This window comes from Ensifer sp. B1-9 (assembly GCF_050474445.1).
Taxonomy (GTDB): Bacteria; Pseudomonadota; Alphaproteobacteria; order Rhizobiales; family Rhizobiaceae; genus Ensifer.
In genome coordinates this window covers 1-55,975 of sequence record NZ_JBCHVG010000029.1, presented here as the reverse complement: position 1 = coordinate 55,975, position 55,975 = coordinate 1, and the positions used below count along the sequence as shown (strand labels likewise).

At 63.0% G+C, this 55,975-nt stretch carries 53 protein-coding genes (1 of these 53 cut by a window edge); 30 read left to right on the top strand and 23 right to left on the bottom strand.

Annotated elements, in window-relative coordinates:
• Positions 1-107, top strand: partial view of an aldo/keto reductase gene (locus tag ACQ5BM_RS33470; RefSeq protein ID WP_429820439.1) — the end only. The gene continues 823 nt to the left of window position 1, outside the view; 107 of the gene's 930 nt are visible here — the last part of the coding sequence; the start codon falls outside the window, past its left edge; it ends in the stop codon at positions 105-107.
• An 85-nt stretch (positions 108-192) separates the two neighbouring features.
• Here the strand turns inward: ACQ5BM_RS33470 and ACQ5BM_RS33465 are convergent, their stop codons facing one another.
• From ACQ5BM_RS33465 to ACQ5BM_RS33405, 13 genes are all read right to left on the bottom strand, one after another.
• A complete protein-coding gene (locus ACQ5BM_RS33465) occupies positions 193-2,754 on the bottom strand; it encodes a GcvT family protein (RefSeq protein ID WP_429820437.1) in 2,562 nt (853 codons plus the stop codon).
• A 304-nt stretch (positions 2,755-3,058) separates the two neighbouring features.
• Positions 3,059-3,439 carry a cytochrome C oxidase subunit IV family protein gene (locus ACQ5BM_RS33460; RefSeq protein ID WP_429820435.1) on the bottom strand — a complete coding sequence of 127 codons (381 nt, stop codon included), beginning with the start codon at positions 3,437-3,439 and terminating at the stop codon, positions 3,059-3,061.
• 9 nt (positions 3,440-3,448) lie between these two features.
• Positions 3,449-4,171 carry a heme-copper oxidase subunit III family protein gene (locus ACQ5BM_RS33455; RefSeq protein WP_429820433.1) on the bottom strand — a complete coding sequence of 241 codons (723 nt, stop codon included), beginning with the start codon at positions 4,169-4,171 and terminating at the stop codon, positions 3,449-3,451.
• 11 nt (positions 4,172-4,182) lie between these two features.
• Positions 4,183-4,887 carry a cytochrome c oxidase subunit 3 gene (locus tag ACQ5BM_RS33450; RefSeq protein WP_429820431.1) on the bottom strand — a complete coding sequence of 235 codons (705 nt, stop codon included), beginning with the start codon at positions 4,885-4,887 and terminating at the stop codon, positions 4,183-4,185.
• Positions 4,884-6,662, bottom strand: coding sequence for a cytochrome c oxidase subunit I (gene ctaD, locus ACQ5BM_RS33445; RefSeq protein WP_429820429.1), 1,779 nt, complete (start codon positions 6,660-6,662; stop codon positions 4,884-4,886). Before ctaD ends, ACQ5BM_RS33450 begins: the two co-directional genes overlap by 4 nt.
• 166 nt (positions 6,663-6,828) lie before the next feature.
• Positions 6,829-7,671 carry a cytochrome c oxidase subunit II gene (locus ACQ5BM_RS33440; RefSeq protein WP_429820427.1) on the bottom strand — a complete coding sequence of 281 codons (843 nt, stop codon included), beginning with the start codon at positions 7,669-7,671 and terminating at the stop codon, positions 6,829-6,831.
• Positions 7,672-7,811: 140 nt separating this feature from the next.
• Positions 7,812-8,198, bottom strand: coding sequence for a c-type cytochrome (locus ACQ5BM_RS33435; RefSeq protein ID WP_429820425.1), 387 nt, complete (start codon positions 8,196-8,198; stop codon positions 7,812-7,814).
• A gap of 202 nt (positions 8,199-8,400) precedes the next feature.
• On the bottom strand, positions 8,401-9,468 hold the full coding sequence (locus ACQ5BM_RS33430) for an ABC transporter ATP-binding protein (protein WP_429820422.1): 1,068 nt from the start codon (positions 9,466-9,468) through the stop codon (positions 8,401-8,403).
• Between the two features lie 11 nt (positions 9,469-9,479).
• Positions 9,480-10,313 carry a carbohydrate ABC transporter permease gene (locus ACQ5BM_RS33425; RefSeq protein WP_173517651.1) on the bottom strand — a complete coding sequence of 278 codons (834 nt, stop codon included), beginning with the start codon at positions 10,311-10,313 and terminating at the stop codon, positions 9,480-9,482.
• Between the two features lie 5 nt (positions 10,314-10,318).
• Positions 10,319-11,254, bottom strand: a complete 936-nt coding sequence (locus tag ACQ5BM_RS33420) for a carbohydrate ABC transporter permease (protein WP_429820419.1) — start codon at positions 11,252-11,254, stop codon at positions 10,319-10,321.
• A 96-nt stretch (positions 11,255-11,350) separates the two neighbouring features.
• Positions 11,351-12,613, bottom strand: a complete 1,263-nt coding sequence (locus tag ACQ5BM_RS33415) for an ABC transporter substrate-binding protein (RefSeq protein WP_429820417.1) — start codon at positions 12,611-12,613, stop codon at positions 11,351-11,353.
• A 67-nt stretch (positions 12,614-12,680) separates the two neighbouring features.
• Positions 12,681-13,853: a PLP-dependent transferase gene (locus tag ACQ5BM_RS33410; protein ID WP_429820415.1), complete on the bottom strand. Its 1,173-nt coding sequence runs from the start codon at positions 13,851-13,853 to the stop codon at positions 12,681-12,683.
• Positions 13,850-14,566: a FadR/GntR family transcriptional regulator gene (locus ACQ5BM_RS33405; protein WP_429820413.1), complete on the bottom strand. Its 717-nt coding sequence runs from the start codon at positions 14,564-14,566 to the stop codon at positions 13,850-13,852. The genes ACQ5BM_RS33410 and ACQ5BM_RS33405 overlap by 4 nt, the downstream gene beginning before the upstream one ends.
• 44 nt (positions 14,567-14,610) lie before the next feature.
• Between ACQ5BM_RS33405 and ACQ5BM_RS33400 the strand changes: the two genes are divergently transcribed.
• Positions 14,611-14,967 (top strand): hypothetical protein, encoded by a 357-nt coding sequence (locus tag ACQ5BM_RS33400; RefSeq protein ID WP_429820411.1) that lies wholly within the window; start codon positions 14,611-14,613, stop codon positions 14,965-14,967.
• Between the two features lie 152 nt (positions 14,968-15,119).
• Here the strand turns inward: ACQ5BM_RS33400 and ACQ5BM_RS33395 are convergent, their stop codons facing one another.
• Positions 15,120-16,223, bottom strand: coding sequence for a M24 family metallopeptidase (locus ACQ5BM_RS33395; RefSeq protein ID WP_429820408.1), 1,104 nt, complete (start codon positions 16,221-16,223; stop codon positions 15,120-15,122).
• A gap of 326 nt (positions 16,224-16,549) precedes the next feature.
• Positions 16,550-17,242: a GntR family transcriptional regulator gene (locus ACQ5BM_RS33390; protein ID WP_429820406.1), complete on the bottom strand. Its 693-nt coding sequence runs from the start codon at positions 17,240-17,242 to the stop codon at positions 16,550-16,552.
• Positions 17,243-17,409: 167 nt separating this feature from the next.
• Between ACQ5BM_RS33390 and ACQ5BM_RS33385 the strand changes: the two genes are divergently transcribed.
• The 4 genes from ACQ5BM_RS33385 to ACQ5BM_RS33370 all read left to right on the top strand — a co-directional run bounded on the left by ACQ5BM_RS33385 (position 17,410) and on the right by ACQ5BM_RS33370 (position 21,681).
• A complete protein-coding gene (locus tag ACQ5BM_RS33385; RefSeq protein ID WP_429820404.1) occupies positions 17,410-18,777 on the top strand; it encodes a glutamine synthetase family protein in 1,368 nt (455 codons plus the stop codon).
• Positions 18,774-20,087, top strand: coding sequence for an NAD(P)/FAD-dependent oxidoreductase (locus ACQ5BM_RS33380; protein WP_429820449.1), 1,314 nt, complete (start codon positions 18,774-18,776; stop codon positions 20,085-20,087). The genes ACQ5BM_RS33385 and ACQ5BM_RS33380 overlap by 4 nt, the downstream gene beginning before the upstream one ends.
• Positions 20,088-20,482: 395 nt before the next feature.
• On the top strand, positions 20,483-21,397 hold the full coding sequence (locus tag ACQ5BM_RS33375) for a transglutaminase-like domain-containing protein (protein WP_429820402.1): 915 nt from the start codon (positions 20,483-20,485) through the stop codon (positions 21,395-21,397).
• Positions 21,398-21,531: 134 nt separating this feature from the next.
• A complete protein-coding gene (locus tag ACQ5BM_RS33370) occupies positions 21,532-21,681 on the top strand; it encodes a hypothetical protein (protein WP_429820400.1) in 150 nt (49 codons plus the stop codon).
• A gap of 9 nt (positions 21,682-21,690) precedes the next feature.
• On the opposite strand, the gene ACQ5BM_RS33365 is transcribed toward ACQ5BM_RS33370, so the two are convergent.
• Together ACQ5BM_RS33365 and ACQ5BM_RS33360 are read right to left on the bottom strand one after the other, a co-directional pair.
• Positions 21,691-22,083: a YybH family protein gene (locus tag ACQ5BM_RS33365; protein ID WP_429820397.1), complete on the bottom strand. Its 393-nt coding sequence runs from the start codon at positions 22,081-22,083 to the stop codon at positions 21,691-21,693.
• 54 nt (positions 22,084-22,137) lie between these two features.
• On the bottom strand, positions 22,138-22,755 hold the full coding sequence (locus ACQ5BM_RS33360; RefSeq protein WP_429820395.1) for a TetR/AcrR family transcriptional regulator: 618 nt from the start codon (positions 22,753-22,755) through the stop codon (positions 22,138-22,140).
• Positions 22,756-22,872: 117 nt separating this feature from the next.
• Between ACQ5BM_RS33360 and ACQ5BM_RS33355 the strand changes: the two genes are divergently transcribed.
• From ACQ5BM_RS33355 to ACQ5BM_RS33325, 7 genes are all read left to right on the top strand, one after another.
• A complete protein-coding gene (locus tag ACQ5BM_RS33355; protein ID WP_429820447.1) occupies positions 22,873-23,967 on the top strand; it encodes an ABC transporter substrate-binding protein in 1,095 nt (364 codons plus the stop codon).
• Between the two features lie 108 nt (positions 23,968-24,075).
• On the top strand, positions 24,076-24,960 hold the full coding sequence (locus tag ACQ5BM_RS33350) for an ABC transporter permease (protein ID WP_429820393.1): 885 nt from the start codon (positions 24,076-24,078) through the stop codon (positions 24,958-24,960).
• A 2-nt stretch (positions 24,961-24,962) separates the two neighbouring features.
• On the top strand, positions 24,963-25,754 hold the full coding sequence (locus tag ACQ5BM_RS33345) for an ABC transporter permease (RefSeq protein WP_429820392.1): 792 nt from the start codon (positions 24,963-24,965) through the stop codon (positions 25,752-25,754).
• Positions 25,751-26,848, top strand: coding sequence for an ABC transporter ATP-binding protein (locus ACQ5BM_RS33340; protein WP_429820390.1), 1,098 nt, complete (start codon positions 25,751-25,753; stop codon positions 26,846-26,848). Before ACQ5BM_RS33345 ends, ACQ5BM_RS33340 begins: the two co-directional genes overlap by 4 nt.
• A 4-nt stretch (positions 26,849-26,852) precedes the next feature.
• Positions 26,853-27,584 (top strand): MBL fold metallo-hydrolase, encoded by a 732-nt coding sequence (locus ACQ5BM_RS33335; protein ID WP_429820388.1) that lies wholly within the window; start codon positions 26,853-26,855, stop codon positions 27,582-27,584.
• Positions 27,585-27,686: 102 nt separating this feature from the next.
• Positions 27,687-29,120 carry an aldehyde dehydrogenase family protein gene (locus tag ACQ5BM_RS33330; protein WP_429820386.1) on the top strand — a complete coding sequence of 478 codons (1,434 nt, stop codon included), beginning with the start codon at positions 27,687-27,689 and terminating at the stop codon, positions 29,118-29,120.
• 196 nt (positions 29,121-29,316) lie between these two features.
• A complete protein-coding gene (locus ACQ5BM_RS33325; RefSeq protein ID WP_429820445.1) occupies positions 29,317-30,162 on the top strand; it encodes a DMT family transporter in 846 nt (281 codons plus the stop codon).
• A 78-nt stretch (positions 30,163-30,240) separates the two neighbouring features.
• Here the strand turns inward: ACQ5BM_RS33325 and ACQ5BM_RS33320 are convergent, their stop codons facing one another.
• On the bottom strand, positions 30,241-31,419 hold the full coding sequence (locus tag ACQ5BM_RS33320) for an aminotransferase (protein ID WP_429820384.1): 1,179 nt from the start codon (positions 31,417-31,419) through the stop codon (positions 30,241-30,243).
• Positions 31,420-31,490: 71 nt separating this feature from the next.
• Complete coding sequence (locus ACQ5BM_RS33315) at positions 31,491-32,537, bottom strand: LysR substrate-binding domain-containing protein (protein WP_429820382.1); 1,047 nt, start codon at positions 32,535-32,537, stop codon at positions 31,491-31,493.
• 224 nt (positions 32,538-32,761) lie between these two features.
• Here ACQ5BM_RS33315 and speB point away from each other — a divergent pair, with 224 nt between their 5' ends.
• The 11 genes from speB to ACQ5BM_RS33260 all read left to right on the top strand — a co-directional run bounded on the left by speB (position 32,762) and on the right by ACQ5BM_RS33260 (position 42,745).
• Positions 32,762-33,823, top strand: coding sequence for an agmatinase (gene speB, locus ACQ5BM_RS33310; RefSeq protein ID WP_429820380.1), 1,062 nt, complete (start codon positions 32,762-32,764; stop codon positions 33,821-33,823).
• Positions 33,824-33,914: 91 nt separating this feature from the next.
• Positions 33,915-34,709: a transporter substrate-binding domain-containing protein gene (locus tag ACQ5BM_RS33305; RefSeq protein WP_429820378.1), complete on the top strand. Its 795-nt coding sequence runs from the start codon at positions 33,915-33,917 to the stop codon at positions 34,707-34,709.
• Between the two features lie 61 nt (positions 34,710-34,770).
• On the top strand, positions 34,771-35,439 hold the full coding sequence (locus tag ACQ5BM_RS33300) for an amino acid ABC transporter permease (RefSeq protein WP_429820376.1): 669 nt from the start codon (positions 34,771-34,773) through the stop codon (positions 35,437-35,439).
• Positions 35,436-36,083, top strand: coding sequence for an amino acid ABC transporter permease (locus ACQ5BM_RS33295; protein WP_429820374.1), 648 nt, complete (start codon positions 35,436-35,438; stop codon positions 36,081-36,083). Before ACQ5BM_RS33300 ends, ACQ5BM_RS33295 begins: the two co-directional genes overlap by 4 nt.
• Positions 36,084-36,156: 73 nt before the next feature.
• Positions 36,157-37,236 carry an ABC transporter substrate-binding protein gene (locus tag ACQ5BM_RS33290; protein WP_429820372.1) on the top strand — a complete coding sequence of 360 codons (1,080 nt, stop codon included), beginning with the start codon at positions 36,157-36,159 and terminating at the stop codon, positions 37,234-37,236.
• Positions 37,237-37,361: 125 nt separating this feature from the next.
• Positions 37,362-38,399, top strand: coding sequence for an ABC transporter ATP-binding protein (locus ACQ5BM_RS33285; protein ID WP_429820370.1), 1,038 nt, complete (start codon positions 37,362-37,364; stop codon positions 38,397-38,399).
• Positions 38,396-39,250, top strand: coding sequence for an ABC transporter permease (locus tag ACQ5BM_RS33280; RefSeq protein WP_429820368.1), 855 nt, complete (start codon positions 38,396-38,398; stop codon positions 39,248-39,250). The genes ACQ5BM_RS33285 and ACQ5BM_RS33280 overlap by 4 nt, the downstream gene beginning before the upstream one ends.
• Entirely contained in the window at positions 39,247-40,047 is an 801-nt protein-coding gene (locus ACQ5BM_RS33275; protein ID WP_429820366.1) for an ABC transporter permease, read from the top strand. Before ACQ5BM_RS33280 ends, ACQ5BM_RS33275 begins: the two co-directional genes overlap by 4 nt.
• On the top strand, positions 40,044-40,823 hold the full coding sequence (locus tag ACQ5BM_RS33270; RefSeq protein ID WP_429820364.1) for a carbon-nitrogen hydrolase family protein: 780 nt from the start codon (positions 40,044-40,046) through the stop codon (positions 40,821-40,823). Before ACQ5BM_RS33275 ends, ACQ5BM_RS33270 begins: the two co-directional genes overlap by 4 nt.
• 182 nt (positions 40,824-41,005) lie before the next feature.
• Positions 41,006-41,959 (top strand): ring-cleaving dioxygenase, encoded by a 954-nt coding sequence (locus ACQ5BM_RS33265; protein WP_429820363.1) that lies wholly within the window; start codon positions 41,006-41,008, stop codon positions 41,957-41,959.
• A 222-nt stretch (positions 41,960-42,181) separates the two neighbouring features.
• The gene (locus tag ACQ5BM_RS33260) at positions 42,182-42,745 is read left to right on the top strand and encodes an NADPH-dependent FMN reductase (RefSeq protein ID WP_429820361.1); all 564 of its coding nucleotides are present in this window, start codon (positions 42,182-42,184) and stop codon (positions 42,743-42,745) included.
• Positions 42,746-43,012: 267 nt separating this feature from the next.
• Here ACQ5BM_RS33260 and ACQ5BM_RS33255 read toward each other — a convergent pair whose 3' ends face one another.
• From ACQ5BM_RS33255 to cysQ, 4 genes are all read right to left on the bottom strand, one after another.
• Positions 43,013-44,569, bottom strand: coding sequence for a VOC family protein (locus ACQ5BM_RS33255; protein ID WP_429820359.1), 1,557 nt, complete (start codon positions 44,567-44,569; stop codon positions 43,013-43,015).
• A gap of 92 nt (positions 44,570-44,661) precedes the next feature.
• On the bottom strand, positions 44,662-45,519 hold the full coding sequence (locus ACQ5BM_RS33250; protein WP_429820357.1) for an SDR family NAD(P)-dependent oxidoreductase: 858 nt from the start codon (positions 45,517-45,519) through the stop codon (positions 44,662-44,664).
• Positions 45,520-45,936: 417 nt separating this feature from the next.
• The gene (locus tag ACQ5BM_RS33245) at positions 45,937-46,449 is read right to left on the bottom strand and encodes a Dps family protein (protein ID WP_429820355.1); all 513 of its coding nucleotides are present in this window, start codon (positions 46,447-46,449) and stop codon (positions 45,937-45,939) included.
• A gap of 302 nt (positions 46,450-46,751) precedes the next feature.
• Entirely contained in the window at positions 46,752-47,528 is a 777-nt protein-coding gene (gene cysQ, locus ACQ5BM_RS33240; protein ID WP_429820354.1) for a 3'(2'),5'-bisphosphate nucleotidase CysQ, read from the bottom strand.
• A gap of 230 nt (positions 47,529-47,758) precedes the next feature.
• Between cysQ and ACQ5BM_RS33235 the strand changes: the two genes are divergently transcribed.
• The 6 genes from ACQ5BM_RS33235 to ACQ5BM_RS33210 all read left to right on the top strand — a co-directional run.
• Positions 47,759-49,009, top strand: a complete 1,251-nt coding sequence (locus ACQ5BM_RS33235; protein WP_429820352.1) for a sarcosine oxidase subunit beta family protein — start codon at positions 47,759-47,761, stop codon at positions 49,007-49,009.
• A 74-nt stretch (positions 49,010-49,083) separates the two neighbouring features.
• Entirely contained in the window at positions 49,084-49,362 is a 279-nt protein-coding gene (locus tag ACQ5BM_RS33230) for a sarcosine oxidase subunit delta (RefSeq protein ID WP_429820350.1), read from the top strand.
• Positions 49,359-52,316, top strand: coding sequence for a sarcosine oxidase subunit alpha family protein (locus tag ACQ5BM_RS33225; protein ID WP_429820347.1), 2,958 nt, complete (start codon positions 49,359-49,361; stop codon positions 52,314-52,316). Before ACQ5BM_RS33230 ends, ACQ5BM_RS33225 begins: the two co-directional genes overlap by 4 nt.
• Before the next feature lie 10 nt (positions 52,317-52,326).
• The gene (locus ACQ5BM_RS33220) at positions 52,327-52,881 is read left to right on the top strand and encodes a sarcosine oxidase subunit gamma (RefSeq protein WP_429820345.1); all 555 of its coding nucleotides are present in this window, start codon (positions 52,327-52,329) and stop codon (positions 52,879-52,881) included.
• 254 nt (positions 52,882-53,135) lie between these two features.
• Positions 53,136-55,562, top strand: coding sequence for a GcvT family protein (locus ACQ5BM_RS33215; RefSeq protein WP_429820343.1), 2,427 nt, complete (start codon positions 53,136-53,138; stop codon positions 55,560-55,562).
• A gap of 286 nt (positions 55,563-55,848) precedes the next feature.
• Positions 55,849-55,975 (top strand): ABC transporter permease subunit (locus tag ACQ5BM_RS33210; protein WP_429819031.1); only part of this gene is annotated, 127 nt, incomplete at its 3' end.

Sequence of the window (55,975 nt, the reverse complement as noted above, 5' to 3'; positions counted from 1 at the left end):
CGACGAGCCCTGAGCGTCTGGCAGACATAGCGCCCGGAGCTGACATCACCCTGTCGCGCGAGGACTGGTATCGCCTTTTCACCGCCGCAGGCCACGTGCTCCCCTGACATCCATCTTGCTGTGCAGAACATACGAAAAGGCCCGCTCGGAAGTGAGCGGGCCTTTGGCTTTTTGGCGCAGTACGCTGGTGGATCAGGTGCGCGGCTTCAGGTTCTCGGGATCGTAGAGCGGCTTGTAGCCGACACCGACGACTTCGACCGGATAGGTCTCGGCGAAATACTCGACATTCAGCTTGCGGCCTACCTGGCAATGGGACCAGGGCAGGTAGGCAAGCGCGATGTTCTTGCCGATCGTAGGCCCGAAAGCGATGGAGGTGGTGTAGGAGCGGCGGCCGAGTTCGTCGATCAGAACCTTGCCGGTTTCCGGATCCATCACCGGCAGGTTGCCGACCGGGTAGCGCTTCACGCCGTTCCTGTCGGTATTCTCCGTCATGACCAGCGTGCAGAGCATAGCGGGCTGGTGCTCGCGCGCCTTGTACTCCAGATGCTTTGCCTTGCCGCGGAAGTCCACGTCCTTGACCTTCGGACGGGCAAGGTCGGCCTCGATGAGGTTGTACTGGGTGAGGAGGTCGGCGTTCTGCAGGCGCAGGCTCTTTTCCATGCGGCGCGAGTTCGCATAGGTTTCGACGCCGAAGGCCATGACGCCGGTTGCGCGCAGCGCGTCCCAGACGGCGAGACCATCCTCGTACTTCATGTGCAGTTCCCAGCCCTGCTCGCCGACATAGGAAATGCGGAAGGCCGTGACCTTCTTGCCGGCGATCTCGATCGGCTTGATCGCGGCGAAGGGGAAGTTCTCGATATCGAGGCCGGCCGGATCGGCAACCACCTTCTTCAGCGTTTCGCGGGCGTTGGGGCCCCAGATGCCGATGGTGATGAACTTCTCCGAGACGTCCGTGATGGTGACGTCGAGGCCCCGGTCTTCGGCGACACGGCGCATGTAATGGAAGTCGCGCGGCCCGGCATCGGCGCCGTTTACCAGGCGGCAGCGGTCGGCCATGCGGAAGACGGTGAAGTCAGCCCGCACCATGCCCTCGTCATCGAGGAAGTGCGTGTAGATGCCCTTGCCGATGTTGCCGTCGCCGCCGATCTTGGCGGCGCAAAGCCACTCGAGCAGCTCGACATGGTCAGGGCCTTCGATATCGACCATATGGAAGTGCGAGAGGTTGACGATGCCGCAATCCTCGCTCATCGCCAGATGTTCGGCGTTGGAAACGCGCCAGAAATGGCGGCTGTCCCACTCGTTCTCGCGCACCGGGACGCGGTCACCGTATTTTTCGAGCAGATGCTCGTTGGCGGCGTAGCCGTGGGCGCGCTCCCAGCCGCCGAGCTCCATGAAGTAGCCGCCGAGCTCCTTCTCGCGCTCGTAGAACGGCGAGCGCTTGACGTTGCGGCCGGTGGCATAGGGCTCGCGCGTGTGCACGGCCGGGAAGTAGATCTTCTGCGCCGCCTCGAAGCAGCGGCCTTCGATGAACTTCTCCTCGAGCTGGTGCGGATAGAAGCGGGAATAGTCGATCGAGGCGTGGTCGATCTCGGTGCGGCCGTCGGTCATCCAGTCGGCGATCAGCTTGCCGTAGCCGGGGCCGTCCTTCACCCAGATGGCGACGCAGTACCAGAGGCCGCGCACCTTCTGGCTTTCGCCGCAGGAGGGGCCGCCGGCGGCCGATACCTGCAGGAGGCCGTTGAAGGAGTGGCTCTCGTTATAGCCGAGTTCGCCGAGGATCGGCGTCAGTTCCATGGCGCGCTCGAGCGGTTCGATGATCTGCTCCATCTCGAGGTCGCGCTGCGAGGGCGAAAGCCGTGCCTCGTGCTTTTCGAGGATGTCGCGCGGATGGCAGAGGCGGGGATTGGTGGTCTCGTAATAGCCCCACTCGATCTGGCCGCCTTCGGTGGTCTTCGGGTCGCCGGTGTCGCGCATATAGGCCGAGTTGCCCTGGTCGCGCAGCAGCGGGAAGCCGATTTCCTTGCCGGTGCCTTCGAATTCGTTGTACGGGCCGAAGAAGGTGAGCGGATGGTCGACCGGCATGACCGGAAGGTCTTCGCCGACCATTTCGGCAATGAGGCGGCCCCAGATGCCGGCGCAGACAACGACATGGTCGGCCATGATGGTGCCGCGATGGGTGACGACACCCTTGATGCGGCCGTTCTCGACGATGAGCGACTTTGCCGGCGTATTGCCGAAGACCTGCAGCTTGCCGGACTTCTCCGCTGCATCGACGAGCTTGCCCGCAACCGTCTGCGAGCGCGGGATGACGAGGCCGGCATCCGGGTCGAACATGCCGCCCATCACCTGGTCTTCTTCGATCAGGGGGAACATCTTCTTGATCTCGGCCGGCGAGACATAGTGTGCGCGGGTGCCGAAGGCCTTGGCGGAGGAAAGCTTGCGCTTGATCTCTTCCATCCACACGTCGTCGCCGGTGCGGACGACTTCCAGGCCGCCGATGCGGGCGTAGTGGCCCATCTTCTCGAAGAAGTCGATCGAATACTGCGTCGTCCAAACCGACAGATAATCGTGGCTGGTCGTGTAGCAGAAGTCGGAGGCGTGTGCCGTCGAACCGATATCGGTCGGGACGCCGGATTTGTCGATACCGACGATATCATCCCAGCCGCGCTCGATCAGGTGGTGCGCGATCGAGGCACCCACGATGCCACCCAGCCCGATGATTACGACCTTCGCCTTTTGCGGAAACTCTGCCATTGATTGCGACCCTAGTTGGATTGGATGCCGGATTTTAGGGCTTGATCCGCCATGACTAGAGCCTGTCTACGACATTATCATCAAACTGCACGACCAGAGCCGGGCAATCTGTGGATGGCGAAACGAGAGCTGTTGAGACGGTCATGCCACTGATTTCGTGAGAAAAAGCGCCCGATGGTAGCGAAGCGATTTTCCTTAGCATACAGAAGAAGCGGCCGCACTCGAATGCGTCATTGCTCAGGGCAGGAAATGTCGGCTTTACGGCTCGCTATCCAGGCGATCCGCGAAAGCAGGTGCGCAGTAATCAAGGCGCAGCGCCGAAGAAGGCGAGGCGCGTGAAGAGCACATAGTGCGATTCCGAAACCATGAGTGCCACGAGCACGAGCACCAGCAGGGGCGGCAGAAGGATAGCATAGATCAGCGCCAGCCGCTCCCAGGCCATGTGCATGAAGATCGCCACGATGAGCCCGGCCTTCAGCACCATGAAGATCAGGATCAGAGACCATCTGAGATAGCCCTGCAGCCCGAGATAGTCGACGAGATAGGAGAAGGTGCTGAGCACGAAGAGCAGCAGCCAGACGACCAGGTAGAGCCCGATCGGGTGCTGCTGGTGTTCATGCGCTGGCGCCTGCACCTGCGTCTGAGCTTGCGGTACCGTGCCGGTGTGTGCCGTCGTCTCTGCCATGGCCATGCCTCACCACAGATAGAAGAACGCGAAGATGAAGACCCAGACGAGGTCGACGAAGTGCCAGTAGAGGCCGGTGATCTCGACGATCTCGTATTGTCCCTTGCGGCTCGTGAAGAAGCCACGCTTGCCGGTGTCGAAGTCGCCGCGCCAGACCTTGCGGGCGATGATCAGCAGGAAGATGACGCCGATCGTGACGTGCGTGCCGTGGAACCCGGTGATCATGAAGAAGGTCGAGCCGAACTGGGCCGCGCCCCAGGGGTTGCCCCAGGGCCGCACACCCTCGGTTATCAGCTTTGTCCATTCGAAGGCCTGCATGCCGACGAAGGTGGCGCCGAAGAGGGCGGTCAGCAGCATGAGAAGCGCGGTCTTCTTGCGGTCCCGGCGATAGCCGAAGTTGACGGCCATCGCCATGGTTCCGCTGGAGGAGATCAGGACGAAGGTCATGATGGCGATGAGGATCAGCGGCACGTCGGTACCGCCGATGTGCAGGGCGAACACCTCGCTCGGATTGGGCCAGGGAACGGCGGTCGACATGCGCGCCGACATGTAGGCGATGAGGAAGCAGCCGAAGATGAAGGTGTCGCTGAGGAGAAAGATCCACATCATGGCCTTGCCCCAGGAGACGTTCTTGAACGCCCGCTGATCGGAGGCCCAGTCCGCGGCAAAGCCGGCAAGGCCCGTCGGGCGATGGAGCGGTTGTCTCACAGGCGAATGTGTCTCGGCGGACATGCCACGGCTCCTCAGGTCACGAGTTGCCGGCAGAGCTCGACGAAATCATTGGCCCAGCCGGAAAAGAGCGCGAAAAGCACCAGCCAAACGGCCAGCATGAAATGCCAGTAGGTGGCGCAAAGCGTGATCGACAGCACGGCCTTTTCGCCCATCGGGCCGGTGCGCGTCTTAACGATCACCCGGGTCAGCGCGAACAGGCCACCGAGGATGTGGAGGCCATGCATGCCAGATATCATGTAGAAAAAGCTGTTGGCCGGATTGTCGGCGAGCAGATAGCCGGCATCGGTGAGCTCGCGCCATGCGTAGACCTGGCCGGCGAGGAAGGCCAGCCCAGCGGCGAGGGCGGCGATCAGTGCCGTGCGGCTCGTGTCGTCCTGGTGACGCTCGGCCGTCACCCGCGCCGCGTGGAGCAGCAGGCTGCCGAGCCCGAGGATGGCGGTGTTGAGCCAAAGGATCCGGGGCATTGGCGTCGACCACCAGTCGGTGGACGCCATGCGCATGAAATAGGCGCTCATGAAGAGGGAGAAGAGGGCTGCGACGACCGCGAGGAAGACGCCAAGGCCGATCTTCGCGGGCGGGAGCGAAGGCCGATCGTGTGGGCGGGGGTCGTGGGCATGGCCGACCTCCAGCCACGGTTTGGAGAAGAGCCGCTGTCGGCTGAGCCACCAGCCGGCGATCGCGAGGATCACCGCCAGGAAGATGAAGGCGACGGTCATGAGGCCCCCTCCGGCGCAAGGCCGATCGAACCCGGCTGGTTCTGCGGAATGAAGTCTTCAGGCGCTCCGGGCACGCTGTAGTCATAGGCCCAGCGATAGACGACCGGCAGTTCCTTGCCCCAGTTGCCGTGACGCGGCGGCGTTTCCGGCGTCTGCCATTCGAGCGTCGTTGCCCGCCAGGGATTGCCGCCGGCCTCGCGGCCATGGCGGATGCTCCAGACGAGATTGAACAGGAAGACGATCTGCGCGGCTCCGACAACCAACGCCATGATGGTGATGAATTCGTTGAGCGTATGGGCCGAGGCCGGAACGAAGGCGGTTTCGCCCATTTCATAGTAGCGACGGGGCACACCGATCAGGCCAAGATAGTGCATCGGAAAGAAGATCAGGTAGGCGCCGATGAAGGTGATCCAGAAATGGATCTGCCCGAGCGTTTCGTTGAGCATCCGGCCGGTGATTTTCGGGTACCAGTGATAGATCGCGCCGAAGATGACGAGGATCGGTGCGACGCCCATGACCATGTGGAAATGAGCGACGACGAACATCGTGTCGGAGAGCGGCACGTCGACGACGACGTTGCCGAGGAACAGGCCTGTCAGCCCGCCATTGACGAAGGTGACGATGAAGGCGAGTGCAAAGAGCATTGGCAGGGTCAGGTGGATGTCACCGCGCCAAAGCGTCAGCACCCAGTTGTAGACCTTGATCGCTGTCGGCACGGCGATGATCAGGGTGGTCGTGGCGAAGAAGAAACCGAAATAGGGGTTCATGCCGCTGACATACATGTGGTGCGCCCAGACGATGAAGGAGAGCGCGCCGATGATGACGATCGCCCAGACCATCATGCGGTAGCCGAAGATGTTCTTGCGGGCATGGGTGCTGATGAGGTCGGAGACGATGCCGAAGGCGGGCAGCGCGACGATATAGACCTCCGGATGGCCGAAGAACCAGAAGAGGTGCTGGAACAGGATCGGGCTACCGCCGCCGTGTTGCAACTGCTCGCCCATCTCGACGATCGCCGGCATGAAGAAGCTGGTGCCGAGCACGCGGTCGAAGAGCATCATGACGCAGGCGACGAAGAGGGCGGGAAAGGCAAGCAAGGCCATCACCGTCGCAGTGAAGATGCCCCAGACGGTGAGCGGCATGCGCATCAGCGTCATGCCGCGCGCGCGTCCCTGGAGCACGGTCACGACATAGTTGAGGCCGCCCATGGTGAAGCCGATGATGAAGAGAATGAGGGACGAGAGCATCAGGATGATGCCCCAGTCCTTGCCGCCGGGCGTGCCCGAAAGTACCGCCTGTGGTGGATAGAGCGTCCAGCCGGCGCCGGTCGGTCCGCCGGGCGCGAAGAAGCTCGCGACGAGCACGAGCACGGCGAGCAGATAGAGCCAGTAGCTCAGCATGTTGGCATAGGGAAAGACCATGTCGCGCGCGCCGAGCATCAGCGGGATCAGGTAGTTGCCGAAGCCGCCGAGGAAAAGCGCGGTCAGAAGGTAGATCACCATGATCATGCCGTGCATGGTGATGAACTGATAGTAGCGGTCCGCGTCGATGAAGGCGAAGGCACCGGGAAAACCGAGCTGCAGCCGCATCAGCCACGACAGGACCAGCGCGACCATGCCGATGGCGATCGCGGTCGAGGCATATTGCACGGCGATGATCTTGGCATCCTGGCTGAAGACATAGCGCGTCCACCAGCTATGGGGATGGTAGAGCTCGACATCCTCCACTTCCGCTGGGCCTATCGGTTCGCCCGTACCTGACCGGATGTCGACCATCTGCGAGAACCTCCTGACACCGGATCATTTCGGTGAATGATCCAACGCTTTGAAACTACGCAATTCCGAAACGCCGAACGTCGGAATCGCCTTCGCTCACGAGCGGGATGCGGGGCCGAAATCCGCAATTACTTTTCCTCATCCCGCTTGGCCGCCAGGGCGCCTCCTATTGCGCCGGGGCGGCATTTGCTGCCTGTACCGTCTGTTTCGGCTCCGCCGCTGCCATCAGTTGCGAAAAGGTCTGTTGCTGCGAAAGCCACGCCTGGTAGTCGGCGGCGGTATCGACGACGACGGTGCCGCGCATCTGTGGGTGTCCGACGCCGCAGAGCTCGGCGCAGAGAACCTCGAAAGTACCGGTGCGTGTCGGAGTCAGCCAGAAATAGGTGACCATGCCCGGGACCATGTCCATCTTGGCGCGGAACTCCGGCACGTAGAAATCATGGAGCACGTCGATCGAGCGCAGGAGGATCTTTACCGGCTTTCCGACTTCCAGATGCAGCTCGCCGCCTTCGATGACGACGTCGTCAAGGGTTGCCGCATCGTTGCGGTTGAGGCCAAGCGAATTCTCCGGGGTGACGTCGCGCGTTTCGGAGGTTCCAAGCTTGCCATCGGCGCCGGGCAGGCGGAAGCTCCAAAGCCATTGCTGGCCGACGACCTCAACCTCTGCAGCACCGTTTGGCACGGTGACGAACTGATGCCAGACGAAAAGGCCGGGTGTCAGCATGGCGGCGACGCCAAGCGTCGTGCCGCCGGCGAGCCATCCTTCGAGCCTTCGGTTTTCCGGTTCATAGGCCGCCCGGTTCCCCGGGCGATGGCGAAAACGGAGAACGCAATAGGCCATGAACATCACCACGGCGACGAAGACGACGCCGGTGATCCAGAAGGTGATGATCAGCGTATTGTCGATGTAATTCCAGTTGGACGCGATCGGCGTCCACCACCACGGGCTCAACAGATGGAACAACACCGATCCGACAGCCAGCAATACCAGAATAACTACCACGGCCATTTCTTGTCCCTCCTCGCCGCGAGCGGCTGTGGGCATGAATACGCAATCCGTAGAGCTCCAACTGCAATTATTGCACGAACGTCAAATAGTCGCAATTCGCCGTCTCATCTCTGACGGCGCCTGCTTCTAATCTTTCTCGGCTACTGCGAATACTGCTTGAGGTAGGCGAGGAGGTTGGAGATGTCCGTGTCGTCTTTCAAGCCGGGAAAGGCCATCTTCGTGCCCTTAACCTTGGCCTTGGGATTGTGGAGATAGTCGCGCAGCGTCGTCTCGTTCCAGACCAAGCCACCCTTGCCGGCATCGACCATTGCCGAGGAGTAGCTGAAGTTGGGATGAGTGCCGGCAGTTCGCCCCAACACATGGTTGAGCGAGGGGCCAACCTTGTTGGTATCGCTCTCGGCGATATGACAGGTGGCGCATTTCTTGAAGACCGTGGCGCCGGCGGCGGCATCGCCCTCTTGCGCGAAGGCTGCGAACGGACAGAGCAGGGTTGTCGAAAAGGCAAGGGCAACAACAAAATTTCGCATGACACTTCCTCATAATCGCCGGGCGCAGGCAAGGAAGGCTATCGTCAGTTCGTCGTCTCGGCGGTGCTTGCTTCTCTCAATTGGCGCCACGGGCGGTTGATACTTGCGACATTGAAACGGTACGCCTCGCTTTGTGGAAGTCAACCGCCGCAGCCCGGCCGTTCGCCGGCTGCGCCTAAATTTTCACCAGAGGGATCGGCAATCAGACGCGATTGCCGGCGGCGTTGAAGAAATGCAATCGCTCGACCGGCAGCCGTACGGGAAGCGAACCCGAGGCATTCAGGAACCTGCGGTCGTTGGTGAACGCCTTGAATCCGGAACGGCCGAAGGAGAGATGCAGGATGATGCCGAAGCCGGTAGGCTCGACCAGGTCGACGGTGGCCTTGAGCGCATCCGGTCCTTCAGCGCCGATTTCCACATGCTCCGGGCGGATGCCGAGGGTCGCCTGGGCGCCGTCGGTCAAGGCGGGATGCGGCTGTGCCGGGATGACAATGCCGCCTTCCGTTTCGAAGCGCGGGGCGGAGCCGTTGCGGTAGGTACCCCCGAAGAAGTTCATTCCGGGCGAACCGATGAAGCCGGCGACGAAGAGGTTGGCCGGCCGGTCATAAAGATCGAGCGGGCTGCCGACCTGCTGCACGAAGCCGCCGTTCATGGCAACGATCCGGTCGGCAAGCGTCATCGCCTCGATCTGGTCGTGGGTGACGTAGATCGAGGTCGCGCCGAGATCCTTGTGCAGCTTCTTGATCTCGGCACGCATCTGCTCGCGCAGGCGGGCATCAAGGTTCGAGAGCGGCTCGTCGAACAGGAACGCCTTCGGCTCGCGCACGATGGCGCGCCCCATGGCGACGCGCTGGCGCTGGCCGCCGGAAAGCGCGCGGGGCCGGCGTTCGAGCAGCGGATCGAGGCCGAGCTTTGCGGCCGCACTGGAGACGACGCTCGCGATCTTCTCCTTGGCGGTCTTTCGGAGCCTCAGGCTGTAGCTCATGTTCTTGGCGACCGACATGTGCGGATAGAGCGCATAGGACTGGAACACCATGGCGATGTCGCGGTCTTTCGGCGCCAGCTCGTTGACGCGTTTGCCCGCGATGCGGATCTCGCCCGAGGTCACGCTCTCAAGGCCGGCGATCATGCGCAACAGCGTGGACTTGCCGCAGCCGGACGGGCCGACCAGCACGACGAATTCGCCGTCGCCGATCTTCAAGTCGACATCGTGCAAGACCGGGTGGATGCCGTAGGATTTCTGGATGTTGGCGATATCGATGGAAGCCATTGGTACAATCCTCAGCCTTTGACCGCGCCGGCCGTGAGGCCCTGGACGAGATAACGTTGAATGAGCAGGAAGAAGAGGCAGGCGGGGATGAGCGCGAGCACGCCGGCGGCCATCATCTGCCCGAAGTCGACGGAGAACTTCGACACGAACGACAGTAGTCCGACGGGGAAGGTTGCCTGGTCGTTGCCGGAGATCAGCATCAGCGAGAACAGGAGCTCGCTCCAGGCGGCGGTGAAGACGAAGCCGAGCGTCGCGGCGATGCCGGGCAGCGTCAGCGGCAGGATGATCTGGCGGAAGGCGACGAACTGCGTTGCGCCATCGATCATCGCCGCCTCTTCCAGATCCTTCGGAATGCCGTCGAAGAAGGACTGCATCAGGAAGGTGGCGAAGGGTACGTTGAAGGCGGTGTAGACGATGACGAGGCCGGTCAGGCTGTTCGTCAAACCGAGCGGCGACAGGATCTTGAAGATCGGCGCCACCAGCATCACCAGCGGGAACATCTGCGTCAGAAGCATCAGCGCTACCAGCCAGTATTTGCCGCGGAAGTTGAAGCGCGACAGGGCATAGCCGGAGAGCGAGGCGAGGATGGTGACGATCACGGCCGTCGAGCCGGAGACGATCAGGCTGTTCCTGAAGAACACCGGAAAGGCGCTATGGCGCAGGACGAAATCGAAATGTTCGAGACTGGCGTGCGACGGCCAGAGCCTGATACCTTCGGAATAGAGCAGGTCGTTCGGGGTGACTGCGACCTTCAGCAGCCAATAGAGCGGGAAGAGCGCGAAGGCGATATAGGCGAGGATGGCCAGCCGGTGCGCGATCGTGAGGAACAGAGGTTTGGCGCGCATCGGTCTCAATCCTTGCTCAAGAGCCATTGCCGCAGGATGACGATCAGCATCGAATAGCCGAGCAGCAGCGCCAGAAGCACGAGCGCGATCGCCGAGGCGTAACCGAAATCCAGCCGCTTGAAGGCCTGGGTGAAGATATAGCTGGCGACGATCTGGGTGCGATCGGCCGGTCCGCCATTGGTCATGACGATGATCAAGTCGGCGAAGTTGGAGATCCACACCGTACGCAACAGAATGGTGATGGCGATCGTCGGGGCAAGGAAGGGAAGGGTGATCGACAGGAAGCGCTGGACCGGCCCGGCACCATCGATGCTGGCGGCCTCATAGAGGTCGCGCGGGATCGCCTGGAGGGCGGCAAGCAGCGTGATCGCGAAGAAGGGAATGCCCCACCAGACATTGGCGACGATTGGCCCCCACATGGCAAGCTGCGGGTCGGACAGGATGTTGTGCGGCTCGCTCATGATGCCGAGGCCGAAGAGCCAATGCGGCAGCGGACCGACGACCGGGTTGAACAGCCAGGCCCAGTTGAGGCCGGCGAGGAAGCTCGGAACCGCCCAGGGCAGGAAGACGAGGGCCTGTGCCAGGCCGCGGCCATAGAAGGGCTTGTCGAGCAGCAGCGCCAGAATCAGGCCGAAGACGAACTGGAGGAGAACCGAGGCGCCGGTCCACCAGAGCGTGTTGCGTAGTGCCCGGTAGAAGGCCTGGTCCTCGGAGAGTGCCCGGAAATGATCGAGGCCGACATAGGCACCGGAGAACGGATTCAGGAGCTGGATGTCGCGAAAGGCGTAGGAGACGCCGAGCACCAGCGGCACCAGCATGACCGTGACGATCAGGATCAGCGCCGGCGCGCTATAGAGATAGGGCGCGGCGCCTTCGGCGATGCGCTTCATCAACGGCGTCCTGCTTTTGGGCAGGCCGCTTTGGCGGGCGACATAGTCCATCGATCGAGTTTTCCCCTGTGCGGCCGCCGGTTGTTCGGGCGTGCCTGTTTTCACGAATGAAGGGCCGGCGGCCGCAAGCCGCCGCCGGCCGAAGGCTTACTTCTTGCTGGCCAGGAACTTCTGCTGCGCCTTGGTCAGGTAGTCCGCCCACTGGTTGGCGAGTTCCTCCGGAGTGATGTCGCCGAGCAGGGCTTCCTGGGTGGTCTTGATGGCGAGCGAATCCTTGAAGAACGCGAATTCTTCGAGGTAGGTCGGCATGACCGTCAGCACGACGTCCTTGTCGGCGAGCTCGTCGAACCAGCCCTTGAACTGCGGGCTTGCATAGAAGGGATCCTTCTCGGCCGACTTGTGCACCGGCAGTGCGCCGGTGCGCTTGTTCCACTCGATATTACCTTCCGGCCCTTCGAGCGTCTCGATCAGCTTCCAGGAAAGGTCCTTGTTCTGGCTTGCCGAAAGCATCGACCAGCCGGCGAAGCCTATGGTGGTGAAAGCCTTGCCGCTCGGGCCCTTCGGCATGGTGGTGACGCCGAAATCGTCGGACTTCATGCGCTCGGCAATGGCGATCAGCGCGTCCGGATCCTGGTCGAGGAAGGCGCAGGTACCGCTGTAGAAGCCGGCGACGATCTCGTTGAAGCCCCAGTTGACGCTGTCCTTCGGCGCCAGCCCCTTCTTGTAGAGGTCGATCACCCAGGTCAGGCCCTTGACCCAGCCTTCGCTGTTCATGGTCGAGGTGCCGTCCTCGTTGAAGAAGGTGTTGCTGCCGGCCATGGTGGCGCCGAACATCACCCAGCCGTTGAGGCCACCCGGACCGCCGCGCAGGCAGTAGCCGGATTTGCCCGGAAGCTTGGAGACGGCTTCGGATGCCTTGACGAAATCGTCCATGGTCTTCGGCGGCTCGCTGACGCCGGCCTCCGACAGCAGCTTCTTGTTGTAGAACATCGCCCGCAGATAGAAGCCGTAGGGCAGCATATAGGCGGTGTCGTTGACGTCGCGGCCGAGTTCGAGCGCGCGTTCGGTCAGGCCGCCGGTGTGTTCCCACTTGGCGAGGTAGGGCTCAAGGCTTTCGAGCATGCCATTGTTGGCATAGAGCGACAGCCAGGTGTCGGGCATTTCCATCACGTCGGGCAGTTCGCCGGCCGAGACCATGGTGGCGAACTTCTGGAAGGCTTCGCCCCAGGGCAGCGAGATGATCTCGACAGTCGTGCCGGGATTCGCCGCCTCGAACTTGGCGACGATCGACTTCAGCGTCTCGGTGCGCTCGGGGCTAGTGATGACCTCGACGAGCTTCAGCTTGGTGTCGGCGAGTGCGCTTCCGGCCATCAGGCTGGCGAGAAGCGTGGCAGTGATCAGTTTCTTCATTTCTGTTCCCTCTTCTTCGTTGGTTTTGGTTCAAAGTGGGCAGAGCGGGATCTGCATCCCGCTCCTGTCAGCCAGTCGAAGCGACGGCGAGCGCCGCCTCGAGATCGCTCCAGAGGGCCTCCGTTCCTTCCAGGCCGACATGGAGCCGTACCGACCGCGGCGAGATGCCGAAGGCGGCTGCGGAATTGGGCTGGGCTTTCTGCGACAGCACGACTTCGCCCGGCACGATGAGGCTTTCATGTCCGCCCCAGGAAACGCCGAGCTTGAAGAGTTCGAGATGATCCGCGAATCGCCTGACGTCGACGCCCTCGCGGAAGATGAAGGAGAACAGGCCCGATGTGCCGGAAAGGCCCGGCGGCAGCGTGTTGCCGAGGCCAGGATGGCAGACCGTTTCGACCAGCGGATGTGCCTGCAGCCGCCGCGCGACTTCAAGCGCCGAGCGCTCATGCGATTTCATGCGGATCGGCAGGGTGCGCAGGCCTCGGATCAAAAGCCAGGCGTCGAAGGGCGAGAGCTTGCCGCCGAGATAGGGATAGGCTTCGGAGCGGATGCGGCCGATCAGTTCCTTCGATCCGGTGACGACACCGGCGACGACGTCCGAGTGGCCACTGAGATATTTGGACGCCGAATGGATGACGAGGTCGACGCCGAGCGAGATCGGCCGCTGGAAGATCGGGCTTGCCCAACTGTTGTCGATCGCGGTGATGATACCCTGGTCCTTGGCGAGGCGGGTAAGTGCGGCGACGTCATGGGTATCCATCACCCAGCTCGTCGGGCTCTCCATGTAGAAGAGCTTGGCGCCCGGCAACGCTTTCGCGACCGCTTCCTCGTCGCGGCCGTCGACATAGGTTACCTCGATCTTCATGCGCTTCAGATGCGTGCCGAACAGGCGGAAGGCGTCGGGATAGACGTGGTTGACGGCGACGATGCGGTCGCCCGGCTCGACGAAGGAAAGCACGGTGGAGGAGATCGCCGACATGCCGCTGGCAAAACCGATCGCGTCTTCGCCGCCTTCGAGTTTCGCCAGCATCTCCTCGAACATGCGTACCGTCGGGTTGAGGCCGCGGGTATAGATCGGCCGCACGCGCTCGCCCCGGTAGGAGGCGACCATGTCGTCGTAGTCCTTGAAGGTGAAGAGCGAGGTCTGCACGATCGGCGGCACGACGGCATCGAAGGCGTTGCCTTCGTCATGCGCGACGATCAGCGAGGCGTGGTCGAACGGATCGAGGCCGTAGGTCATTTGGACATTTCCTTGATGTCTTCCTCGACGATCGCGAGGATTTTCAGCGTTTCTTCGCGCGCGGTGTCAGGATCCTGAGCCGCGATCGCGTTGAAGAGGGTGCGGTGGAACGGGAAGGAGCGGCGGGCGAAGTCCGACCGGTCGAACGGTTCGTCCCAGAAGCGCTCGAAGGCCTCGCGCATCTGTTCGAGAAGCTGGCGGAAGAGCGGATTGTGCGTGGCGTCGTAGATCGCCAGGTGGAAGGCGAGGTCTTCCGGGCCGGAGGTGCCCTTGGCGATATGCACCCGCTCCATCTCGTCGAGCTTCGTTTCGATGATCTTGAGGTCTTCGTCGGTGCGCCGGCGGGCCGCAACCATATTGGCCTCGACCTCGATGCCGCGGCGGACCTCGAGCGTCATCAGAAGCACGTCGCGCAGATGCGCGGCGTCGAGGGTGAGCGGCATATGGACGGTGGCACCGGAGATTGTGCGCAGGAGATAGGTGCCGCTGCCCTTGCGCGCCTCGACAACGCCGAGTGCCTGGAAGTGGCGGATGACTTCGCGGATGGTGGAGCGGCCGACGGCCAGAGCCGTCATCAGCTCGCGCTCCGCCGGCAGGCGTTCGCCGGGTTTCAGGCCCGATTGTTCGATGTAGTCAGCCAACGCAGCAATCACCTGCTGGGCCCGGTCGGCCGGGGGCAGGGGCATCAGCGCCACTCTTGCCGGTTCACTCATTCGGCTTCCTCCCAGAGGCCAAATTGGTCTGACATCTGAGCACTATGACCACGGCGACGGAGATCGTCAAGCAGGAACTGATGAACGCGCAGGTGTTGACCGCGTGCGCTCCCGGCGTAGACATGGAGGTAAGGAGTTTGGTGATGATGAAATCGGAATGTCTGTTCGTGATGGCAGCCGTGTTCGGCGCGTTCTTCATCGTGGTGACGGTCGCGGGCGAGGCCGAAGCGCAGATGCGCACCAGAAAGGGCGAGTATTACGAGGGAATCCAGCGAAAGCCCTACGGCTATTACTGGATCTGGCCGCCCGTCGAGCAGCGCGAACCAGTCTCTAGTCCTCGCCGCGGAAAGGAGGGTGCCGGGAGCGCGATGCCGAAGCCGCGCATGCGACCGACCGAATAGCCAGGCCGGCAAGGGAATGGAGCAAAGAAGAGCGGCGCCCGAAGGCGCCGCGAATTTCATGTTTTGTCGAAACAGTGAAGTGAAATGCGCTGACTTTCCGAAACGTCGCGATTCCAGGCGGAAAACCGTTTCACACTTTTCCTGAAAGAGCCTTAGACCTTGGCGACGTGAACATCGCGAGAGAGCGAGGAAAGGACCTCCGGCCCGTCTTCGCGCAGGATGACGATATCCTCGAGGCGGATGCCGAAGCGGCCGGGCAGGTAGATGCCGGGCTCGATCGAGAAGACCATGCCCTCTTCCAGCACCGTTTCCGAGGTTGCGGTGATATAGGGCGGCTCGTGGCCGTCGATGCCCATGCCGTGACCGGTGCGGTGCACGAAGTACTCGCCGTAGCCGGCATCGCTGATCACTTTCCGGGCGGCGGCATCCACGTCCTTGGCGGGCACGCCAGGGCGTGCGGCTTTCATCGCGGCCTGCACGGCCTTTTCGACGATGGTGTGGATCTGGCCGTATCCCTCGGGCGCGCGGCCGACGATCGCCATGCGCGTGATGTCGCTCGGGAAGCCCTGTTTGCGGCCGCCGATATCGATCACGACCGCATCGCCTTCCTCGATCACCCGCTCGCTTGCCGAGTGATGCGGGAAAGCGCCGTTGCCGCCGGCGCCGACGATCCAGAAGGCCGGTGCCGCACCTTCGGAGGAGAAATGTCCGCGGATTTCGGCGGCCAGCTCCTTCTCGGTCATGCCGGGGCGGATCTTCGAAAACGCCGCCTGCATGGCGCGGTCGGCAATGCCGGCGTTCATCTTCAGGAGTTCGTATTCGGTTTTCTCCTTGCGCATGCGAAGGTTGCCAAGCGTTGCCGGCGTGAACTCGCGGGCGGTATCTTCCGGCAGCGCATCGATCAGCAGCAGCGCGAAATCGGCGCGCATGGTTTCGTCGAGCACGACGCGGCCGGGCCTTTCGGCGCCGATATCGGCGAGTGCCGCCGTCAGGGCCGCGGCCGGGCCTTCGTCATCGGCCCAGTTGTGGAAAGCGATGTCGGTGTGTTCGCGCGTGCCTTCGGCGTTGAGCGCCGGCATCAGGAAAGCCTCCTTTTCCGGGCCGATCAAGAGCAGGCAGGGCCGCTCGTCCGGATGCGGATGGTAGCCGATCAGCCAATCCATGTGTGATCCGGGCGCGAGTGCGATGAGGCCGACATCGCTTTCGGCCATCTTGCGGCGGAGCGCGGCAAAACGGGTCTTGGTAAGTTCCGTCATGGGGTTTCCTGTCTTGTTGGAGGCAATGGGATGCCGAACGTCATTCACGTGGCTGATTGACGGACGGATGGAGGACAGCGCCGAACGGTTCGGCGCGAAGTGTTTACGGGGAATGCTTGAGGCCGGTGCAGGTGTTGCCCCGGGTTACGGATCTCTGGCTCTTCAAGCGGTCTCCTCCCCCTCGAATGCACGCGCACAGGCTCGGAAAGCTGGTCTTCCCGGCGCTATGCATTTGTATTTGCAAGACTTTGGTGCCGTGCACCGGCATTGTCAATATGGAATTTTAGTCACACTAAAATTTGTGGGTCAGCGATGCCTGTGGCAAGTCAGGCGGCCAATCGCAGGAGACGCGCGACCGCCTGCTGGTCGAAGCCGCCGATGCCCTCCCTGATGTCGGCGGCGATCGCATCGGCGACGGCCTCTTCATCGCGCCGCCGAAGCGCCTCGATCGCTTCACGATGCCGGTCCACGACATAGAGTTCGGTGACGTGTTCCATGGCAATCCCGAGGATGGGGCCGAGCTGTAGCCAGACACTCTCGATCAGCGGCATGGCCACTGGATCGGGATTGGCCGTGTAGATCTTGCGGTGAAACGCCTGGTTGGCGATCAGGGCGGCCACCTTGTCGCCCCTGCGTATTTCCGTCTCGATGCTATCGTCGATTGCCGTGATATTTTCGATCTGGCGCTCAGAAAGATGGGCGACAGCCCGGCGGGCGCCATGGCTTTCGAGCGCGATGCGCAGCGAGATCAGCTCCTCGAAACGGGCGGGTGTAATGTGCGGCACGACGATGCGGCGGTTTTCCAGGAACTGCAGCGCGCCGATCGAGGTCAACTGGCGCAGCGCCTCGCGCACGGGTGTCGGGCTGCTTTCGAGCGCTTCGGCAAGGCCACGGATGGTGACAGAGGTGCCGGGGCGGAAAGCGCCAACCATGATCGCCTGGCGCAACCGGTTGAAGGCGTAGTCGTGTGTCGTCATGCCGTCGGGTCGCGCAAGTGGCGGCAAAACAAGCGGTTTCAAATGCACATGTCCTTCTGCCTGTCCACGGTGGGAGCGGGATGCGAGCCGCATACACTTTCCGGCGCCCCGCTCTACGTCACATGCCTGATAGCACCGCTCATGCTTGACTCCAATTCCTGAATTATGTCAACTTTCTGAAAATGTGATCACAAAAAGAGATTTGCGATATGTCGCTCGACGCGGAAGATCCTAGCGCATTCAAGGCATGGCTCGAGCAGAACGGGCCGATCGAAAGCATTCAAGCCGTCGTTTGCGACCTCAACGGCATCATGCGTGGCAAACGCGTACCCGTGGAGCAGGCGGCGAAGGTGTTGGGCGGCGGCATCCGCATGCCGCTCTCGATCGTTGGCGTCGACGTCTGGGGTGAGGACATCATCAACAGCGAGCAGGTGTTTGCGAGCGGCGACCGCGACGGCATCTGCGGCGTCACCGGCCGCGGCGCGCTGCCGGTCAACTGGACGTCACGGCCGAGCGCACTGGTGCCGCTCTGGCTGCAGCTCGAGGACGGCAAGCCGTTCCTTGCCGATCCGCGCCAGGCGCTGGCGGCGGTCGTGCGCGAATACCAGGAACTCGGCCTTCGCCCCGTCGTCGCGACCGAGCTTGAATTCTATCTGATCGATCCGGAACCGGACAGCGCGGTGCCGCCGATCTCGCCCTATACCGGCAAGCGGCTCGATTCCGACGCGATCCTCTCGATCGACGAACTCGACGATTTCGGCGAGTTCTTCTCCGACGTCTACAAGGAATGCGCGCGGCAGAACGTACCGGCGGACGCGGCGATCGCCGAGAATGGCATCGGCCAGTTCGAGATCAACCTGTTGCACACCGACGATCCCCTGAAAGCGGCCGACGACGCCATCTTCTTCAAGCGCATCGTCAAGGGTGTGGCGCGCAAGCACGGACTCGCCGCAACCTTCATGGCCAAGCCCTACGGCACCCGTTCGGGCAACGGCATGCACATCCATTTCAGCTTGCTCGACGCGGAGGGCAACAACGTCTTCAACGACGGAAGTGACGAAGGTTCGCCGGTGCTGAAGCACGCCGTTGCCGGCCTTCTGCGCGGCATGGCAGAGACGACCCTGCTCTTTGCGCCGCATTTCAATTCCTACCGGCGGCTCCGGCCGGACACGCATGCGCCGACGGCCGTCTGCTGGGGTTACGAGAACCGCACGTCGGCGATCCGCATTCCCGGCGGCAACCCCAATGCGCGCCGCATCGAACATCGCGTCGCCGGCGCAGACGCCAATCCCTATCTCGTCATCGCCGCGATCCTCGGCGCCGCACTCGTCGGCATCCGCAACAAGTGGAAGCCGCCGGCGCCGGTTTCGGGTCGGGCCTATGCAGCGGAGAAACTGCCCAAAATTCCCTCGGAATGGGGGCAGGCGGTCGATAGCTTCGAGGCAGGACCGATTGCCGCCGACATCTTCGACCCCGTGCTGCGCTCGATGCTGATCGCCTGCAAACGCCAGGAGATCGCAGGCTTTGCCGAGCAGGTCACGGATTACGAATTCAGCGCCTATCTGGAAATCGTCTGATGCTTACCAAACAGAAATCCTATGCCGGCGACGGCAGTTACCCGACCAGCTACTACGCCGCCTCCCGCAACATCATCCGCACGCCCGTCCGGCTTCAGGGCCGGGTCGAGACCGACATCTGCGTCGTCGGTGCCGGTTACTCCGGCCTGTCGACGGCGATCCATCTTGCCGAGAAGGGCTACAAGGTTGTCGTCGTCGAGGGCGCGCAGGTCGGCTGGGGCGCATCGGGACGCAATGGCGGCCAGGTCGTCAACGGCCTCAATGCCAGCCTGTCGACCATCCAGCGCCGCTATGGCGAGGATGCCGCGCGCTTCATCGGCGGGCTGGTGCAGGAGGGCGGCAAGATCATCCGCCGCCTCGTCAGCCAGTATCAGATCGACTGCGACCTGAAGCCGGGCAACATCTATGCCGCCTATACGCCTGCGCATATGAAGGAGCTCGAAGCCAAGCAGGCGCTCTGGCGCAAATACGGCATGGACGACCACCAGCTTCTCGACCGCGAAGCGCTCCGCAAGCTCGTCAGATCGGATGCCTATTGCGGCGGCATGCTCGATACGACCGGCGGCCACATGCATCCGCTCAATCTGGTGCTCGGTGAGGCGCGCGCGTTCGAAGGTATTGGCGGGACCATCTATGAACAATCACCCGTGACGCGGGTCGATCACGAGGCAGCGCGGCCGGTCGTCTATACCGACGCCGGCGAGGTTTCGGCGCGCATCGTCGTGCTCTGCGGCAATGCCTATCTCGGTGACGCGGTGCCGAAGCTCGTCTCGCGCGTCATGCCTGTCTCGACGCAGATGATCACCACGGCGCCGCTCGGCGAGGAGCTGGCGCAAGCGCTGATCCCGAGCGACATGTGCGTCGAGGACGTGCGCTATATCCTCGACTATTTCCGGCTCTCGGCCGACAAGCGGATGATCTTCGGCGGCGGCACCGTCTATGGCGGCACCGATCCGGCCGATGTGGTTGCGAAGCTCAAACCCAATCTTGAAAAGGTCTTCCCAGAGCTCAAGGGGGTTAAGATCGACTACGCCTGGAGCGGCAACTTCGCGCTCTCCTTCACGCGCGTGCCGCAGATGGGCCGGATCGGTTCCAATACCTACTTCGCCCACGGTTACAGCGGCCACGGCGTCACCGGTTCGCACCTCTTCGGCCGCACGCTCGCCGAGGCGATCGATGGCGACACCACGCGCTACGACGTCTTCGCGAAGCTGCCCTGGTATCCATTCCCGGGCGGGCGCATGTTCCGCGCGCAATATTCGACGATCGGCTCCTGGTGGTACCAGTTCAAGGATGCGGTCGGATTGTAGGGCAAAAGACCGACGCTCCGTGAAAGGGCGGCTTGCCATGAAGGTGGGCCGCGCCCCTTGCGCGCGAGTCGGAAAATCGATTTCCCGCGGAGCGCAATTCCGCCTCGCCGGCCATTGCGCTACTATCAAGCCTCTACTGCATGTTTCCTTAAATCGTCGCCGATTTAAGGATAAAAACATGCAGCGATTCAAAGTGCTGCAGCGACCTGCGCGTCTGAGAAGACGCGCAGCGCTGTAGGGCATCGGCTCGCCCGCTAGAAGGGCCCGTTGCATCTTTGGCATGCGGCCAGCCCGTGGGGTGGCCGCATGCCAACGGATACCAAGGAGGGCCCGCATTCCCGCGGGCAAGACAGGCGGGGAGCATTTGACTCCCGGTTGATCCTGGGAGGTCTCAGATGTTCGTGCGCTTTGGTTATGAGATCGGCATACGCTGTCCGCAACCGACTCCGATGATGACCTATCTTTCCGTGGTGCCCGAGCGGCGAGAGACCCTTCGCCGCGAGCATGGCCCGGTGTCTTCGCCGCTGGTGAAGATGGAGCAGATTACCGATCCGCATGGCAACACCTGTCTGCGGATGACGGTGCCTGAAGGCGACTTCAAGCTGTCCTATGATGCGGTCATCGAGGACGATGGCAGGCTCGATGCCTCAGACCCGCTGGCAGAAGCGGTGCCGGTCGAAAATCTTCCTGCGGCGTGGCTACCCTATCTCGCCGCCAGCCGTTACTGCGAAACGGACCGGCTGGGGGCGCTTGCCTGGCGCTTGTTCGGCGACGTGCCGGCCGGCTGGGAGCGCGTTCAGGCGATCTCGGACTATGTCCACGAGCGACTCGTCTTCAGCTACGGCTATGCCCAGGCGATGCGTACGGCGCTCGAAGCCCATGAGGATCGCGTCGGCGTCAGTCGCGACTATGCGCATCTGGCGATAACCTTCTGCCGCTGCATGAACATGCCGGCGCGCTATGTGAACGGCTACATGGCCGACATACCGAAGAGCGACAATCCGGCGCCGATGGACTTCAACGCCTGGTTCGAGGTCTTTCTTGGTGATCGCTGGCATGTGTTCGACGCCAAGAACAACCAGCGGCGGGCAGGGCGCATCGCGGTCGCTCGCGGCCGTGACGCCGCGGATATTCCGCTGATCCAGACCTTCGGCAAACACGAACTGACCGCCTTCACCGTCTGGACCTGTGTCGAAACCGACAGTGCGCTGACGCGCTCGCACCGCGCTTCCGACGTTTCGCTGCTGACGCCGTGGTTCAGCGAGAGCTGGTCCAAGCACCTGAAGGAGCGCAATCGAAACCGGCATTGATGGCTTCTGCTGCGCCGAACCGATTTTTTACGATCCGGGCGATTTGCGAAAAATGATATCTATAAACTCAATGGAGAATATAGGAAAAGAGGATAGTCGAGAGGCTAAAACCCTCGCAGGAACGGAGAGACGCGATGAACGCAGCGAAACCGATGATCCAATCCCGCTACGGTCTTTCCGGGACGACACCGCAACGCCGCTCGCATGTTCACCTGGTTCCCCACGCAATCGCCATCGTTGCCGCCTTTTCCTTCGTCAGCGCCGTCGTCATCGGCGCATTCTGAGGCTGGTCTTCAGCCATGCCGTGACAGATGCTCGTGCACGGCGAGCCATTTTCCTGATGCTATCCGCTCGAACACGATCGTTTCCCGCTCATCCGCGGTCGTCGGCTCTCCATTGAATTCCAGTTCGGTCTCGACGCGGTGGGTGAAGACCGCGACATTGTCCATCACCTGGACGTGCCGCTCGCTCGACCGGCAGGCGCGTACGAGAAACCCGTCGCGTTCCTCCCAAAGCGACCATTCCGCTTCATATTCGGCGCGGCTCGTCAGCGGCCGGTCGAGCGTATGGAAAATGAAGCTGGCGTTTGGTGCAAAGGCAGAGAAGTAGGCGGTCCGGTCGTGCCGTGCGAAGGCTTCGACCAGGTGGTCGGCAGCCGCAAGCACCGACTGTTCGAGATCTGACATGGGTTCCCCTTTTGATATCGAGCGAAGCTCGTTCCGGCTTGTCTTTTTTGATGGTCAGCGTGCCGCGATCAGCGTCGCCAGCGGCCGGTTCTGGCGCGAAACGCGCGCCTTCAGGTCGTCGAGCGACATCGTCTCGCGCTTGGCGAACTCGGTGAACATCATGTTGAGATTGTTGAAGAACATCTCGCCGACCGCTTCGACATCGACATCGATGGCGACGATTCCCTTGGCCTTCAGCTTGAGGATCAGGGTCGAGATCTGTTCGCAGAGCCGGCGGTCGAGTTCGGTGTAGCGTTTGCTGAACGGGCTTTCCGGCTGCTGGATGGCGATCGCCATGGCCGTGCGCCACATCTCCTTGCTGAGATAATAGAGCGAGTGGTCGTAATATTCGCCGATCAGCGCATCGAGTGCGCCCATGACGGAGGCGGGCGGATTGTCGACAATCGAGCGTCCGGCGGCGAGCACTTCCTCGACTTCCATCGACACGGTGGCAAGCAGGATGTCGCCCTTGTTTTCGTAGTAGTTGTAGAAGGTTCCGACCGAGATCTCGGCGCGTTCGGCAATGTCCTCGATGCGCGCGCTGTCATAGCCGACTTCGCGAAAAAGCGCGGCGGCGGCGTCGAGAATACGCCGGTTCCGATCGGCCTTTTGCCGTGCGCGCAGTCCCGTCATCTGATGTTTCCCCGAATTATGAATTGGTTCAAAATTGAGATTGACTTAAAAAATGAATTCATTCAATCTTTTTTTGAAGACGCCGGAACGAGCGTCAAACAAGAGGGCAACAGCATGATGCAGTCAGTTCGTGACGGTGCGCGCCTGCGCCGTTTTTTCTCCTCCACGGCGGCAATCGCGATCGCCGCCCTGTCGACGGTCGCAGGACCCGCGCCGGTTTTTGCCCAGGAAGAGCTCAATGCGCTCGTCTGGTGCGACCACACCGATCCGGCACTGCTGGAGCCGTTCGAGAAGGCCAACGACGTCAAGGTGAACGTCAAGGTCTACGAGGGCACCGGGGCAGGGCTCTCGATCCTCGATCAATCGCAGCCGGGCGACTGGGATGTGCTCGTCATCGACGGCGTCGATGTTCATCGTGCGATCGATCTCGACCTGCTCGCTGAAATGCCTGCCGATGCGCTGCCGACCGCCGACATCTTCCCGGAAGTGCGCATGGAGGCGAACAACACCAAGGACGGCAAGATCTACGCCGTCACCGAGAAATTCGGCTACAACACGATTTCCTACGACAAGACCAAGGTCGATCCGAAGGACATGCAGGACCTGTCGATCATCTGGTCGGACAAGTACAAGGGCCGCATCGCGCTCTATGATTATTACCTGCCGATGATCGGTCTCGTCGGGCTTGGCCTCGGCAAGAAGACCGCAGAGCTCAGCGAAGCCGACATGCCGGCGATCAAGGAAAAGCTCGCGGCGATGCGCGCAGTGTCGAAGCAGGTGAGCGACGTCGTGTCCTCGCAGACGGCGCTGGCGACCGGCGAGGTCGACATTCTCGTCGGCGGCGGCGAGTGGATCACCGCCGTCCTTTCTGCCGACAAGCCGAGCCTCGACTGGACCATTCCCGAACAGGGCGCGGTACGCTGGGCGCAGTCGATCGGCGTGATGAAGGATTCGACCAAGCAGGACCTGGCGCTGAAGTTCGTGCAGTACATCCTGAGCCCGGAGGGCCAGGCACGGCTTGCCACCTCCTCCTGCTACTGGGCCATGCCGGCCAATGCCAAGGCGGGGGAGCATCTCACCGACCAGCAGAAGGCGGCTCTGCGCTTCGACCAGCAGGCGGAATATCTGAAGAAGACCCAGCTCTATCCGATCCCGTCGGCCGAACTCGACCAGCAGTTCCAGGACGCCTGGACGGAGATGCTGCAGCAGTAATCACGGACGCGGGCGTGGTTAGCGCCGCGCTCGCCTGATCTTCGTTTTTGAGCCGCTGCGGCGGCGCGGGGGCAAAACATACCCGCAACCCTTGAGCCCGGGATAGCCATGGCAGACGCCGGAACCTTGACATCAGCGACAGCGCTCGAAGACGCGGACCGGCGCAAGGCCTGGAGTTTCGTCGCGCCGGCGCTTTTGTGGACGTTGGCCTTCTTCGTCGTGCCATTCGCTTTCATGGCGGCGATGAGTCTCTGGAAGCGGGAAGGGCGGGCTCTCGTCCGCGTCTGGAACTTCGACAACTATACGCGTTTCTTCTCCGAGAACGCGCTGTTCCAGGGGCTCGTCAATTCGCTGGAAATCACCGTCATCGTCACCGTGATTTCCGTGCTGCTTGCCTATCCGCTGGCCTGGATCATCGCCGAGCGCGTGCCGAGGCGGCTGCAGCGCATGGCACTGATCCTGGCGATCCTGCCGTTCTGGACGTCTTACGTGGTGCGCTCCTATTCCTGGCTGCTGGTGCTGTCGAAAAACGGCGTCATCAACCAGATGTTCATGAGCATCGGCCTGATCTCCGAGCCGCTGGAGCTGGCCAGCACCCGTACGGCGACGGTTATCGGTTTCGTGCATTTCTTCGTCATGCTCTTGACGCTGACGATCTATTCCAACCTGATCCAGCTTTCGCCGAACTATCGCCGCGCGGCAGCCGATCTCGGTGCCAATGCTTTCCAGACCTTCTGGCATGTGGTGCTGCCGCTGACGCTGCCCGGCATCATGACCGGCGCCTTCCTCACCTTCGTTCTCTGCATTGGCGACTACGTCACGCCGCAGATCCTCGGCGGCAACAACGAGCTGGTGCTGCCGCAGATCATCATGCTGCAACTCGGCCGCCGCGCGGATTTCCCGATGGCAGCGGCGCTGTCGATCGTCTTGATGCTGGCTGTTACCATTGCCTATCTCGCCTGCGCCCGCTGGCTGAAGATCGAGAGGGCCTGACGATGGTGCGCCAGATCTTCGCAAGTGCCCTGTCCTGGACCTATCTCGTCCTCGTCTATGCCTTCATCTTCCTGCCGGTCGCCGTGCTGGTGCTCTTCTCCTTCCAGGATGGCCGCCTGCCGGTGCCGCCGTTCAACGGCTTTTCGCTGCAGTGGTACGGGGCGGTTTTTGCCGACCGCAAGCTGATGGCGGCGCTCGGCAATTCGCTTGCCGTGGCGCTCGTCTCCTCCGGGATCTCGGTGCTGCTCGGGTTTCTCGCCGCCTATGCGCTGGCGCGCTACAAGCTGCCGGGCTCGGCCCTGCAACGGGGGCTGCTGATCGCGCCGATGACGGTGAGCTATCTGATCATCGCGCTCGGCCTGCTGTCGCTCCTGAACGCGCTGCATATCCCGCTGTCACTGATGACGGTCGGCATCGGCCATGTGGTGATCAACCTGCCGCTCTGCTTTGCCATCATCTACGCCTCGATGGGCGACCATCACATCAATATCGAGCGGGCGGCGCGCGACCTCGGCGCCAGCGATTTCAAGGTGATGGCGCTGGTAACAGCGCCGATGCTGATGCCGTCGATCCTTGCCGCATTCTTCCTCTCCGTCACCTTCAGCTGGGATGAATTCATCATCGCCTTCCTGCTGTCGCGCTTCGACGTGACGCTGCCCGTCGAGATCTGGAGCATGCTGCGCTCCGGCCTCAACCCCAAGACCAATGCCATCGGCTCGCTGGTATTTCTCGCCTCGGTGGCCGTGCTGCTCATCCTCGAGCTTTCCCTGTTCGGAAGGACGAAAAAACAATGACCGCTCCCGTCTCGATCGACAACGTCAGCAAGGTCTTCGGTGCCTTCACAGCCCTTGACGCGGTCTCGCTCGATATCCGCGCCGGTGAGTTCATCGTGCTGCTCGGGCCTTCCGGCTGTGGCAAGACCACACTGCTCTCGATCCTCGGAGGCTTCCTGTCGCCGACTTCCGGTCGCGTGACGATCGGCGGACAGGACATGACCTACGTCGTTCCGTCGAAGCGCCCAACGACGACGATGTTCCAGGACTATGCGCTGTTTCCGCATATGCGCCTCGTCGACAATGTCGGCTTCGGGCTCAGGATGCGCGGCCTTGCCAGGGCCGAGCGTGACGAGAAGGCGCTCGGCTTCCTCGATCTCGTCGGGCTGCAGGCGTCCGCCGGCAAAAGGCCGCATGAACTCTCCGGCGGTCAGCGCCAGCGCGTGGCGCTTGCCCGCGCGCTCGCTGTCGACCCGGACGTGCTTTTGCTCGACGAGCCGCTCGGCGCGCTCGACCTGAAACTTCGCCGCCAGATGCAGGACGAGTTGAAGGCGATCCAGAAGCGCGTCGGCACCACCTTCGTGCATGTAACCCATGATCAGGAGGAGGCGATGGCGATTGCCGACCGCATCGTGGTGATGAACCAGGGGCGGATCGAGGATTTCGGCCCGCCGTCGCAGATCTACATGCGGCCGCGCTCGCTGTTTTCGGCGGGCTTCATGGGCGAGGTCAATTTCGTTTCGGGACGCGTCACGGCGGCGGATGCGAGCTCCGCCCGGGTCGAAACCGCGCTCGGCAACCTGGCGCTTCCGGCTGATAATTTCACCGCATCCGCGCCGAAGGCCGGCGACCGCATCACACTCACCATCCGGCCGGAACATTTCCGCGCCGACGATCGGGCGCAAGGGCCAACCGTGACGCTCGGCGAGGCGCGCGTTGCGGGCAGCGCCTTTTTCGGCACGCATTATCGCTGCCATCTGCAGCCGTGCGCCACGGACACCGGAGCCCTTGTCGCTCATCTGCCGCAATCGGCAAGCGTGCGCGAGGGCGAGATTGTGCCGCTTGCGGTGCGCGCCGCCGACGTCGTAGCCTTGCCTGCCACAGGACATGCGTAGCGCGATGCGGAGAATTGCCCCTCAGGACTGGTACCGGGTGAGACGGCTCGACGACGACGTCACCGCCATTGACGAGCCCTACATCCAGGAATTCTATCGCTGCAACATCTGGCATGTGCGTGGCCGCGACCGGGACATGCTCGTCGATAGCGGCATGGGCGTCGTGTCGCTCAGAGAATGGGTGCCGCTCGTCACCGAGCGTGCTGTGACCGCCGTCGCCAGTCACACCCATTTCGATCACATCGGCTGCCATCACGAATTCGACTGCCGCTGCGTGCATTCTGCCGAGGCGGATCTTCTCGCCCATCCGACCCGCAAGAACACGCTCGCCGATCCCTATGTGGCCGACGAGATCTTCGAAGCGCTGCCGCCTGAGCCCTATGCCTCCACCACCTATGCGGTGAAGGCGGCGCCGGCGACGCGGCTCTTGGAAGACGGCGACCATATCGATCTCGGCGATCGGGTCTTCGAGGTGATCCACACGCCCGGCCATTCGCCCGGTGGCATTGCGCTCTTCGAGGCGAAAACCGGCGTGCTCTTCTCGGGCGACATCCTCTACGACGGCCCGCTGATCGAGGATACCTATCATTCCAACGCCGACGACTACCTGGCGTCGATGGAACGGCTGCTCGCGATCCCCGCGCGTATCGTTCATGGCGGACATTTTCCGAGCTTTTCCGGCGAACGCTATAGAATGCTGATCCGGGAATGGCTGGAGCGCCGTGCGTTCAAATGAACAAAGGCCGCTCTGGTTATAAGATTCCAGAGCATCTTCTCCGCTCGCGAGCGGGGTGCTCTGGTGAAAAACAAAAGACAAACTGACGGGAAGGAGGAGCGAATGCTCGACAAACGCAAGTTCTACATCAATGGCGCCTGGGTGGATCCGGTCGTTGCCAACGACCTGGAGGTCTTGAACCCGGCGACCGAGAAGCCCGTTGCCGTGATCTCGATGGGCACGGCCGAGGATATCGACCGCGCCGTTGCCGCCGCCAAGAAGGCCTTTGCAACCTATAGCCAAACAAGCGTCGAAGAGCGGCTGGCGCTGCTCGAAAAACTGCTCGCCGTCTACAAGCGCCGCTACGACGAGATGGTCGACACGATTACCATGGAACTTGGTGCGCCGAAGACGATGACGCGCGAACAGCAGGCCGATGTCGGCGTCGGCCATCTCCAGGGCTTCATCGACGCGCTGAAGCGCCTCAAGACCCGCGACCGGCTGCCGAACGGCGACGTGATTCTGCGCGAGCCGATCGGTGTCTGCGGCCTGATCACGCCTTGGAACTGGCCGATCAACCAGATCGCGCTGAAGGTGGTGCCGGCGCTGGCGACCGGTTCGACCTGCGTTTTGAAGCCGAGCGAGTTCACGCCGCTGAACGCGATGCTCTATGCCGAGATGGTGCATGAAGCAGGCTTCCCGGCCGGCGTCTTCAACCTCGTCAATGGCGACGGTATCCGTGCCGGCGCCGCGCTCTCGAAGCACCGCGACATCGACATGATGTCGTTCACCGGCTCGACCCGCGCCGGCATCGCCGTCAGCAAGGATGCGGCCGAGACCGTCAAACGCGTGACGCTCGAGCTTGGCGGCAAGTCGCCGAACATCGTCTTTGCCGATGCCGATCTCGAAGACCGCGTCACCGGCAGCGTGCTGGAATGCTTCAACAATTCCGGCCAGTCCTGCGATGCGCCGACCCGTATGCTGGTCGAGCGCAGCGTCTACGACCAGGCGGTCGAGATCGCCAAGCGCGTCGGCCGCGAGGCGAAGGTGGGTGACCCGACGCAGGAAGGCAGCCATATCGGCCCGCTCGTCAGCCATATCCAGTTCGGTCGGGTGCAGGCGCTGATCGAGGCGGGTATTGCCGAAGGCGCGCGTCTTCTCGTCGGCGGTGCCGGCAAGCCCGAAGGCTTCGAGACCGGCTACTTCGTCAAGCCGACGATCTTTGCCGACGTCAACAACGACATGCGCATCGCCCGCGAAGAGGTCTTCGGTCCCGTGCTTGCGATCATTCCCTTCGACACCGAGGAGGAAGCGATCGCGATCGCCAACGACACCAACTACGGCCTCGCGGCCTATGTACAGACGGGCGATCCGAAAAGGGCCGAGCGCGTCGCCGCGCGCCTGCGCGCCGGCATGGTGCATATCAATGGCGGTCCGCATCGCTATGGCAGCCCGTTCGGTGGCTACAAGCAGTCGGGCAATGGCCGCGAAGGCGGTATCTTCGGGCTCGAGGACTTCCTCGAAGTGAAGACCATCCACGTTCCTGACGCCGCCTGAGCGAGGCATAACGCTCCTTGAAAGACAGCCGTCGCAACCCGCGGCGGCCGCTTTTCTTTCAGGCTTCGGCGCACAAGGACTGTCACCGCAAGCCGGCATCTGATAGCTCGTCTGCTACCCACCTCAGACGACCGCTCCTTTCCGGATGCCTCCCGTGACCCACGCACATCATTCCTCGGCCCAAAATCGCGTCGCCATGGCGGCCCTTCTCATCGGCGGCGCTGCGATCGGTGGCTCGCCGATCTTCGTGCGGCTGTCGGAGGTGGGACCGATGGCGACCGCCTTCTGGCGCGTGGCGCTGGCCTTGATCCCGCTTCTCGCCTGGACCTGGTTTCGCGAGGAGGGCGCCGGAGGGCGGCGTCCGGAAAAGCTGTCGGAATATGCGCTCTTGATCCTGCCCGGCGTATTTCTCGCAATCGATCTCGGCGCCTGGCACTATGCGCTCACCAAGACATCCGTCGCCAACGCCACGCTTCTTGCCAATCTCGCGCCCGTTTTCGTGACGCTTGCGAGCTGGCTTCTGTTCCGCGCGCGGATCAGCGCCATTTTCGCGATCGGCCTCGCAACGGCGGTCGCGGGCGTGGTGATCCTCAAGGGCGGGCCGATGGCGCTGGGCGAGGGTAATCTGCTGGGCGACGGCATCGCAGTCGTCGCGGCGATGTTCTATGCCGGCTACATCCTGGCGATCGGGCGGCTGCGCAGCCTGTTCAGCACCGTGCGCATCATGATCTGGAGCACGGCCTCGGCGGCGATCTGCATGCTGCCGATGGCGGTGCTCTTCGAGCCGTCGCTCTTGCCGTCGACCGCCTTCGGCTGGGCGATGCTGTTCGGTCTCGCCTTCGTCAGCCATGCCGGCGGGCAGGTCGCGATCACCTATGCGCTCGCCTATTTGCCGCCTGCCTTTTCTTCGCTGACCCTGCTCTTGCAGCCGGTCGTGGCGGCGATCCTGGCCTGGGTGCTGCTTGCCGAGCCGGTCGGGCTGATGCAGGCGATCGGCGGGGCGATCGTTCTTCTCGGCATCCTGATCGCGCGGCGCGGATAACGCCGCGCGCTTTCTTCAGAGCAATTCCAGGAAAGATGTGAAACGGTTTTCCGTCCGGAATTGCGTTACTTTAAAGTCCTAAAGGCCCGGCGGCGTGAAGTTCGCCAGCCGCTCTTCGAGCTTGCGGATCGTCTCGGCATCCGCATTGGCGAAAGCAAAGCGCAGGTAGTTTTCCTGGCCTTCGCCGAAATAGTCGCCCGGCAGGCAGACGACGCCGGCGAGCTTGGCGAGCTTCTCCGCGATGAACTGGGAATCGATGTCCGGGAAGGGGTGGCGGACATAGGCGAAATAGGCGCCGACCGCCTGCAGCTTCCACTTCGGCAGGCGGCTCATCACGTCCCTCAGCGCGTCGGCGCGCGCGGCGATCTCGGCGCGGTTGCCCTGGCGCCAGTCGGCAAGCGCGGGAAGGGCCTTGGCAACGGCGGCCTGGGCGGAGCGCGGCGCGCAGATCTGCAGATTGTCCATGATCTTCGCCACCTGTTCGATGACGGCCGGACCGGCGGTAATCGCGCCCAGGCGATGGCCCGGGATGCAGAAGGACTTGGAGAAGCTGTAGAGGCCGATGAAGCTCTCCTGCCAGCCTTCGCCCGCAAGCAGGTCATGCGGCGCGGCAGAGGCATCAGGCAGGAAGTCACGATAGGTCTCGTCGAGGATCAGCCAGACGCCCTTGGCGCGGCAGGCCGCGTGGATACGGTTAAGCAGTTCCGGTGGATAGACGGCGCCGGTCGGGTTGTTGGGCGAAACGAGTGCGAGCGCTCGGATGCCGGGGCGAAGCGCTGCGGCAATCGCGTCGACTTCGGGCAGGAAACCGGCGCCGGCGTCGCAGGGCACGAGTTCGACGTTGATGCCGAGCATCGCCAGCGTCGTTTCCTGGTTGAAGTAATAGGGGTTGGTCATCAGGACCGTATCGCCCGCGCCGGCGATCGCCATCGCCGCGCAGATGAACGCCTGGTTGCAGCCCGAGGTGATGTGGATGTTATCGGCCGTGACCGCTGCGCCGTAAAGCCCGGCGACATGGGCGGCATAGGCGTCACGCAATACCGCTTCGCCCTCGATCGCGCCGTAGCCGGTATAGGCGGTGGAGGCGGCGGCCTCGCCGAGCCAGGCCAGCATGTCCGGATGGGCAGGATAGCCGGGCACCGCCTGCGACAGGTCGATCAATGGGCCACGGGAGCCGTCGTAGGATTTCGCCCAGGCCAGCACCGAGGGTACGGGCGGTGGCGAGAGCTTTTCGACGAGCGGGTTGAAATGCGGCATGGCGGGTGTTCCTGCGTTAGATAGATTCAAGCGGGATGCGGAAAACCGTATACACTTTTCCTCATCCCGCTTTAGGCCTTGGCTTTACGTTTCTGTGGGCGATCGGGGCGGCGGGCACGGCTCGGCGCCGAGACCGGCTGAAAGCCGTCGGTCCTCGATTTACGATCTGTCGGCTCGGATTTCGAGGTACGGCTGCGAATAATCGTGCGCGCCGAGGTCTGGAGTTCGGGCATCGGGTCGTTTTCGAGCGCCGCGAACATCCAGTCGATGAAGATGCGCACGATCGGGGCTGCCAGCACCTCGTTGCGGCAGGCGACGAAAAAGGCGTCGTTGGCAGGCACCGTCAGGTCGAAGGGGGCGATCAGTTCGCCGCGGGCGATCAGGCTGCCGGCGGTGATCGTATCGCCGAGCGCCACGCCTTGGTTGTGCAGCGCCGCCTCGGTCGAAAGCCGCGCGTCGCTCATGAAATGCTGCTGGCCGCGTTGCAGGTCGCTGGCGTCAGCCGCAGCGAGCCAGGTGTTCCACTCGCGACCGTCGTCGCCATGCAGCATCACGTGATCGCGCAGGTCCCGCACCGAACGCAGTGGCCGCATGTTGAGGAGCGTCGGGCTGACGACCGGGAAAAGTTCCAGCCGGCTCCAGAGCTTGGCCCACGCGCCCGACCAATTGCCGTCGCCATAGATCACGCAGACGTCGACATCGGGCGAATGCAGATAGGCTTCGTCGTTGGAGGCGATCAGCGTCAGGCGCACGTCCGGATACTGCTCGGTGAAGAGGTGCAGCCGCGGGATCAGCCAGAAGGAAAGGAGTGCGGGGACGCAGGTTATCCGGAGTTCGCCGCTCGTCGTCGGCCGCGTCATTGCTGCGGTCGCCGCGGCGATCTCGGCGAAGGCATGGGTCACGGCCGGCAGCAGCAATGCGCCCTGTGGCGTGAGCTTCAGCCGCTTGCCGCCGCGCTCGAAAAGGGCTGCCTTCACCGAGAGTTCCAGCGCGCGGATCTGGTGGCTGATCGCGCCGTGGGTGACGTTCAGTTCGCGTGCGGCCGCCGACACGGAACCCCGCCGCGCCGTCGCTTCGAAGGCGCGCAAGGGGTTGAGCGGTGGCAGGCGGCTGGACAAAGCGGCGGGTTCCGGCGAGGTTTCGTTATGTGAATTTTTCTCACACGAAACGCTATAACAATGTCAATTGATTTTCCAGAGGAATTGCCGCCTAATATTCGTCAACAAAGGCGAAAAAGCCTGGGGAACATGATCGCGCCGGACGAACCGGCTTCATCCGCAGTGAGATATCTGTGGCGCTTTTCAGCGCATGCCCGGGCTATGGATGACGGAGGACTGCACCAATGGCCTGGGACGACAACAAGCTTGCCGAACTGAAGGCGAAATACGGCGAAAGCCATGGCGGCGAACTGTTCGACCCGACCTTCCGCAAGGTTGCCGACAAGATCTTCAACAAGAGCGGCACGCGCCTTGCGCCCTATTCCGGCATCCCGACCTTCCTGACCGCGCCGCACATGCCTGTCGATGCGGAAAACCCGGATTTCGGCAATCTGCAGGTCGCGATCGTCGGCATCCCCATGGATCTCGGCGTCACCAACCGCCCGGGCTCGCGTTTCGGACCGCGGGCGCTGCGTGCAATCGAGCGTATCGGCCCTTACAACCACGTGCTCGGCTGCACCCCGGTGCAGGAACTCCGTGTTGCCGATATCGGCGACGTACCGTTCCAGAGCCGCTACCGGCTGGAACTCAGCCATGACGATATCGAGAAGCGCATCAACCAGATCGTCGATGCCGGCGTGCTGCCGCTCTCGGTCGGCGGTGACCATTCGATCACGCATCCGATCCTGAAGGCGGTCGGCAAGAAGCGTCCGGTCGGCATGATCCACATCGATGCGCACTGCGACACCGGCGGCGCCTACGACCTGACCAAGTTCCACCACGGCGGCCCGTTCCGCAATGCCGTGCTGGACGGCGTGCTCGACCCGACCCGCGTGGTCCAGATCGGCATCCGCGGCTCGGCCGAATATCTCTGGGAGTTCTCCTACGAGTCCGGCATGACCGTCATCCACGCCGAAGAAGTGACCGGCCTCGGCATTCCCGCGATCATCGAAAAGGCGAAGAAGATCGTCGGCGATGGCCCGACCTATCTCTCCTTCGATATCGACAGCCTCGATCCGTCCTTCGCGCCGGGCACCGGCACGCCGGAAGTGGGCGGCCTTACGACCCGCGAAGTGTTGGAGCTGATCCGTGGCCTCAAGGGCATCAACCTCGTCGGCGGCGACGTCGTCGAAGTGGCGCCGCAGTATGACTCGACCACCAACACGGCCCATGCCGGCGCCCAGGTGCTCTTCGAAATCCTCAGCCTCATGGTCTTCAGCCCGGCGATCACGGGCAAGTCCGCCTGAGGCCTGGCAAATCTTCGTCGGCTGCCGGACCGGAAACGGCGGCCGACCACCAGACGTCACAATCACAAAGCTTCCGGGTAGGGGAATAACCATGACGATCCAAACAAAACTGAAGACAGTACTGGCCGCCGCCCTGATGCTGGGGGCCGCCGCCGGCATCGCCAAGGCCGATGCGCTCGCCGACATCAAGTCCGCCGGCCAGATCAATGTCGGCATCTTCTCCGACTTCCCGCCCTTCTCCTCGGCCAGCGCCGACATGAGCATCAAGGGCTACGATGTCGACGTCGCCCAGCGGATTGCCGACGATCTCGGTGTCAAACTGAATCTGGTCAGCGTCACCGGCCAGAACCGCATTCCCTATCTCAACGACAAGCGCGTCGACATCCTGATGAGCGTCGGTTTCTCCAAGGAGCGCGCCGAGGTGATCGACTTCGCGGCTGCCTATGCGCCGTACTACATCGCCGTCATCGGCCCGGCGGAACTGAAGGTCGCCGGCAAGGAAGACCTCGCGGAGAAGACCATTGCCGTCAACCGCGGCACGCTGGAGGATACCTCGCTCACCGAGGCGGCGCCCACCAATGCCGACATCCAGCGTTTCGACAACTACAATGCGGTGATCCAGGCCTTTATCTCCGGCCAGACGCAGCTGATGGTCGTCGGCAACGACGTCGGCGCCCAGGTGCTGGCCCGCCAGGAGGCGCTGAAGCCGGAGCAGAAGTTCCAGCTCTTGACCTCGCCGTCGCATATCGGCCTCAACAAGAATGAAGAGGGCCTGAAGAAGGCGGTCAACGACACGGTCGCGAAGATGCTCGCCGACGGCAAGTTGAACGCGAGCTCCGAGGCCTGGCTGAAGACGCCGCTCAACCCCGAGAACCTCAAGGACTAACAGAGCTTGACGGAGGCGGGGAGCGACGCTCTCCGCTTCTCTCTTGAGGAAGGTTGCGACGATGGGTTACGGCCTCAGCTTCGGTTGGCTCAAGGACGCCGCGGGTGCGATCGCCCATGGCGCGGCCATGACCGTGTTCCTGATTGCCTGCACGACGGTGCTCGGCATCCTGATCAGCATTCTCTTTGCCGCCGCCCGCCGCAGCCGCTACGGTATGCTGCGCAAGGCAGTGGCCGTTTATGTCGAGGTCGTCAGGAACACGCCGTTCCTGGTGCAATTGTTCTTCATCTTTTTCGGCCTGCCGAGCCTCGGCATCCGGCTCGATCCGATCCTTGCGGCGATCCTTGCGATGACGCTCAACATGGCCGCCTACACGACGGAGATCGTCGGCGCCGGGCTCGACGCGGTGCCGAAGGGGCAGAGCGAGGCGGCTTTCGCGCTCGGGCTCAAACCCCGCCAGGTCTTCGTCAAGATTATCCTGCCGCAGGCGCTGAAGGTGATCTTCCCGGCGCTCACCAGCCAGGTCATCATCATGATGCTGGAATCGGCCGTCGTCTCGCAGATCGCGGTGCGAGAGCTTGCGCATGAGGCGGATCTTCTGCAGGCGCGCACCTTCCGGTCCTTCGAGACCTATTTCGTCGTCACGCTGATCTATCTTGGCCTGTCGATGGCGATGCGACGGCTCTTCGTTGCCGGTGGTCGGCGAGTACTCGGAGCCGGCGTGTCATGATCGAATTCACCTTCTGGGACATCCTGCGCAACCTGATCTTCGCCACACGCTGGACGGTGCTTTTGTCGATCGTCGCCTTCGCCGGCGGAGCGGCGGTGGGACTCGCCATCCTGGCGGCCCGCATCGCCGAACGCCCGTGGCTGCGCCGTTTCGGTTCCGGCTATATCGCGCTCTTCCAGGGCACGCCGCTTTTGATGCAGCTCTTCCTGATGTTCTTCGGCCTGCCGATGCTCGGCTTCCGCATCGAACCCTGGACGGCGGCGGCACTCGGGCTCACCTTCTATGCAAGTGCCTACCTCGCCGAGATCTGGCGGGGCGGCGTGGAGGCACTGCCGCGCGGCCAATGGGATGCGGGCGCGAGCCTCGGTCTGCACCGGTTTCAGGAACTGCGCCTCGTCATCCTGCCACAGGCCTTCGCCATCACCCGGCCGGCGGCGGTCGGGTTCCTCGTGCAACTGATCAAGAGCACGGCGCTCACCTCGATCATCGGCTTCGAGGAGCTTCTCAGAACCGCCAATGCGATCAATAATGCGACCTTCGAACCTTTCACGGTCTATGGGCTGGTCGCGGTCATCTTCTTCGTGCTGTGTTATCCGCTGACGCAATATGCACGGATGCTGGAGCGCAAAACACCCGCGCACTGAGACTGAAAATATGCGAGAAATCAAACAGAACAGGGAACAAGGCGGATAACCGCCGAAACAAAGGAGACTGATGATGATCACCACTTCCATCAAGCGGCGGACGCTGCTCGGCGCCGGTCTTGCCGGCGCCTCCATGCTGGCGATGCCGTCGATTCTCAGAGCGCAGGACAAGTCGCTGAAGGTCGGCGTCTATGGCGGCTACTTCAAGGATTCCTTCGACAAGAACATCTTCCCGGAATTCACCAAGGCGACCGGCATTGCAATCGAATCGATCGCCGAACCGACCGGCGAAGCCTGGCTCGTCCAGCTCGAACAGGCCGCTCGCGCCGGTCAGGCACCTGCCGACGTCTCGATGATGTCGCAGGTGGCGATGCTCAAGGGCCAGGCGACGGACCTCTGGACGCCGATCGACACGGCGAAGATCAAGAACGCATCGAACCTGCTCGATCGTTTCGTCAACAAGTACCCCGATGGCCGCATCGCCGGCATCGGAGCGGTTTCCTGGTACATCACGCTCGTGACGAACACCGACGTCTACAAGGAAGCACCGACCTCCTGGTCCGCCTTCTGGGATCCGGCAAACGCTGACAAGCTCGGCCTGCTGGCCCTCGTTTCCAACTCGTTCCTGCTCGAAGTGACGGCCAAGACCTTCATGGGCGGCACCAACGCGCTCGACACGGAAGAGGGTCTGTTGAAGGCGTTCGAGAAGCTTGCCGAAGTCAAGCCGAACGTACGCCTGTGGTACCGCGACGAGGCGCAGTTCGAGCAGTCGCTGAAGTCGGGCGAAATCCCGATGGGCCAGTATTATCACGATGTGACCGGCCTTGCCGCCGCCGACGGCCATCCTGTTCGTTCGACCTTCCCGAAGGAAGGCGGCATCCAGGATTCCGGTTGCTGGGCGCTGTCGCGCGCCTCGCAGAAGTCGGAAGAGGCCCATATCTTCATCGACTACATGTGCCAGCCCTCGATCCAGGCGACGCTGTCGCGTAAGGTCGGCACGTCGCCGACCGTCAAGCGCGAGGTTACGGATCTGACCGACAAGGAATTCGCAGCCGTTTCGTCCGACATCGAGCCGATCATTCCGCGCTACGATCTCTACCAGACGAAGTCGGATTGGCTGAACCAGAAGTGGACCGAACTGATCGTCGGCTGAGCTTGACCGACACCCTTCCCTGATCTTCAGGGAAGGACTGAACCCAACGACGGGGAGGGGCTGCCGGCCGCTTCCCGCCTCAACCCCTCCCATGAGGAGGAGGGGACCATCCTCGCGGAGAAACAATGTCCGGACTTGCCCTTCAAAACGTCGTCAAGGAATTCGGAGCCTTCAGGGCCGTCAACAATGTCGACCTGACCGTGCCGCACGGCACCTTCGTCTGCATGCTCGGACCTTCCGGCTGCGGCAAGACCACGCTGCTCCGGATGATCGCCGGCCTCGACCTGCCGACAGACGGCGCGATCCGGCTCGACGGCGAGGACATCACCCGTGTCCCGACGCACAAGCGCAATCTCGGCATGGTCTTCCAGTCGCTGGCGCTGTTTCCGCATCTGACCGTCGGCGAGAACATCGCCTATCCCTTGCGCATCCGCGGGAAAGCCAAGGAAGAACAGAAAAAGCGCGTCGACGAGCTTCTGTCGATGATCCATCTCTCCGGCTACGCCGACCGTCCCGTCGCCAAGCTCTCCGGCGGCCAGCGTCAGCGCGTGGCGATTGCGCGGGCGCTTTCGATCTCGCCGAAACTCTTCCTGCTCGACGAGCCGCTTTCGGCGCTCGATGCGAAGCTGCGCGAGGCGATGCAGGTGGAGCTGCGCCAGCTTCAGCAGAAGCTCGGCATCACCACCATCGTCGTCACCCACGACCAGCGCGAAGCAATGACCATGGCCGACACCGTCGTCGTCATGAACGGCGGCGAGATCCGCCAGGCCGCGTCGCCGATCGAGATCTATCGCCGACCGGCCGACAGTTTCGTCGCTGACTTCATCGGCCAGACGAACCTGCTCGACGTCCAGGCCGACAGCGCTGGCCGCGCCGAAGTGCTCGGCCAAGTGGTGCCCGGCCTCGTCCTGCCGGCAGGGGCCAGCAAGGGCACGCTTTCGGTTCGCCCGGAAGACGTGCATCTGACCGCGCCCGGCGCCGGTGCGCTCACCGGCAAGGTCACTTTCGTGCGCGATCTCGGCGGCACGATCGAGACCTTCGTCGACATTGCCGGCCGCCAGATCGTCGCCGTCTCCACGCCGCGCGAGCGGCCGGAAGTCACCGTCGGCCAGGAAGTCGGCATCGCGCTCACCCCTGACGTCTGCGTGGTGCTGAAGAAATGAGACGCGAACCGCCCCAGACCCTCGGCGATCACGCGCCGCTCCTCTTTCCGGCGGCGATGCTCATCATCTTCTTCGTCGTGCCCTTCGGCACGATGATCGCCGTCAGCTTCTTCCAGCGCCAGCAGGGCGGCTTCTATACGCCGGCCTTCGTCTTCGACAACTACGCCCGCTTCCTCTCGGCCTTCTTCGGCGGGGTGCTCGGCTTCTCGCTGATGCTCGCGATCACGGTTGCGATCTGCTGCGTCGTGCTTGCCTTGCCCTTCACCTATATGCTGACGCGCATGGCACGGAAGGTGCAGGTGGTCTGGCTGGTGGCGCTGCTCTCGATCTTGTCGCTCTCGGAAGTCATCATCGGTTTTGCCTGGTCGACGCTGTTTTCGCGCACCGCCGGCATCACCAACATCCTCGTCGCACTCGGCATCATGGCGGAAGCCAAGGCCCTGACGCCGAGTTTTGGGGCCGTTTTGACCGGCATGGTCTATCAGGCCTTCCCCTATACGGTGCTGGTGCTCTTCCCGGCGCTTGTCCGTCTCGATCCGACCTTGACGGAGGCGGCCCGCACGCTCGGCGCCTCGCCGCTGAAGGCGTTTTTCACCGTGGTCGTGCCGGCGCTTCGCAACACCATCACCGCCACCTTGATCATGGTCTTCATCTTCGCGCTCGGCTCCTATCTGTTGCCGCAGCTTCTCGGTCGACCGCAGCACTGGACGCTGTCGGTGCTGATCACCGACCAGGCGATCTACCAGTCGAACATGCCGTTCGCCGCGGCCATGGCCGTGTTCCTCGTGCTCGTGACCTTGGGCCTCGTGGCGCTCACCGTGATTGCCGGACGCAAGGGAGAAGCGGCATGACCTCGATCTTCCGCAAGGCCTATTTCTTCCTGATCGGCCTGTTCCTGTCATTGCCGCTGATCGTCGTCGCCGGCGTCTCGGTCAACCAGAAGCAGACGCTCGCCTTTCCGCCGCAAGGCTTTTCGCTCTCCTGGTATGGCGAGATCTTCCTCAATCCGGAATGGCGCAACGCCCTCTTTGCGTCGGTGACGCTGGCCGTGCTCTCGGCAGCGCTTGCCGTTGCGATCGCGCTGCCGCTCTCCTGGTTCCTGTGGCGGCGTATCGCGCCCTGGGCGAACATCTTCCAGCTTCTCGGCGTCGCACCCTTCACGCTGCCGCCGGTCATCACCGCGCTCGGCATGCTCACCTTCTGGGCGACGATCGGCTTCTATGGCCAGCCCTGGACGGCGGTGGTCAGCCACGCGATCTTTTTCGTGACGCTGCCGCTGGTGACGCTCTCGCTTGGCTTCACCTCGATCGACCGTTCCCTCGTTGAGGCCGCCTCGACCATGGGCGCCGACGAGCGCACCATCTTCCGCACCGTCGTGCTGCCGCTGATCCTGCCTTACATCGTTTCCGGTTATGCCTTTGCCTTCGTGCTGTCGCTCAACGAATATATCGTTGCCTACATGACGGTCGGCTTCACCGTGGAAACGCTGCCGATCAAGATCTTCAATGCGCTTCGCTACGGCTACACGCCGACCATGGCGTCCGTGACGGTTCTCTTCGTCACGACAGCGGCAGTGATCTTCGGCCTCGTCGCCCGCTTCGGCGACCTGCCGAAGCTGCTTGGCGCCATGTCAACGGACGGAAAATGATGAAGCTCGCCGCCCTTCAGATGCAATCGGCGCCGGGAGACGTCGCCGCCAATCTCGATCGCATCGCGCGCGCCGCGGCTGAAGCCGCGACCCAAGGGGCAACGCTGTTGCTGACGCCCGAACTCGGCATCACCGGCTACGGCGCCGGTGATGCACTGGCGACGGTCGCCGAAGCGCCGGATGGTGCGATCGTGGCGCGTCTCAAGGCGATCTCGTCTGAGACCGGCATCGCGCTGATTGCGGGTTTCGCCGAGCGGGACGGCGGCGATGTCTATAACAGCGCCGTCTATGTCGATGGCGATGCGGCGCCGGTCGTCTATCGCAAGTCTCACCTCTATGGCGATTACGAGCGCTCGATCTTCAAGGCGCCCGCACCCGAGACCAGGCTGTTCCTGCATCGCGGCGTCACCTGCGGCATGCTGATCTGCTACGACGTCGAGTTTCCGGAGAACGTCCGGCGGTTGGCGCTGGCCGGTGCCGAGGCCGTGCTGGTGCCGACGGCGCTACCGGCCGGCTGGTCCGGTTCCTTTATCGCCGAGCACATGATCCAGACGCGGGCCTTCGAGAACCAGGTTTTTGTCGCCTATATCAACCATCATGGTTCGGATCCGCTGTTCTCCTTCGCCGGACTGTCGCGCATCGCCGCTCCCGACGGCCAGCTTCTCGCCAAGGCCGATGCCGGTCACGAGACCTTGCTGATCGTAGATATCGACCCCCAAGCCTATGCGATCTCCCGCCTCGAAAACACCTATCTCGGTGATCTGAACCGGCGCTGAATTTGCGCCTGTCGGCCGTCGGCCTTGGCCGCGGCGCATCGAGATTGCTGCAGGTTCAGAAACAAAGTCGCGTGGCGATTGTTCACTTGGCGGGAACGTTCCGTTCTCTATTGATCCACTGTCGGAAACGATACGACATCCCATATTGTGCTCAACAGTAATGCCACGCATTGGAGGCAATCATGAGCTTGCAACTGACCGGGATCCATCACCTGACGGCGATCACCGCCAACGCCCCGGAGAACCTGCGTTTCTACACCGAGACGCTCGGGCTGCGGCTGGTCAAGAAGACCGTCAACCAGGATGACACCACCGCCTACCATCTCTTCTATGCCGACGGGCGCGCAACGCCCGGAACGGACCTGACCTTCTTCGACTGGCCGGTTGGGCCGGAGGGGCGCGGTACGCACAGCATCTCGCGTACGGGCCTGAGGGTCGGCAGCGCCGCGAGCGTGCGCTGGTGGAAGCGTCGCTTCGACGACCTCAAGGTCACGGCGGGTGAGATCGCGGAAATCGATGGACGCGTTTCGCTCGACTTCGAAGACGGCGAAGGCCAGCGCTTCCGGTTGGTCGACGACGGTGGGCTTGAGCCCTCGCATCCTTGGGAAAGGAGCCCGGTTCCGGCCGAGCACCAGATCAAGGGGCTCGGGCCGATCACCATCAGCGTGCCCGACATCACCAACACCCAGCTGGTCCTGACCCATGTGATGAACATGAGCGAGGCCCGCACCTATCCGTCACCGGATGGTCAAGGACAGGTCCATGTCTTCACGATGGGCGAGGGCGGTCCCGCGGCCGAACTGCACGTTGCGGTCCAGCCGGGCCTGCCGATTGCCCGGCAGGGCGCCGGTGCCGTGCACCACGTCGCCTTCCGGGCGCCCGACAACGCGGCACTGACGGAATGGACGGAGCGGCTCAACGGTTTCCGCCTGCCGTCGAGTGGCGAAGTCGAACGCTACTACTTCCGTTCGCTCTATTTCCGCGAGCCGAATGGCGTTCTCTTCGAGATCGCGACAGACGGGCCCGGTTTCGCGGTTGATGAACCGATGGAAACGCTGGGTGAAAGCCTGTCGCTGCCGCCGTTCCTGGAGCCGAAGCGGGCCCAGATCGAAGCGCGGTTGAAGCCGCTGGTCTAACAATTGGGCTCAAGCGACAAGCCGGGGATTCTTCCCCGGCTTATTTGTGTCTATCCCTCTGACCCTGTTGGATATCGCCCTCGAGCGGACCCATCATGGCGGCTGTTGCGTTATGCGTCTGAGCGCGAGGAGGAAAAGCATGTGCGGATTTCAGCCTGCTTCCGCCCTTACGTATCGAGGCGCGCCCGCAAGGTCCCTGCAGAGTAGGAAGGATCAAATCTCATGACGAAAATCCTCGGCATATCCGGGAGCCTGCGCAAGGCGTCGTTCAACACCGGCCTGATGCGGGCGGCTGCGGAGAACGTGCCGGATGGCGTCGACTTCGACGCCGCGACCCTGCACGGGATTCCGCTCTATGACGGTGATATCGAGAAGGAAAGCGGCATTCCCGACGCCGTGACGGCGCTCAAGCAGAAGGTGATGGCCGCCGACGGCGTCATCCTGTTCACGCCGGAATACAACAACTCCATCCCCGGCGTATTCAAGAACGCGATCGACTGGCTGAGCCGGCCCTCTGCCGATATCGCCAAGGTGTTTCGCGACCGGCCGTTTGCGCTCGCCGGCGCATCGCCCGGCAATTTCGGCACCATCCTCAGCCAAAACGCCTGGCTGCCTGTCATGCGTACCCTCGGTGCCGAGCTCTGGTCGGGCAAGCGGCTGATGTTGCCCAGGGCGGAGACGCTTTTCGACGCGAACGGGATGCTGACAGACGAGGGCGCGCGCGATCGGCTCACCGCCTTCGTCAAGGCTTTCGCGGATTATGCGGCGGCTCAGAGGAAGGTTTGAGGCGAAGGGCAGGTCGGGGACCCTAGCGGACAAGGAAGTCCCACGACGGCAAAGCTCCGGCCGGTTCGCCTCCTCCATCATCGCCACACGAACGAACTCTCGACGCTCTTCATCGCGACACCTTTCGTCAGGGCATGGACCGATCGCCTCAAGACCAAATCCAGCCTCTGATGTGTCAGCTATCTCCCCGAACACCTGTTTCCACGGACTGAACACTTGACCCGCGGATGACGGAGAGAGGAGCGGCCGCGGGCTGAAGGAGACCCCTCAGAGCCCCTTGCCCTTCAGCCATTGTTGAATGGTCGCAATATCCGGAGCGCCGATTTCATGCCCCATGTCGAGTTCGGCCGCCGTCAGGTCGGCACCTGTGCGTGACAGCTCCGCCTTCAGCCGGGGCGCGAATTCTCCATAGCTGTCGTGCTGGCCCGTGAGCAACAGCACCTTCGTGCCGGTCAAATCCGGCGGCGGCACGTCGTCGATGACAAGCATCGAGCGCATCAGCACGACGTTGCGGATGAGGCCCGGATGTAACAGCATCAGTGCCACCAGCAGGTTGGCGCCGTTGGAATAGCCGATGAAGACGGTCTTATCGAGGTCGATCCGGTAGCCGTCCGCAGCCCCTTCGACGAAGGCGGCGAAGGCGTCGGCCTCCGCGCGCACGTCCTTCTGGTCGAAGGTCGTCGGCGAATAGCGCCGGAACCAGCGCGGCATGCCTTCTTCGTTCGCCCGGCCGCGGATGCCGATGAGCGTCGCTTGCCTGTCGACCTGGTGGGCGAGGTGGAGAAGTTGTGTCTCGTTGGCGCCGCTGCCGTGAAGCAGCATGAAGGTGCGGTCATCCAGCACGTCAGGATGATAGAAGCGGTGCACGAAGGGCAGGTCGCGCTCCGTCAGCCGCGGTTCTCCCGGGAGCGCGAATTGCGGCATGGCGAGCAGCATCTCTTCCCTCGCGGCGCTGAAATGCGCGGGGACGAAAAGCTCGGTGCCGAGCGTTTCCTTGGGCTCGTCGACCGTGAAGCCGGGCACGTCGCTTGCCAGTTCGTAGAGCGAGCCGCCCGGCTCGCGCACATAGAGCGAATAGAAGTATTTGCGGTCATGCGCATTGATGGCGCCGGCGCCATCGCGTTGCAGATCGTCGCGCACCCGTTCCACCGCTGCCCGATCGGAAGCGCGGAAGGCGATGTGATCGATCGTTCCGGTTCCGGGCGCGGACGTCCAGAAGCCGGTCGCGTCGCGCACGTCGATGACGTCGCCGGAGGCGGCGGTGAGGCGACGGATCGTGTCGCTGGAGGCCGTTTCGCTGTAACCGAAATGCGTTTTCAGGAAGCGAACGGACTCTTCCGGCTTCTCGGTGAGGATCGTGGCGCCGCGCAGGCGTCGGATCGCATCTTCCTCCGGGATGTCGCGCGTGCTCCAGGGCGCCGTGGCGGAAACCACCTCGGTGCCGACGAGCTTGACGATGACGCCGTCCGGATCCTTGAGCCGCAGCACCGGTTCGCCGAACTCCTGCGACGGCCCCGAGGTGGCGATGTTGAATTGCAGCGCCCGGGTCAGCCAGAAGCCGATGCTCTCCGGCCGGATCGCGAAGGCGATTTCGCTTGGCTGGCTGTGACCGACCCGCCCGCGGCCGCCATCCTCCCACATCAGGAAAGTGACGAGCGATCCGGGTGAGCCCTCGGCGTCGCCGTAGAAGAGGTGCAACTGGTTGGCATCTTCGTAGCCGCCCGTCCGCTTGACGAGCCGCAAGCCCAGGAAGCCGACATAGAAATCGACGTTTGCCTGAACCTTCCGGGCGATCAGGGTGATGTGGTGGATGCCGCTCGTCATTGTCGGTCCCTCGTTGGTATGTGCTCACAAAACACGAGACGGAGCGCTGGCGCCAGAAGCGCTGCGGAGAACGCTGCGTTTACGCGCGAAGATCAGTCGCGGCCCTTTTCCAGGAATGCCTTGAAGGCATCCGCGTGGTCCGGATGCCAGCGCGACAGCGGCGGCCGGTTCTCGACGATATCGCCGGCGGCCCACAGAATACGGCGCTCGTCGGTGGGGCGGGGGACGTCGTTGTCGGGGCAGAGAATGTAGAAGTCGCCGCGCGCCAGGCTTTCCATCATGAAGTCGACGGTCTGCTCCGGCGTCCAGGCGCCGGCCGGCTTTTCGCTGCGGCCCTGGGCCGTCAGCCCGGTATAGACGAAGCCGGGGATGAGGAGATGCGCGTGGACCTGGCTTCCGGCAGTGTTGCGCAACTCATGCTCGAGCGCTTCGGTGAAGACCTTCACGCCTGCCTTCGAGACGTTGTAGGCCGGGTCGCCCGGCGGCGTGGTGATGCCTTGCTTCGAGCCGGTGTTGATGATGACGGCCGGTTTGCCGTGCGCGATCATGCGTGCCGCGAAAACGCGAGAACCGTTGATGACGCCCCAAAGGTTGACGCCGAGCGTCGCTTCCCAGGCGGCCAATGGACCGAGGATCGTGCTGCCGGGCTGGATGCCGGCATTGTTCATCAGCACATGCACCTCGCCGAACCGCTGATGCACGCCGCGTTCGAGCGCTTCCAGGTCTTCGAGCCGCGACACGTCGGTTGGTACTGCCACGATGTGCTGCGCTCGACCGGGTGCGGCGGCGGCGACTTCGGCCGCAGCCTTGTCCAGCTTCTCGCCGGCAAGGTCGGCGAGCACGACGCGCAAGCCGAGCGAGGCGAAGTGGCGAGCGGCGGCCAGGCCGATGCCGGAGGCGGCGCCGGTGATGACGGCAAGATTGTCGGGGGCGAAGGCAGGATGCGACATGACGGAAACTCCTGTGGCGGGATCGCGTGCAAGACATAGGGCGCCGAAGACGGCCTGTCCATTGGGGTTTCCGGGAACTGCTCCTGAAAACCATGTGTTTTCAAGGCAGTCCCCACAGCGCCGTGCGTCTTGTCAGACGCGCAAAGGCCGCAGTAGGACTTTGATTTGCTGCGTGTCTTCGTCCTTGAATCGATGTCGATTTAAGGAGACATGCAGTAGCGCAAGCTCGACCATTTCCGCGCCTTCACAAAGGAGGAACTTGCGTTCGTATCGCATTCACGACCGATGAGCTCGCAGTCGATGGTGGCGAAACCATCGTCGTCGACGGCGCGCACGGTGCCCCCCTGCCAAAGGACGCCGCGAATATTTCTTTCCGATGCGGCGCCGCCGCCGCATCGATGCCAGGTGCCGAAAGGATCAGGCTGCAACGATAGCCCGCAGCATCCATAGCGCTTTTTCGTGGAAGTCGAGGCGCTCAGTCAGCATGTCGGTGGTGACGAGGTCGCCGTTCTCGTCGGCCTTGGTGCCGGCCTCGCGCATGCGGCGCGCCGCCGCCTCGTGATCGGCGATCAGGTCCGCCACCATTTCGGCCGCGGTCGTATGACTGACCGAGGCCGCACTGGGCGCGAAAGTCTTTGCTTCGGCAAGTTTCGCCGGGGCGAGATGGCCAAGGGCACGGATGCGTTCGGCGATGATGTCGGTTGCCTTGAACAACGCATTGTAATGTTCTTCGGTCAGTTCGTGCAGCGGCTTGAACAGGGGGCCAACCACATTCCAATGGTAGATGTGGCTTTTGATCACCAGCTTGTAAGTTTCGGCCAGGATGTCGGAAAGCGCTACGGCCATGTGTTGGCGATAGGCCTTGGTCAGACCGATGTCGAATTCCTCGTCCCTGACCTTGGGCTTCAGCACGGCGGCTGTCTGTTTCATTCTCCTGCTCCAGTTCTGTCTTTGAAAACGTCGAGCGAATGCGGCGGTGGCCGGTCGCCTGTGTTGAACGCCGCGGTGGGGCGGTTGTTCCGGCCACATAGGCGGCCGTCACATGCCTTTTAAACGCCAGGGTAGGCCAGGGAGACGGCCTGTCGGCTCAGCGCGCGTGCGGGAACAGGTCCCGACCACGTCACTGTTCCAACCGGACGCGGAGAGGACCGGGGTTACCCGAAAGTGAAAGTATGGAGTGGCCGCAGAACTTCGACGCGTAGATAGCGGCTCCGCCGTAAATAAAGGAGCAATCAGGGCTTGCCGCGCGAGACGAACCAGGGGTTGGCGAAGTCGCTATCGTCCTTCTGGTTGCGCTTGCCGTAGGTGAGCGGCGCGCCGTCCATCGTCAGGGTTTCACCGCCGGCCGCCCGAAGGATGGCGTCGCCCGCGGCCGTGTCCCATTCCATCGTGCGGCTGAAGCGTGGATAGACGTCGGCAAGCCCCTCGGCGAGAAGGCAGAACTTGAGCGACGAACCGACCGCCCTGTAGTCGACGATGCCGTGCTCGGCGAGGTAGGCGGTCGTTTCGGCGCTGTTATGCGAACGGCTGGCAAGTCCCACCATGCGATCGCCGCAACTGCGGCAGCCAATGACAGTCTCATTGTCGAGGTGGAAAGTCTCGTCGATGACCGACTTTACTGCCTTGCCGTGGTGGGCGGCATAGAGGATGCCGAGTGCCGGCGCGTAGACGACGCCGGCCACGGGCGCGCCGTTCTCGATCAACGCGATGTTGACGGTAAAGTCGTCATGCCGGCCGATGAATTCCTTCGTGCCATCGAGGGGGTCGACCAGGAAGAAGGATCTGCCGGATATATCAGGCACGAAACCGGCGGCGACCGCTTCCTCGGCGACAACCGGAATCTCCGGAAAGGCGCGGGCGAGATCCGCGAGGATGATGCGCTCGGCGCAGGCGTCGGCGTCGGTGACCGGCGAACAGTCCGGCTTGTAGGTGACCTCCGGGCCAGCGTTATAGATGTCGAGAATGGCCCGACCCGCTGATATCGCCGATTGTTGCAGTATCTCCAGCATTCGCCCTTACTTTCCGTCCGTCACCAGCCTCATAACATATCGAGAATAGGAAGGTAGTCATGCTTTGGCGGTAGGCGCATTCCGTTCGCGACAATCATCGATTCGTTCCGTCGGCCAGCCAGCTGCAAGATGAGCCGGCGAAGGGTTTTTTGCAGCTGCGAGGCGCATGTGTCTTTGCTTCCTCCGCGCGGCTGTGCAAATGTGCCGATGCAACTGAACTGGATGCCTTCATGCGTTATTCCGCCTTCTCGCTCGTCAGGAACGCCCTTTCCGGAAACCTGAATTGGAAGCCGCAATGGCGCCAGCCGCAACCGAAGCCGCACTATGACGTGATCATCGTCGGCGGCGGTGGGCACGGGCTTTCGACGGCCTATTACCTTGCCAAGGAATTCGGCGTGAAGAACGTCGCCGTTCTGGAGAAAGGCTATCTCGGTTCGGGCAATGTTGGCCGCAACACAACGATCGTGCGCTCCAACTACATGCTGCCCGGCAACGAACCATTCTACGAGTTCTCGATGAAGCTCTGGGAAGGGCTGGAGCAGGATCTCAACTACAATGTGATGCTGTCGCAGCGCGGCGTCATCATGCTTTACCACAGCGACGGCCAGCGCGACGCCTATGTCCGGCGCGGCAACGCGATGTGGATGGAGGGAGTGGCCGCCGAACTCATCGAGCGTGAGCAGTTGAAGAAGATGATCCCCTTCCTCAATTACGATCACGCCCGCTATCCGATCCTTGGCGGCCTGTTGCAGCGGCGCGCCGGTACCGCGAGACATGATGCGGTCGCCTGGGGCTACGCCCGTGGCGCCGACCGGCACGGCGTCGACATCATCGAACATTGCGAAGTGACCGGCATCCGCCGTGAAAACGGTGTCGTCACCGGCGTCGAGACCACCAAGGGCTTCATCGGCTGCGGCAAGCTGGCGCTGGCGGCGGCCGGAAATTCGTCGCGGGTCGGCGAGATGGCGGGTCTCAAGCTGCCGCTCGAAAGCCATGTGCTGCAGGCCTTCGTCACCGAGGGGCTGAAGCCCTGCATCGACCACGTGATCGTCTATGGCGGCGGCCACTTCTACATCTCGCAATCGGACAAGGGCGGCCTCGTCTTTGGTGCCGAGATCGACGGCTATTCCTCCTACGCCCAGCGCGGCAACCTCGCGACCGCCGAGCACGTAATGGAGGAAGGGGTGGCGATGATCCCAGGCCTGTCGCGGGTGCGGGTGCTGCGCGCCTGGGGCGGCGTCATGGACATGAGTATGGACGGATCGCCGATCATCGACCGCACCTCGATCGACAATCTCTACCTCAACTGCGGCTGGTGCTATGGCGGCTTCAAGGCGACACCGGCTTCCGGCTATTGCTTCGCCCACCTGATCGCCAGGAACGACACCCATCCGGTGGCAAGAGCTCTCAGGCTCGACCGTTTTGCACGCGGCTATGCCGTCGACGAGGCCGGCGCCGGCCCGCAACCCAACCTCCACTGACAGCACGTGGCCGACCTGTCGGCCCGCACGGAATGAACAGGAAGCCGCAACACGGCTTCAGGACACGGAAGACGATGGCAAGCCTGATTACCTGCCCGCATTGCGGGGTCCGACCGAAGGAAGAGTTTGCGATTCGGGGCGACGCGTCGCGCGGCCGCCCGGAACCGATGGATTCGGACGAAGCCTGGCACGATTATGTCTATGTGCGTGCCAATCCGCGCGGCCGCACCTTCGAGCATTGGCATCACATCGCCGGCTGTCGACGCTTCCTCGTGGTCGAGCGCGATACGGGCACCCACGAGGTCTATTCCGTCGTCGATGCCGTGGAGTTTCTGCGGAGGGCCGAGCGATGACCGGCTATCGTCTTTCCTCCGGCGGCCTCGTCGATCGCAGCCAGTCGCTGAGCTTCACCTTCGACGGCCGACCGCTGCGCGGCTTTGCCGGCGATACGCTCGCCTCGGCGCTGCTTGCCAATGACCAGCTGCTCGTCGGTCGCAGCTTCAAGTACCATCGGCCGCGCGGCGTCGTCAGTGCCGGGCCTTCCGAGCCGAACGCACTCGTCACCATCGGTTCCGGTGCGCGCACCGACGCAAACACCAAGGCGACGGTCGCCGAACTTTATGGTGGGCTGACCGCCAAGAGCCAGAACCGCTGGCCCTCGCTCGGCTTCGATGTTGGTGCCGCCAACGGCCTGCTGTCGCCGTTCCTCGGCGCCGGCTTCTACTACAAGACCTTCATGTGGCCGAAGCAATTCTGGGAGCGCGTCTACGAGCCCTTTATCCGCCGCGCCGCCGGCCTCGGACGGGCCGTGCTGGAGCGTGACCCGGAGAGCTACGAGAAGTCCTGGGCGTTCTGTGATCTGCTCGTCGTCGGTGCCGGTCCTGCCGGCCTGATGGCGGCGCTGACGGCCGGCCGTGCCGGGCTGCGCGTCATCGTCGCGGACGAGGATTTCCGGTTCGGCGGCTCCCTGCTTTCGGCCACCGAGACCATTGACGGCGGCGCGGCTTCGGTCTTCGCCGATCGTGCAGTTGCAGAGTTGCAATCGCTGCCGAACGTCACGCTGCTTTCGCGCACCACCGTTTTCGGCTGGTACGACGACAATGTCTTCGGGGCGGTCGAACGCGTCCAGAAACACGTCGCCGAACCGTCGTCGAAGCTTGCGAGCGAGCGCGTCTGGCGCGTCGTTGCCAAGCGCGCTCTGCTTGCGACCGGCGCAGAAGAACGGCCGCTGGTCTTCGGCGGCAACGATCGCCCCGGCGTGATGATGGCCGGTGCCATGACGACCTATGCCGAACGCTACGGTGTTGCAGCCGGCAAGTCGGTCGCGATCTTCACCAGCAGTAGCGCCGGCTATCGCACGGCGCGCGCGCTTTCTGCCAAAGGCGTCGCTATAGCGGCGATCGTCGATGCCCGGGCGGAATCCGGCGATCGGGCGCCCGATGGCGTCAGGATCATCCGTTCGGCCTCGATCGCCGATACCAAGGGCGGGCAACGCCTCAAAGGCATCGTCGTCGAACGCTCCGGCTTTGAGGAACTGATCGGCTGCGACGCGCTCGGCATGTCCGGCGGCTGGAGCCCGGTCGTGCATCTTGCTTGCCAGCGCGGTGCAAGGCCGGTCTGGTCGGAGGAATTGAAGGCGTTCGCTGCCCCCGATGTCGGTGCTGGCTTTCGTCCCGTTGGCGCTGCCAATGGCGTCTATACGCTCGCCGGCTGCCTATCCGACGGCGCGGAGAAGGCCGCAGCAATGGCGGTGGAACTCGGTTTCAATGTCACGCCAGCCGCGCCACCCGTCGTCGATGGCGCGGAAGCCTCTTCCTTTGCGGCGCTCTGGTACGTACCGGGCGCCAAGTCGAAGGCCTTCGTCGACTTCCAGAACGACGTGCATGCGAAGGATCTCGGCCTTGCTCTCCGCGAAGGCTTCGGCCACGTGGAGCATGCCAAGCGCTACACGACCAACGGCATGGCGACCGACCAGGGCAAGCTTTCCAACATCAATGCCGTCGGCATTCTCGCGGGCATGCGCGGCGTCAGCCCGGCCGAGGTCGGCACAACGACCTTCCGGCCCTTCTACACCCCGGTCTCCTTCGGCGCACTTGCGGGCGCGGCGCGCGACGAACATGCGGTGCCGGCACGGAAATCGCCGCTGCATGGCTGGGCGACGAAAAACGGTGCGACCTTCGTCGAGGCAGGGCTCTGGTACCGCTCCGCCTGGTTCCCGCGCGCCGGCGAGAAGACCTGGCGCGAAAGCGTCGATCGCGAAGTGCTGAACGTACGCGCCAATGTCGGCCTCTGCGACGTCTCGACGCTCGGCAAGATCGAGGTTTTCGGTCCGGACGCCGCGGAGTTCCTCAACCGGCTCTATTGCAACCCGGTCTTGAAACTGCCCGTCGGCAAGGCGCGCTATGGCCTGATGCTGCGCGAAGACGGCTTCGTCTTCGACGACGGCACGGTGAGCCGGTTCGACGAGGAGCATTTCTTCGTGACGACGACAACGGCGATGGCCGGGCCGGTGATGGCCCACATGGAATATTGTGCCCAGGCGCTCTGGCCGGAGCTTGAGGTCCGGTTCACCTCGTCTACGGACCAATGGGCGCAGATGGCGGTCGCCGGTCCGAAGGCGCGCGCGGTATTGCAGCAGATCGTTGACGGCGACATTTCCGACGACGCATTTCCGTTCCTTTCCGCCCGGAAGATCGTTCTGAAAAACGGCGTTTCCGCGCGGCTCTTCCGCATCTCCTTTTCCGGGGAACTCGCCTTCGAGCTGGCAGTACCGGCGGGTTACGGCGAAGCGGTTGCGGACCAGATCATGGAGGCCGGCCGGCCGCACGACATCTGTGCCTATGGCGTCGAAGCGCTCAATGTGCTGCGCCTGGAGAAGGGGTTGCTGACCCATGCCGAATTCGATGGTCGCGTCACGCCCGACGATGCCGGCCTCGGTCGCATGCTGTCGATGCAGAAGGCCGATTTCATCGGCAAGCGCCTGTCGACGCGCTATGGGTTGACGGCGGCCGACCGCATGCAGCTCGTCGGCCTGAAGCCGGTCGACGCCGACAAGGACATGCGCGCCGGTGCCCATCTCCTGAAGGAGGGAACGAAGCCCTCGACGCTGAACGACCAGGGCTGGGTGAGCTCGGCCGGCTTCTCGCCGGTCCTGGGGCACGCCATCGCGCTTGCCTTCCTGAAATCCGGGCGCGAGCGATATGGCGAGAAGGTCATCGTCTTTGACAAGCTGCGCGATCAGGAGATCGTCGCCGAGGTCTGTGATCCGGTCTTCGTCGATCCGCAAAACATGAAACTGAAGGCCTGAGGAGGCGGTGATGGTTCGCGACTACAACAACCGCCACGCATTGGAGCAGAAGTTGCGCTCTGCGCCGACGCCTCCGGCAGCCGATCACCTGATGGTCGGCCATTGGCGCACGATCGCGACGGTTCTCGCTCGCACCGGGCAGGAGGAGGCGGTGCGGCAGGCGATCGCTTCGGTATCCGAGCTGTCGCTCCGTTTCTCAGGTCCCGGGGAATGGCTGGTGGTTTCGGAGGTGGAGGCGCCGAGTGGACTGGTGCGGCACCTTGAAGAGCTTTGCGGTGGGCGGGCCTATGTCGTCGACCAAAGCGACGGACGCGCCGTCTTCCGACTTGCCGGCCCGAATGCGCGCACCATCCTCGCCAAGGGCATCGGCCTCGATCTGCATCCTGCTGTTTTCCCGCTCGGGGGCAGTGCCAACGTGCTGTGCGGCCACATACCGGTAAATCTCGCCCGGACGGAGGAAGATGCGTTCGAACTGATCGTGGCGCGAAGCTACGCGGAATCGCTCTTCGACGACCTGATGCGGATGGGACGGGCGTTCGATCTCACGGCCGCCTTTTCGGACTGAACCGGTCTCCGGCGATAGGCTGAAAGCAAATGCGGCATGAGATGCCGCAAACGGGTCGCCCATCCACCAGCAAACGGCGGAAATGGACAAGCGTCCTTCGCAGCCGTGTCTTTATCGCCGCCGCCTTTCTGACTAGGCTGCCATCATTCGCCGCCTGAGCTTCCATGGCGGAAGGCAAGCGGCCGCCGTGCCTGATTTTTTCCTGACAATTTGGCCATGGCTCCGGCAGGAGCATGGAAAGACGGAGTGTACGCATGAAAAGCCATGCCAAGGTCGTCGTTATCGGAGGCGGTGTCGTCGGTTGTTCGGTGCTTTATCACCTGACGAAGTTCGGCTGGACCGATGCTGTCCTGCTCGAACGATCGGAGCTGACCTCCGGCTCCACCTGGCACGCGGCCGGCGGCATGCACACGATCAACGGCGACCCGAACGTCGCCAAGCTGCAGAAATACACGGTCGAGCTCTATAAGGAGATCCAGGAATTCTCCGGCCAGGATGTCGGCCTGCACATGACGTCTGGCATGATGCTGGCAGCCACCAAGGAGCGCTTCGACTGGATGAAGTCGATCCTCGCCAAGGGCCGCTATATGGGGCTCGAGGCCGAGCTGCTGACGCCCAAGGAAGCGCATGACCTGATGCCGCTGCTCGACCCTGATCAGTTCGTCGGCGCGGTCTTCGATCCGGTCGAGGGCCATCTCGATCCCTACGGCACGACCCATGCCTATGCCAAGTCGGCGAAGAAGAACGGCGCGGAGATCTATCTGCACACCAAGGTCGAGGACCTGGTGCAGCGCGAGGACGGCTCCTGGCGCGTGATCACCAATCAGGGCGAGATCATCGCCGAGCATGTCGTCAACGCCGCCGGGCTCTGGGCGCGTGAAGTGGGCCGCATGGTCGGCCTCGAGCTGCCGGTGCTCGCCATGGAGCACATGTATCTCATCACCGAAGACATGCCCGAGGTCATCGAGTTCAACCGGACGCGTGGCAAGGAACTGATGCATTGCGTCGATTTCGACGGCGAGATCTATCTGCGCCAGGAACGCAACGGCATGCTGATGGGCACCTATGAGAAGGCATGCCGTCCGTGGTCGCCGGTTACGACGCCCTGGGACTTCGGCCATGAACTGCTGGCCGAGGATATCGATCGCATTTCGCCGGAACTCGAAGTCGGCTTCCGGCATTTTCCGGCCTTCAACCGAGCCGGCATCAAGAAGATCATCAACGGCCCCTTCACCTTCTCGCCGGATGGCAATCCGCTGGTCGGCCCCGTGCGGGGCTTGCGGAACTTCTGGTCGGCCTGCGCCGTCATGGCCGGCTTCAGCCAGGGCGGCGGCGTCGGCCTGGCGCTTGCCAACTGGATGATCCATGGCGATCCCGGTTTCGACGTCTTTGCCATGGACGTCGCCCGCTACGGCGACTTTGCCACACTCGCCTATACCAACGCCAAGGTGCGCGAAAACTATTCGCGCCGTTTCTCGATCCGCTATCCGAACGAGGAGTTGCCGGGCGCACGGCCACTGCTGACGACGCCGATTTACGACAGGCTGAAGGCAGCCGGCGCCGTTTTCGGCGCGTCCTACGGCCTCGAAACGCCGCTGTGGTTCGCGCCCGAAGGAGTGACGGACGCATTTTCCTGGCGGCGCTCGACGGATTTCGAGACGGTTGGCGCGGAAGCGCGCGCCGTGCGTGCGGGCGTCGGCCTGATGGAGACTTCGGGCTTTGCCAAATATGCGATCACAGGCAAGGGCGCCGAGGCCTGGCTCGACCGCATGCTTGCCTGCCGCATCCCGCAGGCGGGACGCATGACGCTGGCGCCGATGCTGAAGGACGACGGCAAGCTGATCGGCGACTTCACGCTTGCCAAGCTCGGGGAGGGGGATTTCCTGCTCATCGGCTCCGGCATCGCCGAGGACTACCACATGCGCTGGTTCGAGGCGCATCTGCCCGGGGACGGCTCGGTTTCGCTGAAGCCGCTGAAGCTGGAACTGGTCGGCCTGTCGATCGCAGGGCCGAAGGCGCGCGAGGTGCTTGCCGGCCTCACCCATCTCGACGTCTCGGACGCCGCCTTTCCGTTCCTGGATATCCGCCGGATGGACCTCGGCATGGCACCGGTCATCGTCGGCCGCGTCAGCTACACCGGCGATCTCGGCTACGAGATCTGGATGAAGCCGGAGTATCAGCGCTATCTCTTCGAGCTCCTGATGGAGAAGGGGGCGTCGTCCGGGATCAGACTGTTCGGCCTCAGGGCGCTGAATGCGTTGCGGGTCGAGAAATCCTTCGGTAGCTGGGCGCGCGAGTATCGACCGCTTTACGGCCCGGTCGAGGCCGGACTTGGTCGCTTCGTCGCAACCGGCAAGGAGGCCGATTTCATCGGCAAGGCGGCGGCGATCCAGGAGAAGGCCGACGGCGGCGTGCTGCGTCTCAGGACCTTCGTCCTCGAGGCGAGGGACGCCGACGTCATCGGCGACGAGCCGATCTATCTCGACGGCGTCGTGCGCGGCTGGGTGACGTCGGGCGGCTATGCGCATACGAGCGGCGTTTCGGTGGCCATGGGTTACGTGCCGAAGGAGATCGCCGACCGCAGCGATGGCTGGTCGATCGAGCTCCTGGGCGAGATCCTGCCGGCGCGCCTGCAGCCGACCCCCTTGTTCGACGCGAGCGGTCAACGGATGCGCACCTGAGCGCCGAGACGGGCCACTGGTCTGGTCGGTCGGTGGCCGGACCTCCGCAGGTCTCACGGCATTTACGACTAAAGTTGATGCTTTTGCGGGCGAAAGCTGCCGAAGTTTCGATTTTTCTGGCTTTAAAAGCGTCAAATCGATTTTATCGAGGAAGATTTTGCCGAAGCCGCGTTTTTTAGCTTTCCTTTTCGTTTGAAAGAGGTATGGAATCGAACAAACACAGCGCTCACAAGAGCTCAAAAAACAAAGAGACCAGACCTTAGGGATCTGGTCCAGGGGAAGATTGATGGAGTATTTCGTCCAGCAGCTCGTCAACGGGCTGACTCTTGGGTCTATTTATGGTATGATCGCGATTGGTTATACCATGGTCTACGGCATCATTGGCATGATCAACTTCGCCCACGGCGATATCT

What these genes read in the sequence shown, in the direction of transcription:
- ACQ5BM_RS33465 (WP_429820437.1), bottom strand. Translation starts at nt 2,754, where the DNA reads ATGGCAGAGTTTCCGCAAAAGGCGAAGGTCGTAATCATCGGGCTGGGT.
- ACQ5BM_RS33460 (WP_429820435.1), bottom strand. Translation starts at nt 3,439, where the DNA reads ATGGCAGAGACGACGGCACACACCGGCACGGTACCGCAAGCTCAGACG.
- ACQ5BM_RS33455 (WP_429820433.1), bottom strand. Translation starts at nt 4,171, where the DNA reads ATGTCCGCCGAGACACATTCGCCTGTGAGACAACCGCTCCATCGCCCG.
- ACQ5BM_RS33450 (WP_429820431.1), bottom strand. Translation starts at nt 4,887, where the DNA reads ATGACCGTCGCCTTCATCTTCCTGGCGGTGATCCTCGCGATCGCCGGC.
- ctaD (WP_429820429.1), bottom strand. Translation starts at nt 6,662, where the DNA reads ATGGTCGACATCCGGTCAGGTACGGGCGAACCGATAGGCCCAGCGGAA.
- ACQ5BM_RS33440 (WP_429820427.1), bottom strand. Translation starts at nt 7,671, where the DNA reads ATGGCCGTGGTAGTTATTCTGGTATTGCTGGCTGTCGGATCGGTGTTG.
- ACQ5BM_RS33435 (WP_429820425.1), bottom strand. Translation starts at nt 8,198, where the DNA reads ATGCGAAATTTTGTTGTTGCCCTTGCCTTTTCGACAACCCTGCTCTGT.
- ACQ5BM_RS33430 (WP_429820422.1), bottom strand. Translation starts at nt 9,468, where the DNA reads ATGGCTTCCATCGATATCGCCAACATCCAGAAATCCTACGGCATCCAC.
- ACQ5BM_RS33425 (WP_173517651.1), bottom strand. Translation starts at nt 10,313, where the DNA reads ATGCGCGCCAAACCTCTGTTCCTCACGATCGCGCACCGGCTGGCCATC.
- ACQ5BM_RS33420 (WP_429820419.1), bottom strand. Translation starts at nt 11,254, where the DNA reads ATGGACTATGTCGCCCGCCAAAGCGGCCTGCCCAAAAGCAGGACGCCG.
- ACQ5BM_RS33415 (WP_429820417.1), bottom strand. Translation starts at nt 12,613, where the DNA reads ATGAAGAAACTGATCACTGCCACGCTTCTCGCCAGCCTGATGGCCGGA.
- ACQ5BM_RS33410 (WP_429820415.1), bottom strand. Translation starts at nt 13,853, where the DNA reads ATGACCTACGGCCTCGATCCGTTCGACCACGCCTCGCTGATCGTCGCG.
- ACQ5BM_RS33405 (WP_429820413.1), bottom strand. Translation starts at nt 14,566, where the DNA reads ATGAGTGAACCGGCAAGAGTGGCGCTGATGCCCCTGCCCCCGGCCGAC.
- ACQ5BM_RS33400 (WP_429820411.1), top strand. Translation starts at nt 14,611, where the DNA reads ATGACCACGGCGACGGAGATCGTCAAGCAGGAACTGATGAACGCGCAG.
- ACQ5BM_RS33395 (WP_429820408.1), bottom strand. Translation starts at nt 16,223, where the DNA reads ATGACGGAACTTACCAAGACCCGTTTTGCCGCGCTCCGCCGCAAGATG.
- ACQ5BM_RS33385 (WP_429820404.1), top strand. Translation starts at nt 17,410, where the DNA reads ATGTCGCTCGACGCGGAAGATCCTAGCGCATTCAAGGCATGGCTCGAG.
- ACQ5BM_RS33375 (WP_429820402.1), top strand. Translation starts at nt 20,483, where the DNA reads ATGTTCGTGCGCTTTGGTTATGAGATCGGCATACGCTGTCCGCAACCG.
- ACQ5BM_RS33370 (WP_429820400.1), top strand. Translation starts at nt 21,532, where the DNA reads ATGAACGCAGCGAAACCGATGATCCAATCCCGCTACGGTCTTTCCGGG.
- ACQ5BM_RS33365 (WP_429820397.1), bottom strand. Translation starts at nt 22,083, where the DNA reads ATGTCAGATCTCGAACAGTCGGTGCTTGCGGCTGCCGACCACCTGGTC.
- ACQ5BM_RS33360 (WP_429820395.1), bottom strand. Translation starts at nt 22,755, where the DNA reads ATGACGGGACTGCGCGCACGGCAAAAGGCCGATCGGAACCGGCGTATT.
- ACQ5BM_RS33355 (WP_429820447.1), top strand. Translation starts at nt 22,873, where the DNA reads ATGCAGTCAGTTCGTGACGGTGCGCGCCTGCGCCGTTTTTTCTCCTCC.
- ACQ5BM_RS33350 (WP_429820393.1), top strand. Translation starts at nt 24,076, where the DNA reads ATGGCAGACGCCGGAACCTTGACATCAGCGACAGCGCTCGAAGACGCG.
- ACQ5BM_RS33345 (WP_429820392.1), top strand. Translation starts at nt 24,963, where the DNA reads ATGGTGCGCCAGATCTTCGCAAGTGCCCTGTCCTGGACCTATCTCGTC.
- ACQ5BM_RS33340 (WP_429820390.1), top strand. Translation starts at nt 25,751, where the DNA reads ATGACCGCTCCCGTCTCGATCGACAACGTCAGCAAGGTCTTCGGTGCC.
- ACQ5BM_RS33335 (WP_429820388.1), top strand. Translation starts at nt 26,853, where the DNA reads ATGCGGAGAATTGCCCCTCAGGACTGGTACCGGGTGAGACGGCTCGAC.
- ACQ5BM_RS33330 (WP_429820386.1), top strand. Translation starts at nt 27,687, where the DNA reads ATGCTCGACAAACGCAAGTTCTACATCAATGGCGCCTGGGTGGATCCG.
- ACQ5BM_RS33325 (WP_429820445.1), top strand. Translation starts at nt 29,317, where the DNA reads ATGGCGGCCCTTCTCATCGGCGGCGCTGCGATCGGTGGCTCGCCGATC.
- ACQ5BM_RS33320 (WP_429820384.1), bottom strand. Translation starts at nt 31,419, where the DNA reads ATGCCGCATTTCAACCCGCTCGTCGAAAAGCTCTCGCCACCGCCCGTA.
- speB (WP_429820380.1), top strand. Translation starts at nt 32,762, where the DNA reads ATGGCCTGGGACGACAACAAGCTTGCCGAACTGAAGGCGAAATACGGC.
- ACQ5BM_RS33305 (WP_429820378.1), top strand. Translation starts at nt 33,915, where the DNA reads ATGACGATCCAAACAAAACTGAAGACAGTACTGGCCGCCGCCCTGATG.
- ACQ5BM_RS33300 (WP_429820376.1), top strand. Translation starts at nt 34,771, where the DNA reads ATGGGTTACGGCCTCAGCTTCGGTTGGCTCAAGGACGCCGCGGGTGCG.
- ACQ5BM_RS33295 (WP_429820374.1), top strand. Translation starts at nt 35,436, where the DNA reads ATGATCGAATTCACCTTCTGGGACATCCTGCGCAACCTGATCTTCGCC.
- ACQ5BM_RS33290 (WP_429820372.1), top strand. Translation starts at nt 36,157, where the DNA reads ATGATCACCACTTCCATCAAGCGGCGGACGCTGCTCGGCGCCGGTCTT.
- ACQ5BM_RS33285 (WP_429820370.1), top strand. Translation starts at nt 37,362, where the DNA reads ATGTCCGGACTTGCCCTTCAAAACGTCGTCAAGGAATTCGGAGCCTTC.
- ACQ5BM_RS33280 (WP_429820368.1), top strand. Translation starts at nt 38,396, where the DNA reads ATGAGACGCGAACCGCCCCAGACCCTCGGCGATCACGCGCCGCTCCTC.
- ACQ5BM_RS33275 (WP_429820366.1), top strand. Translation starts at nt 39,247, where the DNA reads ATGACCTCGATCTTCCGCAAGGCCTATTTCTTCCTGATCGGCCTGTTC.
- ACQ5BM_RS33270 (WP_429820364.1), top strand. Translation starts at nt 40,044, where the DNA reads ATGATGAAGCTCGCCGCCCTTCAGATGCAATCGGCGCCGGGAGACGTC.
- ACQ5BM_RS33265 (WP_429820363.1), top strand. Translation starts at nt 41,006, where the DNA reads ATGAGCTTGCAACTGACCGGGATCCATCACCTGACGGCGATCACCGCC.
- ACQ5BM_RS33260 (WP_429820361.1), top strand. Translation starts at nt 42,182, where the DNA reads ATGACGAAAATCCTCGGCATATCCGGGAGCCTGCGCAAGGCGTCGTTC.
- ACQ5BM_RS33255 (WP_429820359.1), bottom strand. Translation starts at nt 44,569, where the DNA reads ATGACGAGCGGCATCCACCACATCACCCTGATCGCCCGGAAGGTTCAG.
- ACQ5BM_RS33250 (WP_429820357.1), bottom strand. Translation starts at nt 45,519, where the DNA reads ATGTCGCATCCTGCCTTCGCCCCCGACAATCTTGCCGTCATCACCGGC.
- ACQ5BM_RS33245 (WP_429820355.1), bottom strand. Translation starts at nt 46,449, where the DNA reads ATGAAACAGACAGCCGCCGTGCTGAAGCCCAAGGTCAGGGACGAGGAA.
- cysQ (WP_429820354.1), bottom strand. Translation starts at nt 47,528, where the DNA reads ATGCTGGAGATACTGCAACAATCGGCGATATCAGCGGGTCGGGCCATT.
- ACQ5BM_RS33235 (WP_429820352.1), top strand. Translation starts at nt 47,759, where the DNA reads ATGCGTTATTCCGCCTTCTCGCTCGTCAGGAACGCCCTTTCCGGAAAC.
- ACQ5BM_RS33230 (WP_429820350.1), top strand. Translation starts at nt 49,084, where the DNA reads ATGGCAAGCCTGATTACCTGCCCGCATTGCGGGGTCCGACCGAAGGAA.
- ACQ5BM_RS33225 (WP_429820347.1), top strand. Translation starts at nt 49,359, where the DNA reads ATGACCGGCTATCGTCTTTCCTCCGGCGGCCTCGTCGATCGCAGCCAG.
- ACQ5BM_RS33220 (WP_429820345.1), top strand. Translation starts at nt 52,327, where the DNA reads ATGGTTCGCGACTACAACAACCGCCACGCATTGGAGCAGAAGTTGCGC.
- ACQ5BM_RS33215 (WP_429820343.1), top strand. Translation starts at nt 53,136, where the DNA reads ATGAAAAGCCATGCCAAGGTCGTCGTTATCGGAGGCGGTGTCGTCGGT.